Source organism: Amycolatopsis sp. SB7-3 (assembly GCF_041021335.1).
Taxonomy (GTDB): Bacteria; Actinomycetota; Actinomycetes; order Mycobacteriales; family Pseudonocardiaceae; genus Amycolatopsis; species Amycolatopsis japonica.
Genome location: NZ_JBFPJQ010000001.1, coordinates 3,042,157 through 3,097,029, shown reverse-complemented (window position 1 = coordinate 3,097,029; position 54,873 = coordinate 3,042,157). Strand labels below are relative to the sequence as shown.

Annotated in this window: 66 protein-coding genes (2 of these 66 cut by a window edge); 8 read left to right on the top strand and 58 right to left on the bottom strand. The window is 67.7% G+C overall.

Features of this window, described 5'->3' with window-relative positions:
* The 4 genes from AB8M46_RS15330 to AB8M46_RS15315 all read right to left on the bottom strand — a co-directional run.
* Window positions 1-792: the 5' portion of a hypothetical protein gene (locus tag AB8M46_RS15330; protein WP_394360532.1), read on the bottom strand. 1,614 nt of this gene lie to the left of the window's left edge; only the first 792 of its 2,406 coding nucleotides appear in the window; it begins with the start codon at window positions 790-792; its stop codon lies off the left edge, out of view.
* Window positions 792-1,106, bottom strand: a complete 315-nt coding sequence (locus AB8M46_RS15325; RefSeq protein ID WP_005166844.1) for a hypothetical protein — start codon at window positions 1,104-1,106, stop codon at window positions 792-794. The genes AB8M46_RS15330 and AB8M46_RS15325 overlap by 1 nt, the downstream gene beginning before the upstream one ends.
* A gap of 138 nt (window positions 1,107-1,244) precedes the next feature.
* On the bottom strand, window positions 1,245-1,550 hold the full coding sequence (locus AB8M46_RS15320; RefSeq protein WP_037332633.1) for an acyl carrier protein: 306 nt from the start codon (window positions 1,548-1,550) through the stop codon (window positions 1,245-1,247).
* Entirely contained in the window at window positions 1,540-3,267 is a 1,728-nt protein-coding gene (locus AB8M46_RS15315; RefSeq protein ID WP_394360531.1) for a fatty acyl-AMP ligase, read from the bottom strand. The genes AB8M46_RS15320 and AB8M46_RS15315 overlap by 11 nt, the downstream gene beginning before the upstream one ends.
* A gap of 15 nt (window positions 3,268-3,282) precedes the next feature.
* Here AB8M46_RS15315 and AB8M46_RS15310 point away from each other — a divergent pair, with 15 nt between their 5' ends.
* Window positions 3,283-4,215 carry a cytochrome P450 gene (locus AB8M46_RS15310; protein ID WP_394360530.1) on the top strand — a complete coding sequence of 311 codons (933 nt, stop codon included), beginning with the start codon at window positions 3,283-3,285 and terminating at the stop codon, window positions 4,213-4,215.
* A 4-nt stretch (window positions 4,216-4,219) separates the two neighbouring features.
* Here AB8M46_RS15310 and AB8M46_RS15305 read toward each other — a convergent pair whose 3' ends face one another.
* The 6 genes from AB8M46_RS15305 to rplM all read right to left on the bottom strand — a co-directional run bounded on the left by AB8M46_RS15305 (window position 4,220) and on the right by rplM (window position 10,080).
* On the bottom strand, window positions 4,220-4,702 hold the full coding sequence (locus AB8M46_RS15305) for a hypothetical protein (RefSeq protein WP_394360529.1): 483 nt from the start codon (window positions 4,700-4,702) through the stop codon (window positions 4,220-4,222).
* 11 nt (window positions 4,703-4,713) lie between these two features.
* On the bottom strand, window positions 4,714-7,134 hold the full coding sequence (locus AB8M46_RS15300; RefSeq protein WP_394360528.1) for a hypothetical protein: 2,421 nt from the start codon (window positions 7,132-7,134) through the stop codon (window positions 4,714-4,716).
* Window positions 7,134-7,448 carry a type VII secretion target gene (locus AB8M46_RS15295; protein ID WP_394360527.1) on the bottom strand — a complete coding sequence of 105 codons (315 nt, stop codon included), beginning with the start codon at window positions 7,446-7,448 and terminating at the stop codon, window positions 7,134-7,136. The genes AB8M46_RS15300 and AB8M46_RS15295 overlap by 1 nt, the downstream gene beginning before the upstream one ends.
* 78 nt (window positions 7,449-7,526) lie before the next feature.
* Window positions 7,527-8,861: a phosphoglucosamine mutase gene (glmM, locus tag AB8M46_RS15290; RefSeq protein WP_125732179.1), complete on the bottom strand. Its 1,335-nt coding sequence runs from the start codon at window positions 8,859-8,861 to the stop codon at window positions 7,527-7,529.
* A gap of 257 nt (window positions 8,862-9,118) precedes the next feature.
* Window positions 9,119-9,613, bottom strand: a complete 495-nt coding sequence (gene rpsI, locus AB8M46_RS15285; RefSeq protein WP_378420549.1) for a 30S ribosomal protein S9 — start codon at window positions 9,611-9,613, stop codon at window positions 9,119-9,121.
* Window positions 9,614-9,627: 14 nt separating this feature from the next.
* Window positions 9,628-10,080 carry a 50S ribosomal protein L13 gene (rplM, locus tag AB8M46_RS15280; protein WP_016331117.1) on the bottom strand — a complete coding sequence of 151 codons (453 nt, stop codon included), beginning with the start codon at window positions 10,078-10,080 and terminating at the stop codon, window positions 9,628-9,630.
* 276 nt (window positions 10,081-10,356) lie between these two features.
* Here rplM and AB8M46_RS15275 point away from each other — a divergent pair, with 276 nt between their 5' ends.
* Together AB8M46_RS15275 and AB8M46_RS15270 are read left to right on the top strand one after the other, a co-directional pair.
* On the top strand, window positions 10,357-11,247 hold the full coding sequence (locus AB8M46_RS15275; protein WP_037332648.1) for a hypothetical protein: 891 nt from the start codon (window positions 10,357-10,359) through the stop codon (window positions 11,245-11,247).
* A 3-nt stretch (window positions 11,248-11,250) separates the two neighbouring features.
* Window positions 11,251-11,997 carry a DUF4333 domain-containing protein gene (locus AB8M46_RS15270; protein ID WP_037332650.1) on the top strand — a complete coding sequence of 249 codons (747 nt, stop codon included), beginning with the start codon at window positions 11,251-11,253 and terminating at the stop codon, window positions 11,995-11,997.
* Between the two features lie 121 nt (window positions 11,998-12,118).
* On the opposite strand, the gene AB8M46_RS15265 is transcribed toward AB8M46_RS15270, so the two are convergent.
* From AB8M46_RS15265 to AB8M46_RS15245, 5 genes are all read right to left on the bottom strand, one after another.
* Entirely contained in the window at window positions 12,119-12,403 is a 285-nt protein-coding gene (locus AB8M46_RS15265) for a WXG100 family type VII secretion target (protein WP_037332651.1), read from the bottom strand.
* Window positions 12,404-12,455: 52 nt separating this feature from the next.
* Window positions 12,456-12,776, bottom strand: a complete 321-nt coding sequence (locus AB8M46_RS15260; RefSeq protein WP_081975678.1) for a WXG100 family type VII secretion target — start codon at window positions 12,774-12,776, stop codon at window positions 12,456-12,458.
* 232 nt (window positions 12,777-13,008) lie between these two features.
* Window positions 13,009-13,371, bottom strand: coding sequence for a hypothetical protein (locus tag AB8M46_RS15255; RefSeq protein WP_394360526.1), 363 nt, complete (start codon window positions 13,369-13,371; stop codon window positions 13,009-13,011).
* A 12-nt stretch (window positions 13,372-13,383) separates the two neighbouring features.
* Entirely contained in the window at window positions 13,384-15,333 is a 1,950-nt protein-coding gene (locus AB8M46_RS15250) for a type VII secretion-associated protein (RefSeq protein WP_037332655.1), read from the bottom strand.
* A 68-nt stretch (window positions 15,334-15,401) separates the two neighbouring features.
* On the bottom strand, window positions 15,402-19,409 hold the full coding sequence (locus tag AB8M46_RS15245; RefSeq protein WP_037332658.1) for a type VII secretion protein EccC: 4,008 nt from the start codon (window positions 19,407-19,409) through the stop codon (window positions 15,402-15,404).
* A 513-nt stretch (window positions 19,410-19,922) separates the two neighbouring features.
* On the opposite strand from AB8M46_RS15245, the gene eccD reads away from it, so the two are divergent.
* Together eccD and mycP are read left to right on the top strand one after the other, a co-directional pair.
* Entirely contained in the window at window positions 19,923-21,287 is a 1,365-nt protein-coding gene (gene eccD / locus AB8M46_RS15240) for a type VII secretion integral membrane protein EccD (RefSeq protein ID WP_394360895.1), read from the top strand.
* Window positions 21,288-21,310: 23 nt separating this feature from the next.
* Window positions 21,311-22,951 carry a type VII secretion-associated serine protease mycosin gene (gene mycP, locus AB8M46_RS15235; RefSeq protein ID WP_394360525.1) on the top strand — a complete coding sequence of 547 codons (1,641 nt, stop codon included), beginning with the start codon at window positions 21,311-21,313 and terminating at the stop codon, window positions 22,949-22,951.
* A gap of 94 nt (window positions 22,952-23,045) precedes the next feature.
* Here the strand turns inward: mycP and AB8M46_RS15230 are convergent, their stop codons facing one another.
* The 3 genes from AB8M46_RS15230 to eccB form a co-directional block, all read right to left on the bottom strand.
* On the bottom strand, window positions 23,046-24,197 hold the full coding sequence (locus AB8M46_RS15230; protein WP_394360524.1) for a WXG100 family type VII secretion target: 1,152 nt from the start codon (window positions 24,195-24,197) through the stop codon (window positions 23,046-23,048).
* A gap of 5 nt (window positions 24,198-24,202) precedes the next feature.
* On the bottom strand, window positions 24,203-24,517 hold the full coding sequence (locus tag AB8M46_RS15225; RefSeq protein ID WP_037332667.1) for a hypothetical protein: 315 nt from the start codon (window positions 24,515-24,517) through the stop codon (window positions 24,203-24,205).
* Between the two features lie 68 nt (window positions 24,518-24,585).
* Window positions 24,586-26,199 carry a type VII secretion protein EccB gene (eccB, locus tag AB8M46_RS15220; protein ID WP_394360523.1) on the bottom strand — a complete coding sequence of 538 codons (1,614 nt, stop codon included), beginning with the start codon at window positions 26,197-26,199 and terminating at the stop codon, window positions 24,586-24,588.
* Window positions 26,200-26,748: 549 nt separating this feature from the next.
* Here eccB and eccE point away from each other — a divergent pair.
* The 3 genes from eccE (at window position 26,749) to AB8M46_RS15205 (ending at window position 29,851) form a co-directional block, all read left to right on the top strand.
* A complete protein-coding gene (eccE, locus tag AB8M46_RS15215) occupies window positions 26,749-27,930 on the top strand; it encodes a type VII secretion protein EccE (protein ID WP_394360894.1) in 1,182 nt (393 codons plus the stop codon).
* Window positions 27,927-28,649, top strand: coding sequence for a hypothetical protein (locus tag AB8M46_RS15210; RefSeq protein WP_007031058.1), 723 nt, complete (start codon window positions 27,927-27,929; stop codon window positions 28,647-28,649). The genes eccE and AB8M46_RS15210 overlap by 4 nt, the downstream gene beginning before the upstream one ends.
* Window positions 28,650-28,891: 242 nt before the next feature.
* Window positions 28,892-29,851, top strand: coding sequence for an endonuclease domain-containing protein (locus AB8M46_RS15205; RefSeq protein ID WP_378420552.1), 960 nt, complete (start codon window positions 28,892-28,894; stop codon window positions 29,849-29,851).
* On the opposite strand, the gene truA is transcribed toward AB8M46_RS15205, so the two are convergent.
* The 40 genes from truA to AB8M46_RS15005 all read right to left on the bottom strand — a co-directional run.
* The gene (gene truA, locus AB8M46_RS15200) at window positions 29,821-30,654 is read right to left on the bottom strand and encodes a tRNA pseudouridine(38-40) synthase TruA (RefSeq protein ID WP_394360893.1); all 834 of its coding nucleotides are present in this window, start codon (window positions 30,652-30,654) and stop codon (window positions 29,821-29,823) included. The genes AB8M46_RS15205 and truA overlap by 31 nt on opposite strands.
* Window positions 30,655-30,727: 73 nt before the next feature.
* Window positions 30,728-31,291 carry a 50S ribosomal protein L17 gene (gene rplQ / locus AB8M46_RS15195; protein WP_037332675.1) on the bottom strand — a complete coding sequence of 188 codons (564 nt, stop codon included), beginning with the start codon at window positions 31,289-31,291 and terminating at the stop codon, window positions 30,728-30,730.
* A 74-nt stretch (window positions 31,292-31,365) separates the two neighbouring features.
* The gene (locus tag AB8M46_RS15190) at window positions 31,366-32,439 is read right to left on the bottom strand and encodes a DNA-directed RNA polymerase subunit alpha (protein ID WP_005166811.1); all 1,074 of its coding nucleotides are present in this window, start codon (window positions 32,437-32,439) and stop codon (window positions 31,366-31,368) included.
* A gap of 127 nt (window positions 32,440-32,566) precedes the next feature.
* Window positions 32,567-33,172, bottom strand: a complete 606-nt coding sequence (rpsD, locus tag AB8M46_RS15185) for a 30S ribosomal protein S4 (RefSeq protein WP_007031054.1) — start codon at window positions 33,170-33,172, stop codon at window positions 32,567-32,569.
* Between the two features lie 23 nt (window positions 33,173-33,195).
* Window positions 33,196-33,603: a 30S ribosomal protein S11 gene (gene rpsK / locus AB8M46_RS15180; protein WP_004558885.1), complete on the bottom strand. Its 408-nt coding sequence runs from the start codon at window positions 33,601-33,603 to the stop codon at window positions 33,196-33,198.
* 18 nt (window positions 33,604-33,621) lie between these two features.
* The gene (locus AB8M46_RS15175; RefSeq protein ID WP_005166807.1) at window positions 33,622-33,807 is read right to left on the bottom strand and encodes a hypothetical protein; all 186 of its coding nucleotides are present in this window, start codon (window positions 33,805-33,807) and stop codon (window positions 33,622-33,624) included.
* Window positions 33,804-34,184 (bottom strand): 30S ribosomal protein S13, encoded by a 381-nt coding sequence (rpsM, locus tag AB8M46_RS15170; RefSeq protein ID WP_005166805.1) that lies wholly within the window; start codon window positions 34,182-34,184, stop codon window positions 33,804-33,806. The genes AB8M46_RS15175 and rpsM overlap by 4 nt, the downstream gene beginning before the upstream one ends.
* Before the next feature lie 205 nt (window positions 34,185-34,389).
* Complete coding sequence (gene rpmJ / locus AB8M46_RS15165) at window positions 34,390-34,503, bottom strand: 50S ribosomal protein L36 (RefSeq protein WP_004558882.1); 114 nt, start codon at window positions 34,501-34,503, stop codon at window positions 34,390-34,392.
* Between the two features lie 36 nt (window positions 34,504-34,539).
* Complete coding sequence (gene infA / locus AB8M46_RS15160) at window positions 34,540-34,761, bottom strand: translation initiation factor IF-1 (RefSeq protein ID WP_005166804.1); 222 nt, start codon at window positions 34,759-34,761, stop codon at window positions 34,540-34,542.
* 511 nt (window positions 34,762-35,272) lie between these two features.
* A complete protein-coding gene (gene map, locus AB8M46_RS15155) occupies window positions 35,273-36,049 on the bottom strand; it encodes a type I methionyl aminopeptidase (RefSeq protein ID WP_037332676.1) in 777 nt (258 codons plus the stop codon).
* 44 nt (window positions 36,050-36,093) lie between these two features.
* Window positions 36,094-36,648, bottom strand: a complete 555-nt coding sequence (locus tag AB8M46_RS15150; RefSeq protein WP_007031052.1) for an adenylate kinase — start codon at window positions 36,646-36,648, stop codon at window positions 36,094-36,096.
* The gene (gene secY / locus AB8M46_RS15145; protein ID WP_007031051.1) at window positions 36,645-37,952 is read right to left on the bottom strand and encodes a preprotein translocase subunit SecY; all 1,308 of its coding nucleotides are present in this window, start codon (window positions 37,950-37,952) and stop codon (window positions 36,645-36,647) included. Before secY ends, AB8M46_RS15150 begins: the two co-directional genes overlap by 4 nt.
* A gap of 322 nt (window positions 37,953-38,274) precedes the next feature.
* Window positions 38,275-38,907 (bottom strand): LysE family translocator, encoded by a 633-nt coding sequence (locus AB8M46_RS15140; protein ID WP_394360522.1) that lies wholly within the window; start codon window positions 38,905-38,907, stop codon window positions 38,275-38,277.
* 50 nt (window positions 38,908-38,957) lie between these two features.
* Entirely contained in the window at window positions 38,958-39,728 is a 771-nt protein-coding gene (locus tag AB8M46_RS15135) for a hypothetical protein (protein ID WP_394360521.1), read from the bottom strand.
* A gap of 334 nt (window positions 39,729-40,062) precedes the next feature.
* Window positions 40,063-40,509, bottom strand: coding sequence for a 50S ribosomal protein L15 (rplO, locus tag AB8M46_RS15130; RefSeq protein ID WP_034304258.1), 447 nt, complete (start codon window positions 40,507-40,509; stop codon window positions 40,063-40,065).
* Entirely contained in the window at window positions 40,506-40,691 is a 186-nt protein-coding gene (rpmD, locus tag AB8M46_RS15125) for a 50S ribosomal protein L30 (protein WP_007031047.1), read from the bottom strand. Before rpmD ends, rplO begins: the two co-directional genes overlap by 4 nt.
* 2 nt (window positions 40,692-40,693) lie before the next feature.
* Complete coding sequence (gene rpsE, locus AB8M46_RS15120; protein ID WP_007031046.1) at window positions 40,694-41,338, bottom strand: 30S ribosomal protein S5; 645 nt, start codon at window positions 41,336-41,338, stop codon at window positions 40,694-40,696.
* A gap of 31 nt (window positions 41,339-41,369) precedes the next feature.
* Window positions 41,370-41,768 carry a 50S ribosomal protein L18 gene (gene rplR / locus AB8M46_RS15115; RefSeq protein WP_007031045.1) on the bottom strand — a complete coding sequence of 133 codons (399 nt, stop codon included), beginning with the start codon at window positions 41,766-41,768 and terminating at the stop codon, window positions 41,370-41,372.
* 2 nt (window positions 41,769-41,770) lie between these two features.
* On the bottom strand, window positions 41,771-42,310 hold the full coding sequence (rplF, locus tag AB8M46_RS15110) for a 50S ribosomal protein L6 (RefSeq protein WP_037332683.1): 540 nt from the start codon (window positions 42,308-42,310) through the stop codon (window positions 41,771-41,773).
* 16 nt (window positions 42,311-42,326) lie between these two features.
* Complete coding sequence (gene rpsH / locus AB8M46_RS15105) at window positions 42,327-42,725, bottom strand: 30S ribosomal protein S8 (RefSeq protein ID WP_007031043.1); 399 nt, start codon at window positions 42,723-42,725, stop codon at window positions 42,327-42,329.
* Window positions 42,726-42,805: 80 nt separating this feature from the next.
* The gene (locus tag AB8M46_RS15100; RefSeq protein WP_005166789.1) at window positions 42,806-42,991 is read right to left on the bottom strand and encodes a type Z 30S ribosomal protein S14; all 186 of its coding nucleotides are present in this window, start codon (window positions 42,989-42,991) and stop codon (window positions 42,806-42,808) included.
* 4 nt (window positions 42,992-42,995) lie between these two features.
* Window positions 42,996-43,559, bottom strand: coding sequence for a 50S ribosomal protein L5 (gene rplE, locus AB8M46_RS15095; protein WP_016331092.1), 564 nt, complete (start codon window positions 43,557-43,559; stop codon window positions 42,996-42,998).
* 2 nt (window positions 43,560-43,561) lie between these two features.
* A complete protein-coding gene (gene rplX, locus AB8M46_RS15090; protein ID WP_005166786.1) occupies window positions 43,562-43,876 on the bottom strand; it encodes a 50S ribosomal protein L24 in 315 nt (104 codons plus the stop codon).
* Window positions 43,877-43,879: 3 nt separating this feature from the next.
* Window positions 43,880-44,248, bottom strand: a complete 369-nt coding sequence (gene rplN, locus AB8M46_RS15085) for a 50S ribosomal protein L14 (protein WP_005166785.1) — start codon at window positions 44,246-44,248, stop codon at window positions 43,880-43,882.
* A gap of 79 nt (window positions 44,249-44,327) precedes the next feature.
* Window positions 44,328-44,609 carry a 30S ribosomal protein S17 gene (rpsQ, locus tag AB8M46_RS15080; RefSeq protein ID WP_007031041.1) on the bottom strand — a complete coding sequence of 94 codons (282 nt, stop codon included), beginning with the start codon at window positions 44,607-44,609 and terminating at the stop codon, window positions 44,328-44,330.
* Window positions 44,606-44,854, bottom strand: a complete 249-nt coding sequence (gene rpmC, locus AB8M46_RS15075) for a 50S ribosomal protein L29 (RefSeq protein WP_007031040.1) — start codon at window positions 44,852-44,854, stop codon at window positions 44,606-44,608. Before rpmC ends, rpsQ begins: the two co-directional genes overlap by 4 nt.
* Entirely contained in the window at window positions 44,854-45,273 is a 420-nt protein-coding gene (gene rplP, locus AB8M46_RS15070; protein WP_005166782.1) for a 50S ribosomal protein L16, read from the bottom strand. Before rplP ends, rpmC begins: the two co-directional genes overlap by 1 nt.
* 3 nt (window positions 45,274-45,276) lie before the next feature.
* Window positions 45,277-46,134, bottom strand: a complete 858-nt coding sequence (rpsC, locus tag AB8M46_RS15065; RefSeq protein WP_016331091.1) for a 30S ribosomal protein S3 — start codon at window positions 46,132-46,134, stop codon at window positions 45,277-45,279.
* Window positions 46,134-46,550 (bottom strand): 50S ribosomal protein L22, encoded by a 417-nt coding sequence (gene rplV / locus AB8M46_RS15060; RefSeq protein WP_005166780.1) that lies wholly within the window; start codon window positions 46,548-46,550, stop codon window positions 46,134-46,136. The genes rpsC and rplV overlap by 1 nt, the downstream gene beginning before the upstream one ends.
* 29 nt (window positions 46,551-46,579) lie before the next feature.
* Complete coding sequence (gene rpsS, locus AB8M46_RS15055; RefSeq protein ID WP_003102083.1) at window positions 46,580-46,861, bottom strand: 30S ribosomal protein S19; 282 nt, start codon at window positions 46,859-46,861, stop codon at window positions 46,580-46,582.
* Between the two features lie 18 nt (window positions 46,862-46,879).
* A complete protein-coding gene (gene rplB, locus AB8M46_RS15050) occupies window positions 46,880-47,713 on the bottom strand; it encodes a 50S ribosomal protein L2 (RefSeq protein ID WP_005166779.1) in 834 nt (277 codons plus the stop codon).
* 16 nt (window positions 47,714-47,729) lie between these two features.
* Window positions 47,730-48,041 carry a 50S ribosomal protein L23 gene (rplW, locus tag AB8M46_RS15045; RefSeq protein WP_005166778.1) on the bottom strand — a complete coding sequence of 104 codons (312 nt, stop codon included), beginning with the start codon at window positions 48,039-48,041 and terminating at the stop codon, window positions 47,730-47,732.
* The gene (gene rplD / locus AB8M46_RS15040) at window positions 48,038-48,724 is read right to left on the bottom strand and encodes a 50S ribosomal protein L4 (RefSeq protein WP_016331090.1); all 687 of its coding nucleotides are present in this window, start codon (window positions 48,722-48,724) and stop codon (window positions 48,038-48,040) included. The genes rplW and rplD overlap by 4 nt, the downstream gene beginning before the upstream one ends.
* A gap of 2 nt (window positions 48,725-48,726) precedes the next feature.
* Window positions 48,727-49,377: a 50S ribosomal protein L3 gene (gene rplC / locus AB8M46_RS15035; protein WP_007031036.1), complete on the bottom strand. Its 651-nt coding sequence runs from the start codon at window positions 49,375-49,377 to the stop codon at window positions 48,727-48,729.
* Between the two features lie 34 nt (window positions 49,378-49,411).
* Entirely contained in the window at window positions 49,412-49,717 is a 306-nt protein-coding gene (gene rpsJ / locus AB8M46_RS15030; protein WP_003102098.1) for a 30S ribosomal protein S10, read from the bottom strand.
* 410 nt (window positions 49,718-50,127) lie between these two features.
* On the bottom strand, window positions 50,128-51,321 hold the full coding sequence (tuf, locus tag AB8M46_RS15025) for an elongation factor Tu (protein ID WP_016331088.1): 1,194 nt from the start codon (window positions 51,319-51,321) through the stop codon (window positions 50,128-50,130).
* Between the two features lie 124 nt (window positions 51,322-51,445).
* Entirely contained in the window at window positions 51,446-53,545 is a 2,100-nt protein-coding gene (gene fusA / locus AB8M46_RS15020) for an elongation factor G (RefSeq protein WP_394360520.1), read from the bottom strand.
* A gap of 63 nt (window positions 53,546-53,608) precedes the next feature.
* Window positions 53,609-54,079 (bottom strand): 30S ribosomal protein S7, encoded by a 471-nt coding sequence (gene rpsG / locus AB8M46_RS15015; RefSeq protein WP_007031033.1) that lies wholly within the window; start codon window positions 54,077-54,079, stop codon window positions 53,609-53,611.
* Window positions 54,079-54,453: a 30S ribosomal protein S12 gene (gene rpsL, locus AB8M46_RS15010; protein WP_003102113.1), complete on the bottom strand. Its 375-nt coding sequence runs from the start codon at window positions 54,451-54,453 to the stop codon at window positions 54,079-54,081. The genes rpsG and rpsL overlap by 1 nt, the downstream gene beginning before the upstream one ends.
* A 323-nt stretch (window positions 54,454-54,776) precedes the next feature.
* Window positions 54,777-54,873 carry the 3' portion of a hypothetical protein gene (locus AB8M46_RS15005; protein ID WP_016331086.1) on the bottom strand. Its footprint extends 50 nt past the window's final position, so the window shows 97 of its 147 coding nt (coding positions 51-147); its start codon lies off the right edge, out of view; the stop codon is at window positions 54,777-54,779.

Genomic DNA, 54,873 nt, shown 5'->3' with positions numbered 1-54,873 from the left:
GTTGTTGCCCGGACACGCGGAGTCGAGCCAATACGCGACGTCCATGAGCTTTTCTTTGGAATCGACCTTGCCGTTCGCGATGTCGACGACCTGCTTCGCGATGTACAGGGGCGCCGTCGCGACCTTGTCGACCCGGAGCTTCAGCGTTTCGTCGACCTTCAGCTTGAGCGCGCTGTAGATCTTGTCGATGGTCGAAGGCACCAGTTTGATGGCGCCGTCCATCTGCGCGATGAGTTCTTTCGCGTCGGGCTGGATCCGCTGCTCGTACTTGACCTTCGCGGCCGTCGCGCCCTGGCCCTTCCAATCGTGGAAGAGCGTGGTCAGCGCCGAAGACGCGTCCTTCTGGGTCTGCTCGACGATCTTCTTGGCGTCGGCGAGATCCTCGACCTCGTCGAACATCTTCTGGAAATTGATCTCGCGGTTCTCGTGGAACCGGTCCCAGATGTCGGTCTTGTAGCTGATTTCGCCCGACTTCTCCGGCATCTTGTTCCAGACCTGCTCGGCCCAGTCGGAGAAGAAGTCCAGTGCCGGCTTTCCGAGGTCGAGCACCTGGTCGGATTTGGTGGTCGCACCCCCGGCGGCGGGCCGGGACATGGAGTCGAGGTCCTTGTCGGCCTGTTTCGTCTCGGCCGCCTGCTTCTTGTCCCCGGCCGCGTTCGAGTCACGTTCGGCGACGGCCTTCTTGTATGCCGCTTCCCTGTTCCACGGCAGCATCAAGGCGTCTTTGGTCCCCTGGGTGACGTAGGGGTCCTTCAGCATTTCGTCGATCTGCGCCTGCGTCGGTTGACTCATTACTGGGCTCCCGCCTTGTTGGCAGCCGCGGCGTTCGCCTGGTCGGAAGAGGTGTATCGGGTCGACGCGGTGCTGACGCCGCCGGCGAGCTGGGTGAGCTGGCCCGCGTAGCCCTTCATCGCGTCGGAAATGGCGAGAATCCCGGTGGCGTAGCCCTTTTGATAGTCCTTGTGGACCCGGCCGAAGTTCTCGGGCGCGACCTGGGTCGGCCCCACCTTCCCCGCCTCGGACGTCGTTTTCTCAGCCGCGCGCTCCAACGACGTCGACGCCGTGAGCATCGCCTCTGAATCGGCTTTGTAGCCCCCGTCCGGCATGACCGGTGCCCCCTTCGTCCCGCTGTATCCGCCTCGTTGTCCTACCTACGACGCACGCCGACGGCATCAGGTGCCGTCGCATATGCACACAGAATGTACCCACCGGTCATCGAGACCGCAGGGACATTCACACCTTTGCTAACTCAAACGATTTCGGCGCAAGAAGCCTGGTAGACCGCGTTTTCGCGGTTTCGCGCCCGCCTCGACGGCCTCGGCGAGCACGGTCGCCGCGCCCCGGATGTCGACCAGGCGGTCCAGCTCGTCGAGATCGAGGTCGACACCGAACTCCACCTCGACGGTCGCCAGGAGCCGGACGCGGCGCCGGGAGTCGACCCCCATCTCGGCGAAGGGCGTGTTCTCGTCGATGGTCTCCGGGTCGACGTCGAAGGTCTCGCAGACGAGGGCCTTGATCTCGTCGACGTACTCGCTCCCGTCAGCTGCCATGGGTGGATTCTGTCCCATCCGCCGTCCAGTACCGCGTTCTGGCCGCGGAACGCGCGACCTTGCCGCTGGAGGTCCGCGGCAGGCCGCCGGGTTTCACCAGGAAGAAGGCGCGGAGGCGCACGTCGTGCCGCTCGGCGACGGCTCGCGTGGCGGCTCGCTCGATCTCGGATTCGTCGAAGCCGGGGGCCTTCCTGGCGCGTTCGGCGACCACGACGACGCCCTCGCCTTCGTCGCCGTCGACCGAGAACGCGGCGACCCGCTCGGGCCCGAGAAATGGATGTGCGGCGGCGACCGTCTCCTCGATGTCGTGCGGGCTGTGGTTACGGCCGTCGATGATGATCAGGTCCTTGATGCGACCGGTCACCGACAGCCTGCCGTCGCGGATCGTGCCGAGGTCGCCGGTGCGGAGCCAGCCGCCCTCGCCGTCGAGTTCGGCGCCGAACACCTCGGAGGTCAAGTCCGGACGCCGCCAGTACCCGGCCGCCACGTTGGGCCCCTTCACCCAGATCTCGCCCACTTCGCCTTTAGCGGGCAAAACGCGATCCGCGTCGCCTTTAGCGGGCAAAACGCGATCCGGGGTGGGGACGACGCGGACCCGCTGCCCCCTGGGCCAGCCGATCTCGACGACCTCCCGGCCGTCCACTTCGGTCACCACGGGGCCGTCGGAACCGCCGCTGGCGACGTAGACCGTGGCCTCGGCCAGACCGTAGGACGGCCGGAACGCGTCACGCGGGAAGCCGTGGGGTTCGTAAGCGGCGAGGAACTCCCGGACGGTCGCCGCCCGGACCGGTTCACTGCCGCTGAGCGCGATCGACACCGTCGAGAGGTCGTACTCGGCGCGCTTCGCCTCGGGCACGGCCTCGGTCACCAGGTCGTACGCGAAGTTCGGGGCCGCCGTCAGCGTGTTCGGATAGGACGACATCAGCAGCAGCCAGCGCTCCGGCCGCCGGATGAACTCCAGCGGCGCGATGAACACCGTCCGGCCGCCGGAGTGCATCGTCCCCGCGAGCAGTTGCGCCAGCCCCATGTCGTGGAAGAACGGGATCCAGCCGACGCACGTGGTGCGCTCGTCGACGTCGTAGGCGTCGCAGATCTGCCAGCAGGCGGCCGACAACGCCCGATGCGTGACGATCACGCCGGCGGGCGATCGCGTCGTGCCGGAGGTGTACTGCAGGTAGGCGGGGTCTTCGGGGGAAACGGGCGAGGGCAGCGACCGGTCCGCCGGATCCGCCGGCAGGGTGTCGACGGCGATGATCTCGCGGGGCGCCGGAACCGGCTCGGTCCCGGCGAACTCCGTCAGCCGCGCGACCAAGGCTGCCGAGGTGAGCCAGATGTCGGCGTCGCAGTCGTTGAGGACGCCGACCAGCCGCTCGCGGTGAGCGCGGACGTCCGGCGCGGACAGTGGCACCGCGACGGCCCCGGCGTACAGCGCGCCGAAGAACGCGACGACGTAAGAGAGGTCCTGCCGCGCTGTGATCGCGACGCGGTCTCCCGGCTGGATCACCTCACGCAGCTTCGCCGCGACCGCCCGGACGTGGACGAGCAGCTCCGCCCAGGTCAGCGTGTCCTCGACGGGTTCGTGCCGGTTCGAGCAATCGAGGTGCGTGTACGCCGGGCGCTCGACGTCGGCGCGTTCGAGCAGCCGCCGCACGAGCGGGGTCCGCAGAACTTCTTCGGGCACTTCTGAGCGCACTGGCACATCCTCCGGCCGCGGCATGGGCATCATACGAACGTGGACGACTTCTTCGTGCTGGACGATCCGGCGGATCGCGTCAAGGCCCTGCGCGACCGCGAGCTCAGCTCGAACCCGGGCGGCGCCGCGGCCGAGACGCCGAACCTCCTGCTGATGGACGGCGCGGACCACCGGCGGCTGCGCGCGGTCGTCAAGGAGGTCATCGCCCTGGTGGAGCCGCTTCCGGAGACCGTGCTCACCGACCTCCGGAGCGCGATTAGCCCGCTAAAGTCGCTCCGGCGGTTCGATCTGGTGGCCGATTTCGCCAGGCCCGCGGCGGCCAGGGTGACGGAGGCGGTGCTCGGCACGGTCGAGCCGCTCGGCGAGAAGCTGCTGACGAACCTTTCGGAGACCGCCGCGAATCTGGACGTCTGGTTGGGCGGGCCCGCCGGAGCCGACACCGCCGCGCTCAGGGTCGCGATGTTCTTCCTGAAGGCGACGGCCGTCGAAGGCGGCGGGCTGGCACTGCTGCGCGAAGCACACGAAGCGGGCCGGATCACCGAAGACGAACTGATGATCACGCCGGTGATGCTCGCCCACGCGGCGTACGAGAACTCCATGAACTTCCTCGCCCTCGCCGGCCTCGAACTCCTACGCCGCCCTGACGTTCTCGACGACGTACGCGGCCTGATCCACGAAGTCGCCCCGACCCGCTTCGCCGCCCGACGCGTGACCACGCCGTTCTCCTTGGCGGGCAAGGACTTCACGACCGGGGACAAACTGGCCATCCCGCTGGGCCCCGACGCCGAGCTCGCCTTCGGCCTCGGCAGACACACCTGCCCCGGCTCGCGGGTCGCGGTCGCCGAGGGCGAAGCCGCGCTTCGCGCCCTCGCCGAGATCCTGACGCCCGACCACGTCGCCGAAGACGTGCGGTACAAGACGCACGCCGTCTTCCACGGCGTCGAGCGGGCCATCGTCGCGCTGCGAACCTGACCGCTCAGGTCGCCAGCCAATCGGTATTGGCGAAATCGTCGTCGTCACCCCGCGCGGCCGCCGCCCGCCGGTGCCGCCCGGCCGGACGCTCTTCCGGAACGGGAGCCGGAGGCGGCGGAGGTGTCGGCGCCTGCACCGGAGGAGCGGGCGGCCGGTACGCGACCGGCTGCTCCTCGGCCGTCCGATACCCGGCCCGACGCTCGTTCTCGGCCTCGTCTTCCTCGAACCCGAAGTCGCCGTCGTCCTCGACCTTCTCGCTCAACGTCGACTCGGTCGCCCAGCCACCCGCGGCCTCCGCGCGCCGCTTCTGCTCGCTTCGCGCCGCCAAGGCCGCGCTCGTCTCCTGCTTGAGCTGGTCGCCCGCGGTCCGGGTCTCCTCGATCGTCTTGGCCGCGCGGTTGTCGACCAGGTACATCCGGTCGCCGTTCTCGCGCTCCAGCCCGGCCAGCTTGTGCCGGAGCGTGGCGAGATCCTCCTCAGGATTCACTGACCCCTCCCCTAGCGGAAGCCGATGACGCCGTCGTCGTCGAGCGAGCCGCTGATCCGGCTGCCCGTCGTCGTCGCGGTGTCGAAAAGGCCGCCGTCGACCCGGTATCCACTGGACGTGCGCTGCTGATCCTCACCGGACCCTTGTCCGCCTCCGGCCGCGCCGCCGCCCAGCATGCCCATGCCGCCCATCATCCCCGCACTCGCCGCGGCCGGATCCTGGGCGCCCCCTCCCGGGGCGGAGCCGAGCCCGGACGACGTCGTGGGCGAGGCCCCGCCGCCACCGGTCCCGGCCGGATCCGAGGTCTCGCCGAGTCCGTTGTCCCCACCGGCGAACGGGTCGCTCAGCGACTGGGCCGTCGTCGATTCGGGATCGGCTCCGGCCGCCACCGGTTCGGCCTGAGCGGGCGCTCCGCCGCCGGTCCCTCCGGACGTGGCGTCATGCGGACGGATGCCGGGGTCGGCCTGTTGACGCGCCGCCTCTTCGACGGGCTGTGCGGCGGCATGCCTTCCGGCCGCCTGCGGTGTCGAGTCCGGGCTCGCGTGGCGGCCGGCAGCCGGTTCGTCTTCGCCCAGCGTGTACTTCGACGGATGCCCCGAACCGTCGTCGACGGTCACCAACGTCGGCCCGTCGGGACCGCTCGGCCGTTCCGCGGTGATCTTGAGGCCGCCGTCCTCGATGTGGATCTTGCCGTCGGGACCCGGCTGATGGACCTGCCCTGGCGGCACCGCCGGACGCGAGGCCGCCTGCTGGTCCATCCGCTCGGCGGTGTCCCGGTGCACCGGACCGCCCGCCACGTCACCGGTCCCCGCCGTGGCCTTGCCGTCGCCGAAATCGAGGTCGTAGTCCTTGACCTGGCCGGTGCCGTTCTGGACGGAGATGCCCATCTTCCCGTCGGCGCCGGGTTCGGCCATGGAGATCTTGCGGTCACCCTGCTCGACCGTCACCGTCTCGGGCCGGGCGTCTTCCTTGATCGCTTCGCCCGTGCGGGGATCGATCGGGTACGGCTCGCCGGTGGCCGGATCGATGTCGAGCGGCTTGTCCGTGACCGGGTTCTTCTCCTGCCCCGGAACTTCGGGCTTCTCCGGCTCCGGGAGTTCGGTGTTGCTCGGCGTCATGCGCCCGGTACTGCCCCCACCGGACGACGGGCCACCTCCACCACTGGAGGACGGACCGCCACCGCCTTTCTCGACGGGCGGCTTTTCGACCGGCTTCTCGCCACCCGTTTCCGGCGTCTTGCCCAGATCCGCGAACGGATTCTCGACCACTTGGCCCAGCGAGTCGAAGTACGCCTTCCACGCGCCGTTGATCGCGTCACGCGTGTTCTTGCACACCAGCTGGAAGTTCTCGATGTGCTTGCCGAACCAGCCGAGGAAGACGTTCTTCAGCCAGGCCACCGCCTGAGGTTTGAGGACCTCGTCGATGGTGCTCTGGTCGATGTCGCCGGCGTCGTCGTTGAACGCATCCTTGGCTTCGATGCTCAGGAACTTGATGCAGTGAATGATGTCGTTCTGGCTGCACGAACCGTCGGCGATGCGGATGATCCGCTCGATGTCCTGCGCCGTGGCACCGTCGATGTTGTCGGTGTACCACTTCTGCAGCCACTCGACCTTCTCCCGGCAGAATTTGCCCACAGAGGCGTTGGTCCGCAGAAGTCCGTCGCCCGCCGCCTTGAACGCCTCGGCGACCAGACCGGTCTTGTCCGAATAGGCCTTCTGATAGGCGCGCGCCTGCTCGGCCGCTGGGCCTTCCCAGGTGCCGAGCGAGTTCCCCAGCTTCCCGGAGACGTCTTGTGCCGACCCGGCGATGGCCGTGCCGACCGCCGTCAACTCGTCCGCGCTCGCCTTGAACAGGTTGAACGGGATGTTGTCCTGTTCGTGGTAGAGCCGCTGCAGTTCGCCGAGTGAAATCGCCGCCCCACCTCCTGCCAGGGACAGCGCGCGGACGTAAAGCGGGTGGAAGATCTCGTAGACCTTGAACCCCGACAGGCCGGGGACCATGATGTCGTTCGAATTCGCGCAACCCGGATCGGTCTCGGTGGCACGCCCGGCGATCTCCTGGGTCTTCGCCGCGTCCTTGTTGAGCGCGTCGCGATCACCCTGCCGTCCTGCGGCCTGGTTCGCGTCGTACTTCTCGTGCGCGGTCTTGTAGGCCTTTTTGACCTCATCGAGCGAGCCGTCGTTGAAGTTGAGATCGCCCTCGGTGATCCAGTCACCGTTCATCGACTTGATGTAGTCGCGGAAGCCGTTCCGCTCGGCTTCGCTGGCGAAACCGCAGCTTTCCGGCGTCTCGTCCTCGATGTAGTCGATGTAGTTGAGGGCGAGTTCGCGTTTCGTGTCGCGGTCGATGTTCGGGTCGTTGAGGATCTTCTCGACTTCGGCCCGGCTGGGAATGTCGTGGCCGCCACCGCCGCCGACGTCTGCGAGGCCCATCAGTGCTTCCTCATCTCGGCGGCGTTGGAGTCCTCATTGGACTGGTAAAGGTCCTTGGACGCCGCGAGTTTGCGCCCGAACTCGTCCGACGCGGCGAGATAGCTGCGCGCGCATTTCGCCAGGCGCTGGATGCTCGCGGAATAGCCGTTGAAGCAGTCCCCGTGTGCCGGACCGAAGCTCGCCGCGCTCAGGTTGATCTGCTCGACCGCCCCGATCGGCCCTTCGCAGGCCTGTTTGGGCAGGTCCTGCAGGACCTTGGCCGCCTCGTTCAGCTGCGCCGGATCGACTTTGTGCCCTTTACCCGCCACCGTCACCCTCCCCTAGGTATCCGCACACGGAATGTACCGGGCCGGTAACCGCAGCGCAGCGACTTGGGAAGAACGTGAGAGGGCTTACGAGGCGGAGGAGACGACTCCCGCGAGCCGGTCCGCGGCCGCCTGCGCGGTGTCGTGCGCGGGGGCCTCGACCATGACGCGGACCAGCTGCTCGGTGCCCGAGGGGCGCAGCAGGACACGGCCTTCTTCGCCGAGTTCGGCTTCGACGGCGCCCACGGCGTCGCGGACCGCGGCCGAGACGGCGACCGCCGCCTTGTCCGCCACCGGGACGTTCACCAGCACCTGCGGCAGGCGGTTCATGACGGCGGCGAGGTCGGCGAGCGACTTGCCGGTGGACGCCATGCGGCTCATCACCCGCAGCGCGGTGAGGAGGCCGTCGCCGGTGGTCGCGTACGCGGGGAGGACGACGTGGCCCGACTGCTCGCCACCGAGCGCGAACCCGCTCGCGCGGAGCTCTTCGAGGACGTAGCGGTCACCGACGGCGGTGGTGACGAGGTCGATGCCGTGCGCGCGCATCGCCAGGTGCAGGCCGAGGTTGCTCATCACGGTCGCGACCAGGGTGTTCTTGGTCAGCTCGCCGGTCTCGGCGAGGGCGAGCGCGAGGACGGCCATGATCTGGTCGCCGTCGATCAGTTCACCCGCGGCGTCGACCGCGACACAGCGGTCGGCGTCACCGTCGTGCGCGATCCCGAGGTCCGCGCCGTGCTCGACGACGGCCGCGCGCAACGCGTCCGGGTGATTCGACCCACAGTGTTCGTTGATGTTCACGCCGTCCGGGTCCGCGTGGATCGCGATGACCTCGGCGCCGGCCTTGCGATAGACGTCGGGGGCGGCGAAGGAGGACGCGCCGTTGGCGCAGTCGACGACGACGCGCAGGCCTTCGAGCGAGTGCGGCGTGGCCGACAGCAGGTGCTGGACGTAGCGGTCACCCGCGTCGGGGACGTCCTTCACCCGGCCGACGCCGATACCGGTCGGGCGGGTGACGGGGGCGGCGAGACCGGCCTCGATCTCGTCCTCGATCCCGTCGGGAAGTTTGTGGCCGCCCGCCGCGAAGAGCTTGATGCCGTTGTCGGGCATGGGGTTGTGGGAGGCGGAGATCATCACGCCGAGGTCGGCTTCGAGCGCGCCGACGAGATACGCGACGGCGGGCGTCGGGAGGACGCCGAGGCGGAGCACGTCGGCGCCGGCGGAGGTGAGACCCGCCACGACGGCGGCTTCGAGCATCTCGCCGCTGGCGCGCGGGTCACGGCCGACGACCGCGACCGGGCGGTGCGAGCGGTCGTGGGCGGCGAGGACGCGGGCGGCGCTGGCGGCGAGCGAGAGCGCCAGCTCCGGGGTCAGCTCCTCGTTGGCGAGGCCACGTACGCCGTCGGTACCGAATAGACGAGCCATCTGTCGACCTCCTTGAAAAACCACCACGACAACCTAGCCAGTGCCCCTGCCCACCCTGCCGCACCCCCGGTTCGCCTTTAGCGGGCTAAACGCGACGCGCGCGACTTTAGCGGGCTAAACGCGACACGGGTGGGGCACATGTGGCGGGTGTGACAGGTGGGGCTGGGGGCGAGCGGGGAACCGAAGGACCCCGGAAACACGGAAGCGCCCATCCGAAAGACGGATGGGCGCTTCCGCGGGTTGCGCCAGAGGCGCGATCAGCGCTTGCTGTACTGCGGAGCCTTACGGGCCTTCTTGAGGCCGTACTTCTTCCGCTCCGTGGCGCGGGCGTCACGGGTCAGGAAGCCGGCCTTCTTCAGGGCCGGACGGTCGTCGGCGTCGACCTCGACGAGCGCACGGGCGATCGCCAGGCGCAGCGCACCGGCCTGGCCCGAGATCCCGCCACCGTGCAGGTTGGCGAAGATGTCGAACGAGTCGGGCTTGTCGACCGTCACCAGCGGCTCACGGATGAGCTGCTGGTGCACCTTGTTCGGGAAGTACTCTTCGAGCGTGCGGCCGTTGAGCTTGAACTCACCGGTACCGGGAACGACGCGGACCCGGACGACGGCTTCCTTGCGGCGGCCGACGGTCTGGGCGTTGCCACCGGCGGCACGCGACGGGCGCGGGGCGGCGGGGGTTTCGCTGGTCGCGACGGCGTCGCCGACCGCGGAGGTCTCGACAGCCTCGACGGCCTCGGTCTCGGTGCTGGTCACAGACTGTTCCTCACTCACTTCGCGACCTGCGCGATCTTGGTGATCTCGCGCGCCTGCGGCTGCTGCGCGGCGTGCGGGTGCTCGGCGCCGGCGTAGACCTTGAGCTTCTTCGCCTGGGCGCGGCCGAGCTTGTTCTTCGGGAGCATGCCCTTGACGACCTTCTCGAGCAGGTGCTCGGGCTTGGTGTCGAGCAGCTCGCCGAAGGAGCGCTTCCGCAGACCACCGGGGTAACCGCTGTGCCGGTACGCGAACTTCTGCTCGCGCTTGTTACCGGTGAGCGCGACCTTCTCGGCGTTGACGATGATGACGAAGTCACCGGTGTCCACGTGCGGGGCGTAGGTCGGCTTGTGCTTGCCGCGCAGCAGCGTGGCGACCTCGGTCGCGAGCCGGCCGAGCACGACATCCTCGGCGTCGATCACGTGCCAGGCACGAGTGACGTCGCCGGGCTTGGGGCTGTACGTGGGCAAGGGTCTACCTCGTCGTCAACATTGCGTGTGGGTTCTGTGCGGGCCTAGCGCTTACGCGCCGCAGCGCACAACGACTAATGAAGATACCCCCACGCCCGACCCTACTGCGAAGCGGGGGTCGGTCCGGGGTCCCATACTAGGACCGGCGCCCGGCGGGCGCCCCGCAACTGTACCTCGCCGGTGTGGCGGAACCGCCCACGGCATCATCCTTCGCGGGAGAGGATGAGACGATCCGGACGCGCACCGCGCGCGGGGGACTCGATCAGGGGAACGGCGATGAACAAACGTCCAACGACCATCTTGTGCGTGCTGAGCGCCGTGCTGGCGCTGACCACCGCCTGCGGACAGGGGCGCGCGGGCACCGCCGTGCCGAAGGGCGACGACGCGGCGACCTACGTCGGCACGAAGTTCGAAACCGCGATGAACAAGCTGCAGGACACCATCGGCCAGCAGCGCGACGTCACCAGCGAGTCGGGCGCCTACTTCCGGTTCGACGAGAAGTACGTCCGCAGCACGATCTCCTCGGCCCGCACCGGGTCCCCGGAAAGCCGGGTCAGCCGCCAGCGCTCGCAGAAGAACCCGGACGACAGCATCGACTGGTACACCCCGGGCGACGGGACCGTCGAGTACGTGTACCTCGGCCCCGTCTACAAGAGCCTCGCCCCGACGCCGTGGGTTTCGATGCTGAAGTCCGAAGCCGGGCTGGCCATCCCCTGCGCGTGGGTCGGGATCATCCACGCCTGCAAGATGGCCGACGCGATCGCCGTGTCCTACAACGCGGACAAGAAGATCGTGAAGGGCGCCAAGAGCCTTCCGGAGAACCGGATCGAGCTGACCGCCGACGTCCCGTTCGGCAAGTTCATCGAACGCCGGGTGGAGATCCTGCCCACGTCGATCAGCAGCGGGATCACGGACGAGATGAAGAAGGCCCCGGTGCACACCACCGTCTCCCTCAATTCGGACGGGACGCTGAACCAGATCGTGATGGAGGCGAAGATCGAGGGCAACGGGCACAAGATCGAGCTGCGCTACGACTTCCGCTTCACCGGCAAGGCGAGCCCGCAGGATCTGCCGAAGCTGCCGGACGCCTCACAGATCACCGTGCTGCCGGACAAGGCGGCCAAGGACGACTTCAACCGCCGCTTCAACGAGCTGAAAGGCGTCTGAGGCATGACCGAACAGCAGCCGCAACAGCCGCAGCAGTGGTGGCAGCCCCCGGCGAATCCCGGCAATCAGCAGCAGGGCTGGCAACAGGAGGGCCAGGCCACCGGACCGCATGCCGGGCAGTGGCAGCAGAACGACGCGGGCGCCGCGAACACCGGCTCCTACACCGGGCAATGGCAGCAGCAACCCGGCGTCACCGGCTCTTTTTCCGGGCCCTGGCAGCAAAGCGCACCCCCGGCGCAGGGCCCGGGGTGGCAGCAACCGCAGCAACCGCAGCAGCAGCCGATGCCACAGCAGCAGGATTGGCAGGCACAGCAACAAAGTCCGGGTACTCCCCCGCAGGGTCAGTACGGCGGAGGGTTCCAGCCCGCGCAGCAGGCACAGCCGTCTCAGTACGGTGGGCTCGGCGCCTTCGGAGCGGAACCCGCGAAGAAGCCCAAGGCTTCCAAGAAGACCTTGCTGATCGGCGGGATCGCGGCGGCCGTCGTGGTCGCGGGCGGCGTCGGAGCCTGGCTGCTCGGCGCGTTCGCCGGTGACACGCTCGATCAGAAATCGGTCCAGGACGGTGTCGTCCGCGTGCTCAACGAAAACTACGGGGAGCCGGACGTGAAGAACGTGAGCTGCCCTTCCGGCCAGCCGGTGGAGAACGGCGCCACGTTCGACTGCTCGATCGATCTTTCGGGACAGCAGAAGAAAGTCACCGTCCGGGTGCTGAACACCACCCCGGAATTCGAGGTCGGCGCGCCGCACTGACCGGTGCGGACACGGAAAAGCCGCGACGGCGACCGTCGCGGCTTTTCCTTTGACACAAACGAAACGGCGGGCTCGGCATCCGAAGATGCCTGCCCGCCGTTGCTCGTTGGAGCCGGGAGACTCAGAACAGGCCGGTGACGCCCTGCTCCGTGGCCTGGTAGCCGTCGGCCAGCTGCGGCAGCACGCCGGCGACCTGCGCGAGCAGCTGCTTGAGCTCCTCGAACTTGTTGTCCCACTCCTGCTGAGCGGCCATGTACGCGGTCTTCGCGTCACCGTCCCAGGTGTTGACCAGCGGGGCCAGGTCGCTCTTCAGCTGCCCGAAGAGGGACTCCAGCTCGCCACCGGTGGTCTTGCAGTCGTCGGCCGCCGCGTGGATCGTGGCGTAATCGACCTTCAACTCGCCCATGGGTTCCTCCAGTGATTAAGAATGGTCTTGGTTTGTACGGGGTGAAGCAAGATCAGCCGAGGACGCCGAAGCCCTTGTTGACCGAGTTGATGAGTTCCTGCTGCTGCTGCTCGGAAGCGTTGTACTTCGAGCCGGCCTGCTCGAGCAGGTCACCGATGTTCTGGAGGGCCTGGTTGAGCCCACGGCCCGCTTCGTCGAAGCGCTTCATCACGTTGTTGAACGCGATCGAAGCGTCACCGGTCCAGCCCGCGCGGGTGGCCTCGATGTTGTCGCGAAGCTTGCTCAGGTTCTGGTCCATCGAAACGCGGACCTCGGTCACGCGCTTCTCGGACTGAGTGAACTGCTCAACTGTCCCGGTAAATCCGCCAGCCATGGGAGCTACCCCCTTCGTTCGTGGTTATCCGTACTCGGTGAAGTTCGTTTGGTACGGACCTACGACGGAGACACTGCCACGTCTGGTTCCCTCTTGTCGCTCGTTGGTTTCAAGTAGTTGCTTGCGTTAACGCTCCCGGCGGGAACCGCCCGCGGGAATCCGGCCCGCGCCCTGCGATTCACGCGGGAAAAAGGGCTTCCACCACGCGATTTAGCGAATGCACAGCGGTCGGTCAATCGCCGCGGCTCATGATTCGCGACTGCGAAAAGTCCTCGTCGTCGTCACCCACACGTGGCCGTCTGGCCACGGGTTCCGGCCGAAGGGGAACCAAATCCGCCGCCGAGGGCAACGCGGGAACGGGAAGACCGGCGCCCGCGCGGAACCGTTTCGCGGCGTTCCGGACGACGGCGGGGGTCGGCGCGGTCTCCCCGCCCGCGAGCCGTCCCTTGCCGAATTGCTTCGCGAGTTCGGCGTTCTCGCCCCGGCGGCGTTCGTAGCGCGCCTTGGCCGTGCGGGCGACCTGCCGGGCATAGGTGACCGCGTCGCGTCCTGTGCGCGCGAAGTGCTCAGCGGCGGTCTCGGGTTCGGGTGGCATGAGCCTCCCCCTTCAGTTGACGACCACCATCGTTTTGACGACCTGCTCGCAGGCCGCGCTCACCCGTTGTTCGTGCGGTGAGCCGGTGCCGTACTGGCAACCGATGTGGACGCGGATCTTTCCCTGAGCGACGACGTACCAGTCGACGCGGGCACTCGGTTTGCTTTCGCGGTAGTAGATGACGGACTTGCCGGCGTATTCCGCGGCGCCGTTGAAGCCGCTGTACTTGTCCGGCTCCAGCCGTGCCAGGCCGCCGAGTTCGTCGACGAGCTTCTGTCTGTCCGCAGTCGCGTCGTAGTCCATCACGTTCTCTTGGGCGACCACGAGGTCGTCACCGGTGAGGGAGTCGCTCGGATGGATCACCACCTGACGTTTGGCGACGCGGTCGTCGGTCTGCGTCCAGTCCGGCGGCGCGATGAAGCGGTAGTCGTACTGGGCGAGCGTCCGGCCCTCCGGCTCGGCCTCGCCGCTGTTGACCGCGAAGAGGACGCCACCGGCGATCGCCGCCACGACCACCACGGCCGCGGCGATGATCCAAGGCGTCTTCTTGTTCTTCCCGCCGCGCTCGGCGGGCTTGGTCTCACGAGCGGGCTCACCCGGCCGCCACTGCGGCAGGGGCGCCACCCCCTGCTGCCCCATGGGCGGCGATGGCGGCCCCTGCTGCCGCGTCGCGTTTAGCGGGCTAAACGCGCTCTGCGGGGGTGGGCCGGGAGGGAACGGGGGACGCGGGGCATCGGGACGCCGGTCGGCGGGAGCGGGGACAGGCGCGGGGGCACCGCCGACCCGGGACACCGCGGAGCCCGCCAGCGAACCCGTCCGGTCCGGGTCGATCAGCACGGCCCGCAGCGCGCCGCGGGCGACCACGGTCTCCGGCTGGTCCAGCGTGGTGGGGACGACCCCGGTCCGCTCGTGCACCAGCCGGGACACCATCGGGATCCGGCTCGATCCGCCCACGAGGAAGATCGCCGTCAGTTGCTTCGGGCGCAGCCCGGAATCGCCGATCGCGGCCACGGTCAGCTCCACCGCGCGCCCGAGCGGCCCCGCGATGAGCCGCTCGAGGTCCTCCCGGGTCACATGCGCGTCGGCGAACGGCGGCGGCATCGGGACGTCGGTGTACGCGTGCCGCGACAGCGTCTCCTTCGCGCCGCGCACGTCCTGCCGCAGCACGCGGCGCCGTCGCCTGTCCGTGAGTTCACGGCCCTCGACGAGCTTCCGCCATTCCGGCGGATCGACGGACGACACGAGCGAACCCACGTGCTCCAGGAGCGCCTGATCGACGTCCGCTCCCCCGAAGCTCGGATCCCCCCGGGTGGCCAGCACCTGGAACCCGGCGCGTTTAGCGGGCGAACTGCGATCCGCCGGGCTGCCGGGCATGCGCTGCACCACGGAGACGTCGACTGTGCCGCCACCCAGGTCCAGGACCGCCAGAGCGTCTCCCGGGCGGCCGCTGAACTCGACGGTGCGCTCGGAGTTGAGGTCGGCCGGGGCGAACGTCGCGGCGTGATAGACCGCCGCGGCGACCGGCTCCGGCACGAGCGCGACCTGGCGCGCGAGCCCGCCCGCGGCCTGCCGGAGCAGCCGGGTCCGGGTCGCGCCCCAATCCGCGGGATGGGTCAGGACGAGCAGCTCGACCTCGGCGTCGCCGGCGAGCCGCCGCGCCTCGGTCACCGCACGCTTCAGCACGGCGTGGACGACGTCGGTCACGCGGAGGACGTTGTCGCCCAGCAGCAGGTCGCCTTCGTCGATCCGGCGCTTCGGATTCGGCTCGTAGCGCGACGGGTCCACCGCCGCCTGCCGTTCCGCCTCCTGGCCGACGAACAGCGTCCCGTCCGGCGCGGCGTAGACCGCCGACGACATCAAGGGCTGCCCGTCCACCACGACGACCTGCGGCTCGCGGCCGTTGATCGAAGCGACTACGCAGGTGCTCGATGTCCCGAAGTCCACCGCAACCCGCACTGTCACAAGCCACTCCCGCAGATCGTCGTCGTCACCCCACGCCCGGCCCTTCCCTCACCTGGTTCCGCGGGAGGTCAGTCCGGCTGGATCCACGAGACCTGCATGAGCTGCTTGCCGTGCTTCCGGGTGACGAGGTTTCCTCGTCCCGGCGGCATCTGGCTCGGCTTCACGTTGGCGACCAGGTTGCCCTCGTCCCGCGAGCCGTTCATGACCATACCGGGCGCCGCGATCTCCCTGAGCTTGCCGAGGATCGGGTCGAACATCGCCCGGCTCGCGCCACCACTGCGGCGCACGACGACGATGTGCAGACCGACGTCCTTCGCCTGCGCGAGGAACTCGGCGAGCGGCTTCAGCGGGTTGCTCGTCTGCGTGGCGACCAGGTCGTAGTCGTCGACGATGACGAACAGCTCCGGACCGGTCCACCAGGACCGCGTCTTGAGCTGCTCCTGCGTGACGTCCGGGCCGGGGAGGCGCCGGGTCATCGACCCGTGGACGTCCTTGACCATGCTCTCCAGCTGCGCGGCGGACACCGCGTAGCCGAGCAGCTGGTCTCCGCCGATGAAGCCGAGCATCGTGCGCCGGTAGTCGACGAGGATGATGACCGCTTCCTGCGTCGTGTACCGCTCGGTGATACCCCTGGTGATCTGGCGCAGCAGGTTCGTCTTGCCCGACTCGCCGTCCGCGAACGCGTAGAAGTGCGAATCGGCGGCGAAGTCGAGGTAGATCGGCTGGAGGTCTTCCTCGTTGACGCCGATCGGCACCAGCTTCGTGTTGCGCTTGGAGTCGATGGCCAGGACCTCGTCGTAGGTGACCATCTCCGGCAGCAGGCGGACCTGCGGCGCCGGGCGGCCCTTCCACGCGGCCTTGATCTTCGCGACCGCGTCGGCGACACCGGCGGCGACGTCGTCCGGGTTGCTCGATCCGTCGATCCGCGGCAGACCGGTCAGCAGGTGGAGCTTGTCCCTGGTGAGACCGCGGCCGGGGCGGCCTGCCGGGACGTTCACCGCGACCCGGCGGTCGATGTCCGACTCGCTCGGGTCACCGAGACGGAGCTCGAACCTGGTACCGATCATGTCCTTGATCGCCGGGCGGATGTCCGCCCACCGGTTCGCCGCGATGATGACGTGCACGCCGTAGGAAAGACCCTGGGTGGCGAGCTTGGTGATCGAGGTCTCCAGCTCGTCGAAGTCGTCCCGCAGGGCCTTCCAGTTGTCGACGATCAGGAACGCGTCGCCGAAGGCGTCTTCCTCGGGCTTGATCTCGCCCCGCCGCTTGCGGTTGCGGAACTCGTTCATCGAGTCGATGCCCATGGCACCGAACCGGCCTTCCCGCTCGGTGAGCAGGGTGGTCAGCTCGGCCACGATCCGGCGGGCCTTGTCCGGCTCGCGCCGCGCGACCGCGACGCCACCGACGTGGGGCAGGCCCTGGAGACCGGCCAACGTACCGCCACCGAGGTCGAGCGCGTAGAACTGCGCTTCCTCGGGGGTGTGGGTCAGCGCCATCGACATGATCAGCGTCCGGAGCATGGTCGACTTGCCCGACTGCGGACCGCCGACGATCACACCGTGCCCGGCGCCACCGGAGAAGTCGGCCCACAGCAGGTCACGACGCTGCTCGTACGGGCGGTCGACGATGCCCATCGGCACCTGCAGCCGTCCGTTGCCGAAGAACCCGACCGGGGAAAGACCGCGGTCGTCGGTGGGGTTCAGGTTCGGGAGCAGGGTGTCGAGCGAGTTCGGCTCCTTGAGCGGCGGCAGCCAGACCTCGTGCGCGGGCGGGCCCTGGCCGATCAGCCGGGACACGATCACGTCGAGCTCGCTGGGCTCGACGGCCTCCTCCGACTTGGCCTCTTCCACCGGCGCGGCCTCGATCTGCTGCGGCTCCGGTTCCTTCGGCAGTTCGACGAAGTCCGGGACGAACAGCTGCGGGCGCTTGTCCGCGCGGACCACGGTCGCGACCGGGCCTGCGGCCTTGATCCCCGCGGGCCGGTACGGGCCCGAGACGTACGAGGCCTTGAAGCGGACCAGCGTCGAGGTGTCGTACTTGAGGTAACCGCCACCGGGAACGGACGGCAGCTCGAACGCGTCGGGCACGCCGATCGCGGCACGGGATTCCGCAGCGGAGAAGGTCTTCAGACCGATGCGGTAGGAAAGGTGCGAGTCGAGACCGCGCAGCTTGCCCTCTTCGAGTCGCTGCGACGCGAGGAGCATGTGCATCTGCAGCGACCGGCCCAGACGGCCGATGGCGACGAACAGGTCGATGAAGTCCGGCTTCGCGGCCAGAAGTTCGGAGAACTCGTCACAGACGATGAAGAGCGCGGGCAGCGGGTCGAGGTCGGCGCCGTTCTCGCGGGCCTTCTCGTACTCCCAGACGTTCTTGAAGTTACCGCCGTTCTTCAGCGCTTCCTGGCGCCGGTTCATCTCGCCGGCCAGCGCGTCCTTCATGCGGTCGACCAGCGTGACTTCGTCCGCGAGGTTGGTGATGACCGCGGAAACGTGCGGAGCGGCGTCCAGACCGAGGAACGTCGCACCACCCTTGAAGTCGACGAGGACGAAGTTCAGTGTGCTCGACGAATGCGTGGCGAGCATGCCCAGCACCAGGGTGCGGAGGAACTCCGACTTACCGGAACCGGTCGCCCCGATGCACAGGCCGTGCGGGCCCATGCCCTCCATCGCGGCTTCCTTGATGTCCAGCTCGACCGGCTGGCCGTACTCGCCGACTCCGAACGGGACGCGGTAGCGGTCCCGCACCGGGCGCGGCCGCCATGCCTGCTGGACGTCGAAGGTCATCGGGTCGCCGGGGATGCCCAGCAGTTCGAGCAGACCGGGGTTGGACAGCAGCGGCTCTTCCTCGGCGGCGTCCTGCGCGGCGGTGCCGACGCGGTACGGGGCGAGGAGCCGGGCCAGCGCTTCGGCCTCGACCACGCTGAGCGTGTCCGGACGGCCGAACCATTCGACGCCGCCGGCGCTGCGCGCGCCGAGCCGGTCTTCCTCGACGACCAGCCGCAGACCACGACGGGCCGCGAGGTTGCCGATGGAGTCGGAAAGGTCGATCAGGGTGACGCCGACCAGACCCTCTTCGAGGATGATCTGCTCTTCGCGGGTGACCTCGGCGTCGTCGACGATGATGACGATGTGCGGCTGGTCCGGGGCGGGCGTCGCGTTGCGCGAGAACCGCTGGCGGTCACGGAGTTCTTCGTCGAGCCACTGCTCGATCTGCGCGAGGGAGCCCGCCATCATCCGCAGCTGGCCGATACCGTCGGCGAGCGCCGGGTGCTGGGCGTGCGGCAGCCACTTCGCCCACTCCCACTCCTCCTTGGCACGGCCAGCCGTCGCGACCGCGATGAGGACGTCGTCGGGGCTGTGGAAGGTGACCAGCTGGGCCAGCATCGCGCGGGTGAGGCCTCGGGTCAGACCGCGGTCGCCCTGCATGCTGACCGCGGCGAACCCGCGGAGGGTGATCTGCGTCGGCAGATCCGGGACGATCGAGTGCGCGCGGACGAAGCGGCGCAGCGCGAGCGTGGCGATCGGCTCCAGCTCGTCGACCGGGCCGGTCTGCGGCGGCACGAGCCGCGTCGCGAGGCGGTGCGAGCTGCGGCCGACGCGGAGGTGGAGGAAGTCCTGGTCGTTCTGGCGGCGTTCCCACATGCGGCGGCTCGCGGCCAGCGACCACAGGGTCTGCGGGTCGGGGTGGACCCATTCGAGCGCGGCGCGCTGGTCGACCATGGCCTCGCGGGCCCTGTCGCGCATCTGGCCGAGGTAGCGCAGGTAGTCCTTGCGGTCCTCGTCCATCTCGGCCTTTTTGGCGCCGCCACCCTTGCCCGCGCCGCCGGCCATCATGCCGACGGTGCTGAGCACCATCATGCCGCCCATCATCATCATCATGGGATTGCGTCCACCCGTGGTGAACATGAAGACCATCATCCCGAGGGAAGCGACGATCATCACCGCGGGGAGCAGCTTCATGACGATGTTGCCCGGGATGGTGCGGGGCACCTCAGGCGGCGGTTCGAGATGCACCTCGCCGCCCGGCGGCCGCGGCGCCGCCAGGCGCGGTGACTTCTTGAACTGCAGCGTGCTCATCGAAGGACCCCTCTTCAAACTCGACGATGGCGGCCACCGTTGGTGCGCGTACGGGTGCGCGAGACAACCTATCGAACGTGGCCGGTGAAATCCGGACAACGCCGAGAACGGCCCCGACCGGGACCATACGCATTCCGGGAGTGTAGGGCTCCGGCCGCGCCGACGTGCGTTTAGCGGCCTAACTGCGATCCGGCCGCCCACCCGCCCGACGTGCGTTTAGCCCCCTAATCGCGATCCGGCCCGCCCAGCCGCCCCACGTGCGTTTCGCCCCCTAAACGCGATCCGGTGGTCGGGGCTCCCAGGTGCCCAGGGCTCCGGCGCGTGACGTTTAGCCCGCTAAAGTCGACGCGCCGGCAGCCGGGAGCGGGCTTCGGAGGTCGCCTCTCCTACTTTTGCCGGTCTTTTTCCGACAGTCGATGATGTGGGCACCCGGGTTCGGTATAGGTTCCCCCGGGAGCAGACTCTCAGGGCAGGGGGAAGGCAGTGGCAACGGGCACGACGGTATTCAGCAGGGTGACGGTGGTCGCGCCACGCACCCGGATCGACGTGGCTTTGCCGGCTGACGTCGCGGTGGCGGACCTGCTGCCCATGCTGTTGGAGATGGCGAAGGAGGCGACGCCGGACGGCGGCGCCCGCCACGGCGGCTGGGCGCTCGCGAAGCTGGGCGACGCGCCACTCGACCCGAGCCGGACCCTCGCGTCCCTCGGCGTCGTCGACGGCGAACTGCTGCAGCTGCGCAAGCGCAACGAGAACCCCCCGCCCCCGCTCTACGACGACGTCGTCGACGCGATCGCCGAATCCTCCCCGGACAGCTTCCGTCCGTGGACCAAGGAGACGGCGCGCCGCTTCGGGCACGTCGCGGGCGGCCTGGCGCTGTTCTTCGCCGCCCTCGCACTCTTCACCAGCGGCTCGTTCTACGGCGGCAACGCACTCGCCGCCGCGATCGCGGGCGGTGTCGGCGCGATCGCGTGCGTCGCGATCGGTGCGACACTGGCCAAGGCCTACAAGGCCGAGGCGACCGGTGTGCTGATCGCCGCGGCGGGCGGTCTGCCGCTGGCGTTCGTCAGCGGTTTCTACATCGTGCCGGGGCTGTCCCTGTGGGCGAATCTGCTGCTCGCGAGCACTCTCGTGATCATCGTGGCGGCGGTCTGCATCCTCGTCATCGGCCACGGGATCACCACCTTCATCGCGGCCGCGACGACGGCCACGATCTCGGCGCTGACGTTTCTGGCCGCGACGCTCATCGACACCCCGATCGCCGGGATCGCCGCCGGCGCCACCGCGTTCTCGCTGGCCTGCATCTCGATCCTGCCGCGCGCGACGATCAAGCTCGCCGCCCTCCCGACGCCGCACGTTCCCGGCAGCGCCGAAGAGCTCAAGGAAGACTCGGGCTTCCCGGACTACCGCGCCATCGAACGCCGCACCGCGGTCGCCCACGAATACATGACCGGTCTGCTGACCGGTTGCGGCGCGGCCACGGCACTGTTCGCGATCATCGCCTCGACCTCTCCGACGGTCTTCGGCCCGATCCTCGGCGTGGTCGCCACGCTGGTCCTGCTCCTCAGGGCACGGGCGTACGCGAACGGCGCGCAGGCGATCGCCCTGCTGACCACCGGCATGGTGTCCGGCGCGGGCATCCTGCTCGGCTGGATGTGGTCGGCGAGCCCGCTGAACCGCGTTCTGTTCGTGTTCGGCGCGCTGTTGCTGATCGGTGCCGGCGCGCTCGTGGTCGGCGTGATCTTCCCGAACCAGCGCTTCTCGCCGCCGCTGCGGCGGACCGTGGAGATCTTCGAGGCCGTCTTCATCGCGACGGTGCTGCCGCTGGCGCTCGGCGTCATGGATCTCTACACGACGCTGCGCCACCTCAACTTCAAGTGACGACCCGATCGGATGATGCTCTGATGGCCGTAGCGCGGAAGTCCAGGGGGACGCGCGTCCGCCACCTCGGCCTCGCCGGACGTACCGGAACGGTGCTGCTGGCGGCCGGTATCGGTGTTCTCTCGCCGGCGTCGGTGGCTCTTCCCGCGTGGGCGCAGCAAAGCAGCGTCGCGCCGGACGCCGGTGGCTACTACGCGACCCCGCCGCCGGTGAACACGTCCAAGAGGCCGGCCGACACAGGCAAGCCGGACAAGACCTACGAGAAGAAGACCGAGTGCGTCCAGCGCAGCAAACTCGGCGGCGACCAGGTCGACATCAAGAATCGGCCCTGGGGCCAGCAGTACCTGCAGATCGAACGGGTGCACCAGTTGATGCGCGGTGCCGGGAAGTCGTCGGTCGGCGGGGGCATCAAGGTCGCCGTGATCGACACCGGCGTCTCCGCGCACCCGTACTTCGGAGGTCGTGTCGAATCGGGTGGTGACTACGTCGCCACTCCCGGCGGAGGCAAGGCGCCGGGGCTCGAGGACTGTGACGGTCACGGCACTGAGGTGGCGGGGATCATCGCCGCGAATCCGCCCGACGCGAGCATCGGGTTCCGGGGGGTCGCGCCGGATGCCACGATCCTGTCGATCCGGCAGTCCAGCCAGAACTACGAGGAGGCGGAGAAGAAGTCGGAGCCGCCTGCCTCGTCCAACTCAGCTCCGCCTTCATCGTCGAACAATCCGGGTTCGCAGCTTCCACCGTCCTCACAGGGGAACGGCGCCGTCGGCGGAACCGCGCCGGGCCAGGACAAAGGTGGACGACAGCAGGGACAAGGCAAGACCGCGGGCACGCTGACAACGCTCGCACAGGCCGTGGTCCGGGCCGTCGATCAAAAATCCAAAGTCATCAACATGTCGGTCGACAACTGTCGCCCGGCCACCGGAAGCATCACCCCGGGCGAGGTGGAGCTTCAGGCGGCGGTCAACTACGCCGTCGAGCAGGACGTGGTCGTCGTCGCGGCGGCAGGCAACGTCGGCGACAAGTGCCCGCAGAACGATCAGCCGGACCCCAAGTCCCCCAAGACGATCGTCACGCCGCCTTGGTTCGCCGAAGACGTGCTGTCGGTCGCGGCGATCGACGAGACCGGCGGTGTCGCGAATTTCAGTGTCAATGGGCCGTGGGTCAGTGTCGCCGCTCCGGGCACCAAGATCATTTCCTTGGACCCCGCGGAGGGCTCCAGCAGCCTGGCCAACCTGACCATCGAAGGCAACGGGCAGCCCGGTGAGATCCAGGGGACCAGCTTCGCCGCCCCGTACGTCGCAGGTGTGGCCGCACTTGTGCGCCAGAAGTTCCCGGACCTGAATGCCCGCCAAGTGATGACCCGGATCAAGGAGACGGCGCAGCACCCCGCGGCGCCGGGCGGCCGGGACAACTTCGTCGGCTTCGGCGTCATCGACCCGATCGCGGCGCTGACGGCGATCGTGCCGTCGGAGGCGGACAAGGCCAAGCCGGTCCAGCTGCCCGCCAATCTGCCGCCCGCGAACGACCGTGACCCAGCCCCGATGATCGTCGCGCTCGCCGGAACCGGCGGGGGCCTGGTGGCGCTGCTCGTCACCCTGTTCGTGGTGCACTCGGTCCGCCGCAACCGGCCTGCCGCCTCACCAGGCCGCAAAACCCCGTAGCACGTGCGTTTCGCGGGCTAACCGCGATCCGGGCTCGCCTCAGACCGGCCCAGATCGCGGTTAGCCCGCGAAAGTCGCTCTGGCCCTGGGGCTCCTACTTGGCGGGCTTGGGCTTCGGGGCGGGCTTCGGCGGGGTCTCGTCCTCGCCGATCACGGGCGGGACGACCTGACCGGGCTCACCGACCACATCGGACGGTTTCGAAGCGGGCCGCGTCTTGGACTGGTGGGCCGTCTGGCCTCCACCGCCCATGCCGCCCATCCCCATCATGGGCGCCATCCCCATCGGCATCATCGCCGAACCGGCACCGGCCACACCCGATCCCTGCGCCGGCGCGGGCTGAACGGGTGCGACCTCCGGGATCAGCGCCTGCCCTTGCTCGATCAACGGTTCCTGCGATCCGGTCTGCCTGCCTTCGGCCGCGGACGGCGACGTCGACTGCTCATCGGACGCCGCACCGGAATCGGCCTCGACGGAGGCCTTCTCCTGAACCGGCGCACCCGGGGCCTCGGAATCGTCGTGGAGCTTGAATTCGTCCTGCGGGTACCGGTGAGTGATCTCGATACTCCGCGAACTGGCGTCAGGATCGTCGACGCCGTCACAGAACCGCACAAAGCCCTCAAGGACGTTACGAGCGGCCTCGAAGAGCGCCTTGGCCGACTCCTGCGCCTCCTCCAGCTGCGTTCGCGCCCGCCGGACACCGCCGACCGGCAGCATCGCGGTCTCCGAGGTCAGTTCCGCCGTGTCGACGAGGACCTCGACGAGGTCGGTCAGGATGCGCCGGATCGACAGCACCAGTTCGTCGAGCGAACTCGCCAGCGTCGTGAGGGCGTCTTCGACGTCAGAGCCCGCGGCGTGGATGTCCACGATGTACGCGACGAACGCGTCGGCGTCCTTGCCGGACCACCCGGCGTCGAGACGCCCGAGGTCCTCGGAGAGCTCTTTCGAAACGTTGCCCGCGGTCTTCGCCGCCTTTCGCAGGAGGTCCGCCTCGTTCTTCAAGTCCTCCCAGCGCCCCACCAGCGGAGTCAGGTAGGTCTCGACCGGATCGATCAGCCCCAGATGGCCGGACAGCTCCGAAACGAAGGCGAGATGCGGTGCCGCTGCCTCGACCAGCTCCTCCCCACCCGAACCCGTCGCGTTTAGCGGGCTAAACGCGCTCGGGGCCGGCTCGGGGGCAGCCGGGCGTGCGGCGGCCGCCATCGGGTGCGGGATGGAATCCGTCGGGTTCTCCGATTCGGCGATCATGCGGTTCAGAGCTCCACGGCGCGGTTGATCATCTGCGCTGCCTCGTCGTCGTGCCCGGCATGCCGCGCGGTCACGGTGTGCAGGGCCTCGGACGCCGACCTCAACGCGGCCGCGCCCTCCACCAGCTGACGCCGGATGGCCTCGGCCGCACGCCCATAGGACGCGCCGAGGCCCAATTCCTCCCCCAGCGTGCCGTGGGATTCGACGGTGACGCCCTCACCGGTCACCTCCGCAGCCGCCAGGTCGAGCTCTCCGGCGGCCGCGTCCACCCGCTTCGCATAGTCACCGACGACGTTGCCGTCGATCTTCAGGCCGGCCACTGCACCCTCCACTCACCCGATACCGCTCGGGCGTTGAGACGCTCGCGCCGTCCGGCGGGTTCCCGTGATCAGTTACCGGCCGGAGCCTGCTGCGACTGCGTGGCGACCGAACCGGCCCTGTCGTCGATCGGCACCGTGTCGAACGTCCGGAGCACGTCCTGCGTGTTCAGCGAAGCGCCGGTGGGCAGGATCCTGACGATGGACTCAGGGGCCGGAACCCGCTTGTTGAGCCCGATCGAATCCGCGGTCACGGCGTCAGGGACGCCATAACGGATCCCGCGATCGGAGATCAGCTGGATGGGTCCCTTGTCGAAGGTCTCCTTGCCGGTCGCCGACTGGACGACGGCCGCGAAACCGGGCTCCATGTAGAAGCTGTTGATCGGCGCGCCGACCGGACCGGGGGTGCCGATCTTGACGCCGGGCGCGGATCCGTCGGCGTTCCTGCCCTTCGGCAGCTTGTCGTCGACGAACACCGCCGTGTGCCCGTCCCGGCTGCTGCCTTCGCCCGTGATGGACCAGCTCAGGCAGGAGACCCGCGAACCCTGGGTCGCGTCGAGCACCGTCGGCACGGTCTGCGGGTAGGCGTCGAGCTCGACGACCTGGGAGACACGCGTGAGGTTGCGGATCTTGCCCAGCGGCACGGACATGACCGACGTGCTGCCGTCGTTCTTCCCGGTCTGGACGATGTCGGCGACCGCCGGGGAGATGGCCTGGATTCCTTCCTTCGTGATGAGGTAGAAGTCCTTCCGCCCTTCGGCCTGCTCCGTCGAGAAGACGTCGCCGACCCTCATATCGTCGATCTCGTAGTTGGGCCGCTCGCCCTTGCCCGGCACGTCCGGGAGCTTCAGCTCCGGAACCTCGGGGATCGCGTCCAGCAGGCCCTGGGAAATACCGCGCGGCCGATCGGACAGCTTCAGCGCGGACCGGACGGCGTTCGCGTCGGGCTTGATCTCGGCCTTGACGGCGTTCGCGTTCCGGGCGTTGGGGTCCGGCGTCTGCCGGTAGATCAGGTACTCCCGGCCGTTGGCGCCCTTGGCCAGCAACGCCTCGTTCTGGCCGAGTTCACGGTTCCCGAGCTGCTTCACACCCGCGTAGACGGTCGTTTCCGTCTTCGAGAGATCAGGCTGGGGCACCGACTCGTCGTACTTGACCTCGTCGCAGACGCCCCATTCCGGGGTGACGCGCTGCGAGTCCGTCGGCATCAGCTGGGGACCGTTGGGAATACCCATGAGCTGACCGCGGGGAATGTTCTTCAGCTGTTCATCCGAAACGACTGTGGGGTTCTTCACTTCGGACGCCTGCGTGGGCCCGGAAGGCTTGCTCCCCGCCTGCTGCGCCCCTTGTTTCGACTGCGCGATGATCAGCAGCCGCGCGGAGGCGAGGTTGAAGGTCGGAATCAGCTTCTTCGGGTTCCCGGCGACGACGTACACCGTTCCCGACTGTTCGCCGATGACGATGTTGCCCGCGTCCGGCACGGAGGGCTTCGGGTTCAGCAGACCCCAGATGACGAAGACCAGGACGCCCAGCGCGGCCAGCACGACACCCACGATGGTGGCCCGCGTGTGCGTGCGCATCGGGTCGTGGAGCATGACGGCGTCGCGACGGACCAGCGCGGATTGCATCCGTCGCAGAACGAACTGATAAGCCTGAACTTGAGACTTAGTAGTCGGTGTTGATGGCATTCTCGACCTACAGTCCTCCCCGTCGCGGTACGGTTCCGCAGGATAGCCGTACGGGGACCGTCTGGTGTGGGGTTTCTACCAACTCCAGCTAGTGTCAAGTTCCTCGGGACCGGCTTTCCGGGTACGCAGCAAGCACGAGGGGAAGAGAAAGCGCGGATGTCCGTCACCACTCCTCCACGTCCGCCCGGCCCTCCGGGGTCTCAACCTCCTGGTCGTCCGCCGGGGCCGCCGCCAAGGCCCGGCAGACCGGGTGGTCCGGGCGGCCCGGCCGGAGGCCCGGGAGGTCCCGGTGTTCCTCGCGGTCCCGGGGGCCCAGGCGGCCCTGGAGGTCCTGGCGGCCCGCAGGGTCCCGGCGGCCCCGGTGGGCCGGGAGGCCCCAAGGGACCTGGTGGCCCCGGCGGACCTGGCGGTCCGGGAGGCCCCGGTGGGCCAGGCGGTCCTCCGTCCGGCGGCCCCGGCCCGCAGCCCGGTCCCCCTCCTGCTCCGGCGGTGCGGATCGCCGCGCCCGCGCGGCGCCGGACCGGTGGGATCAATCTCGGCCCGCTGCCCGTGGCGAACCTGGTCGTGCTCGAACTCGGGCTCGCGATCGGTCTCGTCCTCCTCGCGATCGACATGAAGCTGAAGTACATCGCGATCGGCGTGCTCGGATTCGCGATCATCGTCGCGTTCCTGCGCTGGGGCGGCCGCTGGTTCACCCAATGGGCTGGACTCACGATGCGGTACATGTTCCGTTCGCACGATCGTGTGGCGAATCCGCTTCCGCCGAGCAGCATCGAATCGCTCGCCGCCGAAGAGGACGCCGTCACCGGCCCCGACGACGCCCGGGTGAACCTGCTTCGCCTCGCCGTTCCCGATCTCGTCGTCGCGCACGGCGTGGACCACGAACGCCAGCAGGTCGGCATCGCGTGGAACGACGGCACGTGGACCGCGGTCCTGCTCGTCGAACCCGCGCCCGCGCTGATCACCCAGGCGGGTGGAGCGCCGAGCCTTCCGCTGTCCGCGCTCGCGCCGTGCCTCGAAGACCGCGGCGTGGTCCTCGACTCGATCCAGATGATCTGGCACTGCTACCCGGGCAGCGCCGCGCTTCCGTCGGACTCGCCCGCCCTCAGCTCCTACATGGAGGTGCTCGGCCCGCTTCCCGCGGCCGCGCGGCGGACGACGTGGGTCGCCATCCGGCTCGACCCGCGCCGGTGCCCGGCCGCCATCCGCGAACGTGGCGGCGGCGTCGTCGGTGCGCACCGCGCGCTGATCGGCGCGCTGTCGCGAGTGCGCAACGCCTTGGAATCGCAGGGCGTGCCGACCCGGCCGCTTGACCCGGACGAGTTGCTACGGTCCAGCATTTCGGCCGCGGAACTGACCGCGGTCGCCGGTTCGCAGGGGAAGGTCGGTCTGCAGGAACGCTGGACCGGCGTCACCGCGGCCGGCATCGGGCACGCGAGCTACGCGATCACCAGCTGGCCGAAGGGCAAGATCAGCGGCAGCCTGAACGCGTTGACCAGTGTCCGCGCGCTGTCGGCGACGGTCGCGATGTCGATCTCGCCGTCCTCGGACGAGGGCAAGATCGGCCTGCGCGGAATCGTTCGCCTGAGTGCGCGCAACCCGCGTGAACTGGACGCGGCCGACCAGCGGCTGCAGGGCATCTCGGACCGGCTGGGTGTGACGCTGACGCCGCTGCGCGGCCTGCAGATCTCCGGGTTCTCCGCGACTTTGCCGATCGGAGGCACGGCATGAGCACCCGCATGCGCGACGCCGGCCAGAGCGCCGGTGTCGCCCCGGAATTCACCGTCGACCCGGCGATGCTCGACGCGATCAGCCCATCCGGTGACCGTGGCGGGATCGTCCTCGGCTCCGGTCTCAAGGGTGAGCCGCTGACGATCTCCGCGCTGCGCTCGACCCCGACCCGGATCGTGCTGGTCGGCGGCCTCTATCTGGCTCGCCAGGTGGCGTTGCGGGCGATGGCGGTCGGGGCGTGGGTCGTCGTGGCGACCGGACGTCCGGCCGCGTGGCAGGTGCTCCCCCAGGCCGCGGGGAACCAGCCCAATGGCAGGCCTTCGCCGCTGGTGCAGATCCGGCGGCTGTCGCCGGTGGATCTCCCGCGTCCGTCCGAGGACGCGCCGCTGCTGGTGGTGACCGACGGCGGTCCGACGCCGCAGGATCTGTTCCCGCCGCGGTCGCCGTGGCAGACGACGGTGTACGTGCTGCCGTACCTGCACCCGCAGGCCGGGGCGACCGCGAACGCGGCCGACCTGGTGCTGATGCAGCGGCTCCCGCCGGGCCAGGCCGAACTGGCGGCCCGCATCTGGCGGCTCCCGCCCCAGATGATGAAGCAGCTCACGACGCTGAAGGACGACCAGGTGGTGGCGCTGGGCCGCAACCTGTGGCGTCCTCTTCGCCTGGTCACCACCGCGAAAGAGCAGCAAATCCTGGGCCCGGTGCGCCGAGGCGACTAACCCCGCCCCGCGTCGACTTTAGCGGGCTAATCGCGCTCCACGGGGGCACTGTCCATTTCGGACGGTGTCCCCTTTGCGTGCCGCCACGTCGCGTTTTGCCCCCTAAACGCGATCCGAGGCGCGGGGTTGGCCAGTCAAGGGGCAATCGCGAAGATTGTGGATAAGCCGGGGGTTGTGGATAAGTCGCCTTGAAATGGCGGTGATGGCGTCGGGTTGTCGGTCTTGTCGGTCACCGTGTCGACATGACCAAACCCTTCGATTCATCCCATCTCCCCGATGTCTTCCGCGGCTCGGAAGCGCGCAAGGCGGGTCTCATCACGGCCAGCCAGTTACGCGGCTCGAGCGTCCGACGGCTGTTTCAGGACGTCTACACGCGCGCCGGCGTCGAGGTCACCCACGAGCTGCGCTGCCGAGGCGCCGCGCTGCTGGCACCTCCGGAAGCAGTCCTGACCGGGCGATCGGCCGCGACCGTTCACGGCGTCGAGCTGGCCAATCCCAACGACCCCGTCGAGATGATCGTGCCGGAGAAGAATCGCTTCGGCCCGATCGTCGGCATCAAAGTTCGGCGGACCGAGGTCAAACCCGAAGAATCGAGACCCTGGAACGGCATTCGCATCGCACGGAAACGTCGAATAGCGCTGGATCTCCTGCTTCGGCTTTCTCCGCGCAAATCCAGCTGGACGCGAAGACTCCGTATCGGCGTCCCGGATCTGGACCAGTTCATGAGGGCGAACAACCTGACCGATCTGCACCTCAACGGCGAGTTCTACGGTCGTCGCAATAGAGGAATTCGCTTGGCCAGGCATGCTTTACGCCTGTCCGACCCTCGCGCGGAATCGCATCCGGAATCGGAGCTCCGCATCGTGCTCGCAGCCGGTGGCATCACGGCGACGCCTCAGGTCGAGGTCAAATCCCGAACCGGTCGTTTCCTCGCTCGTCTCGACCTCGCGGACGAGAAGTTCCGGGTCGCCATCGAGTACGACGGCCGATGGCACAACACCCCGAAGGAACAAGCCTATGACCGCAAACGCCGAAGACGCGTGGAAGCCGAGGGATGGCGATTCGTCATCGCCACCGCGGAGGACCTGGCGAACGACTTCAAAGGCATTGTCGAGGCCGTCTGGCAGGCCCGCCGCGGCGCGTTTAGCCCGCGAAAGGCGCCGTGTCCGGATCAGGAGGGGGTGCGCATGGCGCGCGTTTGATCGGCACGCGCGGCGAGTTCGGCGTCCGGTGGGTAGTCGACGGCCATCAACGTCAGGCCGTGCGCGGGAGCGACGGCGCTGTCGCGCGTCCGGCTCTCCAAGACGTCACCCGGCCAATCGAGCGGACGCCGGCCATCACCGACCAAGAGCAGAGCCCCCACCAGGCTGCGCACCATCGAGTGGCAGAACGCATCGGCGGAGACCTCGACCTCGACCGCGTGCGGCCCGGTCCGCCGCCATACGAGCCGCTGCAGCTCGCGAATGGTCGTCCCGCCTTCACGCTGCTTGCAGAACGCGGCGAAGTCCTGGAGCCCCAAGAGAGCCGCCGACGCCTCATTCATCGCGTCGACGGAAAGCGGCCGTCCCCAAGCCAAAGTGTCGTGCCGCCGCAACGGATCCACGCCCCACGGCGCGTCCGAAACGCGGTACAGATAGTGGCGCCGCACGGCCGAGAACCGCGCGTCGAACCCGGGCGCCGCCACCCGCGCATCCAGCACCCGCACGTCACCCGGCAGGTACCGATTCCAGCGGTGCCGCATCCGCCCCAGGTCAGGGATGCCCTGCTCGTCCAGTTCCAGACGACCGGAGCGCGTTTTGCCCGCTAAAGGCGACGCGTCGACGTGGACCACCTGGCCGGCAGCGTGCACACCGGCATCGGTGCGGCCGGCGACGACGACGGACTTCGGGACCGAGGCCCCTGGGGGCTGCTTCGCGAGCGCCTCTTCGAGGACTCCCTGCACCGTGCGCCGTCCGGGCTGGCGCGCCCAGCCGGAGAAATCGGTGCCGTCGTAAGAGATGTCCAGACGCAGACGAACGAGCCCGCCCTCCGCAGTGGGAGTGGCGGGCTCGTCCGGGGTGTTCGGTGCCGTCAGGACGTCAGTCCTTCTTGCTGTCCGCGTCCGCGGCGGGGGCCTCAGCGGCCTCGTCGGCGGCGGGAGCCTCGGTGGCCTCCGGAGCCTCGGTGGCGGCCGTGTCGGCAGCCTCAGTGGCCTCGGTGGTCTCCTCGGCGGCCGGAGCGGCAGCCTTCGGCTCGTCCTTGGCGAACTTCGTCTTGCGCGCGGCCTCGGCCTCGGCGGTGACGGTCTTCTCGGACACCAGCTCGATGACGGCCATGGGGGCGTTGTCGCCCTTGCGCGCCATCGTCTTGGTGATCCGGGTGTAGCCACCCGGACGCTCCGCGAAGAACGGACCGATCTCGGCGATCAGCTTGTGCACGACATCCTTGTCGCGCACGACGCGCTGGATCTGACGACGGTTGTGCAGGTCGCCCCGCTTCGCCTTCGTGATCAGCTTCTCGGCCAGCGGGCGCACCCGCCGGGCCTTCGCCTCGGTCGTCGTGATCTTGCCGTGCTCGAACAGCTGAGTGGCCAGGTTGGCCAGGATCAGCCGCTCGTGCGCGGGCGACCCGCCGAGACGGGGTCCCTTTGTGGGGGTGGGCATCGGTTCTCCTCGTTCAGCTCACAGCTGAAGGCCGGCGCTCCCCCACCCGACCGGTGAGGGAGCCGTAGCTGGCCTTACAGCTGCTCCGTCTCTGCGTAGTCCTGGCCATCGTCGTGGCCGTTGTCCGAAATTCCGTCCGTGATGCTGTCGACGCCCTCGGACCAGCCTTCACCGTCGTAGCTGGCCGCGGCCGCGGTCGGGTCGAACCCGGGCGGGCTGTCCTTCAGCGCGAGGCCGAGACCGACGAGCTTGAGCTTGACCTCGTCGATCGACTTCGCACCGAAGTTGCGGATGTCCAGCAGGTCGGCCTCGCTGCGCGAGACCAGTTCGCCGACGGTGTGGATGCCCTCGCGCTTGAGGCAGTTGTACGACCGGACGGTGAGGTCCAGGTCCTCGATCGGCATCGCGTAGGCGGCGATGGTGTCCGCCTCCTGCGGCGACGGGCCGATCTCGATGCCTTCGGCGTCGACGTTCAGCTCGCGCGCGAGACCGAACAGCTCCACCAGCGTCTTACCGGCCGACGCGACAGCGTCCCGCGGCGTGATCGACGGCTTCGTCTCCACGTCCAGGATCAGCTTGTCGAAGTCGGTGCGCTGCTCGACACGGGTCGCCTCGACCTTGTAGGTCACCTTCAGCACCGGGGAGTAGATGGAGTCGACCGGGATCCGGCCGATCTCCGCGCCCGCCTGCTTGTTCTGCAGGGCCGGAACGTAACCGCGGCCGCGCTCGACGACGAGCTCGATCTCGAGCTTGCCCTTGCCGTTCAGCGACGCGATGTGCAGATCCGGGTTGTGCACGGTGACACCGGCCGGGGGCACGATGTCGGCGGCGGTGACCTCACCGGGGCCCTGCTTGCGCAGGTACATGGTGACCGGCTCGTCCTCTTCCGAGGAGACCACGAGCTCCTTGAGGTTCAGGATGATGTCGGTGACGTCTTCCTTCACCCCGGGAACGGTGGTGAACTCGTGCAGCACGCCGTCGATGCGGATGCTCGTCACGGCCGCGCCCGGAATGGACGACAGCAGCGTGCGCCGCAGCGAGTTGCCGAGCGTGTAGCCGAAGCCGGGCTCCAGCGGTTCGATGGTGAACCGGGAGCGGGTCTCGTTGACCGTCTCTTCGCCGAGAGCCGGTCGCTGGGAAATCAGCATCTTTCCTAATTCCTTTCCAAACGGCGCCCGCCATATGACACCGAAAGGGATGGCGAAGCGGCGGCGCACTCCGGGCGCCGCCGCCCGTGCCCACATCGGGCCGGGGAAACCCCGGCCCGATGGTGGATCACTTCGAGTAGAGCTCGACGATCAGCTGTTCCTGGACCGGAACATCGATCTGAGCGCGCTCCGGGAGCTGGTGGACCAGCACGCGGAGGTTGGACGGAACGACCTGGAGCCACGCGGGAACGGGACGCTCGCCGAACGACTCCTTGGCCGCGACGAAGGGCAGCATCGCGAACGACTTCGGCCGCACGTCGATGATGTCCCACTTCGTGACCTGGTAGGACGGGACGTTGACCTTGACGCCGTTGACCAGGAAGTGGCCGTGGCTCACCAGCTGACGCGCCTGACGGCGGGTGCGGGCGATGCCGGCGCGGTAGATCACGTTGTCCAGACGGGACTCGAGGATCTGCAGCAGGTTCTCACCGGTCTTACCGGGACGCCGGACGGCTTCCTTGTAGTACCGGACGAACTGACGCTCGAGAACGCCGTAGGTGTAGCGAGCCTTCTGCTTCTCCTGCGACTGCAGGAGGTACTCGGACTCCTTGATGCGCCCGCGGCCGTGCTGGCCCGGCGGGTAGGGGCGACGCTCGAAAGCCTGGTCGCCGCCGATGAGGTCAACCTTGAGGCGACGCGAAATACGCGTCGCGGGGCCGGTGTAACGAGCCATTTCTTCTTACTCCTCCCCGTTCCTCAGACCCGGCGCCGCTTGGGCGGGCGGCAGCCGTTGTGAGGCTGCGGGGTCACGTCCTGGATGGTGCCGACCTCGAGGCCGGCCGCCTGCAGCGAGCGGATCGCCGTCTCGCGGCCCGAACCCGGGCCCTTCACGAAGACGTCGACCTTCTTCATGCCGTGCTCGGCAGCCTTGCGGGCGGCGTTCTCGGCGGCCATCTGCGCGGCGAACGGGGTGGACTTACGCGAGCCCTTGAAGCCCACGTGACCACTCGACGCCCACGCGATCACGGCACCGGTCGGGTCCGTGATCGAGACGATGGTGTTGTTGAAGGTGCTCTTGATGTGCGCGTGACCGTGCGCGACATTCTTCTTTTCCTTACGGCGGACCTTCTTGGCCCCCGCCGCAGTACGAGACTTCGGTGGCATGTTCTGAGGGTTCTCCTGTTAGCGCGCGTTCTCTTGGTGAGCGGCGACCGCTTCGGCCTGTCCGCGCCGGATGATCGAACCGGCGTCGGTGTACAGGTTGCGGAGCGCCATCGGGCGGGCGTAAAGCGCCTTGGGCGAGACACAAGCCGAGCCGCGGCGGTGGACGCCGCCCATACGCACGACCTTCTTGCCCTGGACGCTCACTTCTTGCCAGCCTTCTTCTTGCCGGCGACCGTCTTCTTCGGACCCTTACGGGTGCGGGCGTTCGTCTTGGTGCGCTGACCACGGACGGGAAGTCCGCGACGCCAGCGAAGGCCCTCGTAGCACCCGATCTCGATCTTCCGACGGATGTCGGCGTTCACCTCACGGCGAAGGTCACCCTCGACCTTGAAGTTCTCCTCGATGTAGACCCGCAGCTTGGCGAGGTCGTCATCGCTCAGATCCTTGACGCGAGTGTCCGCGTTGAGCTCGGCAGCCGCGATGAGCTGCTTCGAGCGGGTACGGCCGATGCCGTAGATGTAGGTCAGCGCGATCTCCAACCGCTTTTCGCGGGGGAGGTCTACGCCAGCGAGTCGTGCCATTGGCGTTGATGCTCCTTCATAGAATTCATCTCCAGGTCTGCTCCCCGTCCGGTCCCGGGACCGACTCGCCTGTCGTGCCCTCTGCTTGCGCTTCGGGTGTCCCGGCCCCGGCCTGAAGTCCGGGGGTGAACCGGGCCGTTCGCACGGCCCGGCAGGTGCGGGGAGATTGTGTAGCCGTCAATCCACTCTGTACGAGTGCGAGTGATCAGCCCTGCCGCTGCTTGTGCCGCAGGTTCTCGCAGATCACCATGATCCGGCCGTGACGGCGGATCACCTTGCACTTGTCGCAGATCTTCTTGACGCTCGGCTGGACCTTCACGTCTCCTGCTCTCCTGCTTGTGCTAACTCGTCGTGATCACTTGTAGCGATAGACGATGCGACCACGAGACAAGTCGTAGGGCGAGAGCTCCACGACAACCCTGTCCTCGGGCAGGATGCGGATGTAGTGCTGCCGCATCTTGCCGCTGATGTGTGCAAGGACCTTGTGGCCGTTCTCCAACTCGACGCGGAACATCGCGTTGGGGAGCGGCTCGACTACGCGGCCTTCGACCTCGATGGCCCCGTCTTTCTTGCCCATGTCCTCCGCATTTCCTGTCGCTACGCTGTGTTATCAGTCAGAGCTTGAGTGCTTGGCTGGGTGGTGCATCGGCACACTCCTACCCGGCTCCAATGTCCGTTCGCGAGAATTCACGAGCGCGCAGGATCCGGGCGCGATGAGTACACCGACTTGACAGTGTACGCAACCCGTGTCGTGAGCCCCAAACGGGGGGTGACTGTGTTACGTGACCCCTGAGCCCGCCGGATGCGACCTCTCCATCGTACGCCCGCGCCGACCTGCGTTTCGCGGGCTAATCGCGCTCCGATGGAGGCTGGACCTGGGGCGCTCGGCGGCCGAGGTGCACCCGATGGGGGTAGCTAGCGAGGGCCCCAACGGCGGGCCCGAGCATTGCGCCGTCCAGCGGGGCGACCTGCGTTTCGCGGGCTAATCGCGCTCCCGGACGCCCGTTCGCCTTTAGCGGGCTAAACGCGATCCCGGGGCGCACCTGCGTTTCGCGGGCTAAACGCGCTCCGACGGGCGCGGGGGCAGGTCAGGCGTCTTCGGGGGCGGTCAGCACCCACGGGCCGTCATCGGTGATGGCGACCGTGTGCTCCCAGTGCGAGGCACGCGAGCCGTCCGCGGTCACGACGGTCCACCCGTCTTCGAGCTCGACGGTCTCCCCGCCACCACCCGTCAGCATGGGCTCGATCGCGAGCGCCATACCGGTCTTGAGCCGCGGTCCCTTGCCCGGTTTGCCCAGGTTCGGCAGGAACGGGTCCATGTGCATCTGGCGCCCGATGCCGTGACCGCCGTACTCGACGATCATCCCGTACTCGATGCCGTCTTCCCGGCCGGCCTTCTCCGCGGCGGTCTGCACCGCGTGCGAGATGTCCGTGAGCCTGCCACCGGACGCCACCGCGGCGATCCCGGCCCACATCGCCGCCTCGGTGGCGGCCGAGAGCGCGAGATCCGCCTTCGACACCTCACCGATCGCGAGGGTGACGGCGGAGTCGCCGTGCCAGCCATCGAGGATGGCGCCGCAGTCCACCGAGATGATGTCGCCGTCGTTCAGGACCTGCGTCTTCGACGGGATGCCGTGGACGATCTGCTCGTTCACCGAAGCGCAGATCGACGCCGGGAAGCCGTGGTAACCCTTGAACGAGGGCACCGCGCCGGCGTCGCGGATCGTCTGCTCGGCGAGCTCGTCGAGATCGGCCGTGGTCACCCCCGGCTTGGCGATCTCGCGCACCGCGGTGAGGGTGCGCCAGACCACCAGACCGGCGGCCCGCATCGCCTGGAGCTCGCCAGGGGTCTTGATTTCGATCATGCGCCCACGACGAAGCCGTTGCAGTACACGCAGTCCTCCGAGATTCACGTGCGGTCGCGCAGCGCTTCCAGCACGCGGGCGGAGATCTCGTCGACCGAGCCGACGCCGTCGACCGTGACCAGGATGTCCGCGTAGTACTCGAGCAGCGGAGCCGTCTCGGACACGTAGATCTGCTGGCGGCGACGGATGACCTCTTCGGTGTCGTCCGAGCGGCCGCGGGACAGCAGCCGCTCGACGACGACGTCTTCCGAGACCTGGAGCTGGATGACCGCGTTGAGCTTGGTGTCGACCTCGCCGAGGATCTCGCCGAGGACGTCGGCCTGCTTCGTGTTCCGGGGGAACCCGTCGAGCAGGAAACCGACCTTGGCGTCGGGTTCGGCGAGACGTTCACGCACCATCTCGTTCGTGACCGAGTCCGGCACGAGTTCGCCGGAGTCCAGGTAGCGCTTGGCTTCCTGGCCCAGCGGCGTCTGCTCCCCCACGTGGGCGCGGAACAGGTCGCCGGTCGAGATGTGCGGGATCCGGAGCTTCTCCGACAGTGCTACCGCCTGAGTACCTTTGCCCGCGCCAGGAGGGCCAACGAGAACCAGGCGCGTCACTTCAAGAACCCTTCGTAGTTACGTTGCATCAGCTGGCTTTCGATCTGCTTCACGGTGTCGAGACCGACACCGACCATGATCAGCACAGCCGTGCCACCGAACGGGAAGTTCTGGTTGTTCCCGCTGCCGGTGACGGACAGGAAGAAGTTCGGAAGGATCGCGATGATGCCCAGGTACAGCGAGCCCGGCAGGGTGATGCGGCCGAGGACGTAGCTGAGGTACTCCGCGGTGGGGCGGCCCGGGCGGATACCCGGGATGAAGCCACCGAACTTCTTCATTTCTTCCGCACGCTCGTCCACGTTGAACGTGATCGTGATGTAGAAGTACGTGAAGAAGATGATCAACGCGAAGTACAGCAGGACGTGCGCCCAGCTGGACTGGTTGACGATGTAGTTCTGGATGAAGACCTGCCAGCCCGCGTTGCTGTTGGCGTCGCCGACGAGGCGGCTGATCAGGTCCGGCAGGTAGAGCAGCGACGAGGCGAAGATGACCGGGATGACACCGGCCTGGTTCACCTTGATCGGCAGGTACGTCGAGGTCCCGCCATACATACGGCGGCCGATCATGCGCTTGGCGTACTGCACCGGGATCCGGCGCTGACCCTGCTCGACGAAGATGACGCTCGCGATGATCACCAGGCCGAACACGCAGATCAGGGCGAAGACGACGCCACCCGCGCTGCTGAGGATGTTGCCACCCTCGATCGGGATCCGGGCCGCGATGTTCAGGAAGATGAGGACGGACATGCCGTTGCCGACGCCGCGCTCGGTGATCAGCTCACCCAGCCACATCATGACGGCGGTACCGGCGGTCATCGTGATGACGATGATGGCCAGCGTGTAGACGCTGTTGTCCGGGATGATCGCGGTGTCGCACTGCGGGAAGAGCTGCTTGCGGTCGGCGAGTGCCACCACACCGGTCGCCTGCAGGACCGCGAGGGCGATCGTCAGGTACCGGGTGTACTGGGTCAGCTTGCCCTGGCCGGCCTGGCCTTCCTTCTTCAGTTCCTCGAACCGCGGGATGACCACGGTGAGGAGCTGGACGATGATGCTCGCCGTGATGTACGGCATGATGCCGGTCGAGAACAGCGACAGCTGCAGCAGTGCACCACCACTGAACAGGTTCAGCAGCTGGTAGACGCCCTCCTGCGACCCGGTCTCCGTACATTGCTGCACGGCGGAATACGAGATGCCCGGGGCCGGAATGGTGGCACCGATTCGGTAGACCGCGACGATGGCTAGCGTGAACAGGATCTTCTTACGTAGATCCGGCGTCGCTAGAGCCGAGCGGAAGGCGCTGAGCACGCGGGGAACCTCCTCGGCGTCGTCGGCTGTCTTACCGACGATCGGCTTGGCCGGCCTGGGGCCGGCGGGAACACACAGCTTTCTGGCACAAGCCAGGAACGCTTCGGGGCACACTCGTCCCGAAGCGTGCCGCCGACTCTAACAGCTTCACAGGGCGTGTCCGCAGTGCGTGTGGGTTTTCCGAACGAAGGTTGGTCCGCGAGGTTGATCGACTTGTGCTTCTCGCTCCGGAACCTTGACAGATCGCCTTACCGTTCCTCACTTTCCTGGCGCTGCCGGATCACGATTAGCCCGCTAAACGCACTGTGATCGGGGCGGGCGTTCAGGAGCTCGAAGTCGCCAGGGCTCCTGCCATACCGAGGAGCACGACACCGGTGCCGCGGTCGACGTTGCGGGTCGCCCGGCGAGACAGCCGAAGCGTCTTCACGAGCGCGCCCGCGCCGATGTACGTCGCGCCCGCGACGAACTCGGCGAGCAGGTAGACGGCGCCGAGGATCGCGATCTGGGCGGAAAAGGAGCCGTGAGCAGCGTCGATGAACTGGGGCACGAACGCGGTGAAGATGAGGATCGCCTTTGGGTTCGTGATCGCGACGACGAATTCCTTCCTCGCGATCTTCAGCGCAGGCACGGATTCAGCGCCTCGTGGCGTCTGGATGAGCGTGGTGTGCCCGGCGCGGAACGTCGACCACAGCAGACGCGCGCCGATCCAGGCCAGGTAGGCGACGCCGGCCCATTTGATCACCGTGAGTGCAAGCTCGGACGCCGCGAGGAGCTGGCCGAGGCCAGCGGCGACGGCCGCGATGAGTACCGTGAATGCGGCCAATCGGCCTAACAGGCCGGCGAGCCCTTTCCAGGCCCCCTGCGTCATTCCGTGGTGCAGGCCGAGCAGATTGTTCGCCCCTGGCGTAAAAGCCACGAGCACCGCCGCTCCGAAAAAGACCACCGCCCAAGTCATCGGCCACCTCCTCCCCCACCGTATCGGCGGCCGCGAGCGCGTTTAGCGGGCTAATCGCGCTCTTTCGCGCCGGGATCCGGGGGCGGCGCGAAGGCTGAATAGTCCGGGACCTCCGGCTGCGGCTCCGGCGGGAGCACCGTGATGGAGATGCCGTCCTTCGGTGTGGGCATTTCCGCGAGCGCCGAGTCGCCGCTCATCGGGACCTCGTCGTCCTGGACACGGTGGCTCATGACCGCCGCCCCCGCCGCGGCGACGACCGCGGCGAAGAGCGCCCACATCCCTGCTCCCACCGTCAGCGTCGTCTCGCTGTCTCCATCCACCGGGCGGCCGAACGCCAGCGTGGCCGCGGTGGCGACGACTCCGGCGAGGAACACCGACCCGATGGTGCTGAGCCATCGGTCCAAAACGGCCGGGCGGCGGAGTCCTGCGGCGCGAGCGCAGACGATCGTGGCCGCCAGGAGGATCGCCGCGGCGATCAGGAGCGGGATGCCGAGAGGCGCCGTCGATGTGGTGAAGGGCTGGTCGTTGGGCTGGATGAGCTGCGTGTCCCAAGCCCCCTGGACGACCACGAGGACGACCGAGGCGCTGCGATCGAAGCTGAGGCGATGCTCGATGTTGAAGAACGGGAAGAAACAGCCCAAGAGGGTCAGCACCAGAGCCAGTGCGGCCAATCCCGCCGCGACCAGTCGGCGGGGCTCGAGCCGGCCCGACCGCGCCGGCTCGGCTACGGGATCCATGGGGCCTGAGACCGATACGACCATCGGCGGGGCGTCCGGCTGCTGCTGCACGGGCTGCGGATCCTGCCCTGGAGGTATGGCCACCTCACGATCCTTCCAGCTCAGACACCCCTCCGCCATGCCCGCGGCCGCCGGGGCCGACCTGCGTTTCGCGGGCTAACCGCGATCCGGGCGGCGGGCACCTGCGCGACCGTCGGAGCGCGTTTAGCCCGCGAAACGCAGGTCGGAGGCGGGGATGGCGGTCCGCAGCCCGGATCGCGATTAGGGGGCGAAACGCAGGTCGGCGGGCGCGCCGGGCGAAACGGGCCAGATCGCGGTTAGCCCGCGAAACGCAGGTCGGGGCCGCCGGAGGGAGCGCAAGCGAAAGGCCCGCCTGGCGGAGCCTGGCGGGCCTTTCGGTGAAGCGAGCGAAGAAAGCTCAGAGCGTGGTGGCGGAGCCACCGGCGGCGGAGAGCTTCTCCTTGGCGGAGCCGGAGAAAGCGTCGGCGGTGACGTCCAGCTTGACGCCGTTCACGTCGCCGTTGCCGAGCACCTTCACGAGCTTGCCCTTGCGGACCAGACCGTTCGCGACGAGCTCCTCGGCGCCGACCTTGCCACCCTCCGGGAAGACGCGGGCGATGTCGCCCACGTTCACCGGCTGGTACTCGGTGCGGAACCGGTTCTTGAAGCCGCGCAGCTTCGGCAGCCGCATGTGGATGGGCATCTGCCCACCCTCGAAACCGGCGGGCACGTTCTTCCGGGCCTTGGTGCCCTTGGTACCGCGACCGGCGGTCTTGCCCTTCGAGCCCTCACCACGGCCGACGCGGATCTTGTCGCGCTTCGCGCCCGGAGCCGGACGAAGGTGGTGGATCTTGATGGCAGTCATGCCTTGACCTCCTCGACCTCCACCAGGTGGCGGACGGTGTGGATAAGGCCGCGCACCTCGGGAGTGTCATCACGCACGACGCTCTGGCGGATCTTGCGCAGCCCGAGGGTGCGCAGCGACTCGCGGTGAGCGTGCTTCGTGCCGATCTTGCTCTTGACCTGGGTCACCTTGAGCTGAGTCATGGTCAGACCCCCTGACCCGCGCGCTGGCGCAGCATGCGAGCCGGAGCGACGTCCTCGAGCGGGAGACCGCGGCGGGCCGCGACCTCTTCGGGACGCTGCAGACCCTTCAGGGCCGCCACGGTCGCGTGCACGATGTTGATCGCGTTGTCGGAGCCGAGCGACTTCGACAGCACGTCGTGGACGCCCGCGCACTCCAGCACCGCGCGCACCGGGCCACCGGCGATGACACCGGTACCGGCCGAGGCCGGACGGAGCAGCACGACACCGGCGGCTTCCTCACCCTGGATCGGGTGGGGGATGGTGCCGGCGACGCGGGGAACGCGGAAGAAGTTCTTCTTCGCTTCCTCGACGCCCTTGGCGATGGCCGCGGGAACTTCCTTGGCCTTGCCGTAGCCGACGCCGACCTGACCGTCGCCGTCACCGACGACCACCAGGGCGGTGAAGCTGAAGCGACGACCACCCTTGACGACCTTGGCGACGCGGTTGATCGTCACGACCTTCTCGAGGTGCGGGGTCTTCTCCTGGCCGGCCCCGCCACGGCCGCTGTCGCGCCGGTCCCGGCGGTCGCGACGGTCATTGCGGTCGTTGCCGCCCTGCCCGCCGGGTCCGCCCTGGCCGCCGCCGAATTGCCGTGTACGTCCCGGCATCAGGCTTTCCTTCCATTCACGAGCATCTGCATCAGAACTCCAACCCCGCCTCGCGGGCAGCGTCGGCGAGCGCCGCGATGCGGCCGTGGTAGGCGTTGCCACCACGGTCGAACACCACGGTCGAGACACCGGCGTTCTTGGCGCGGGCGGCGACGAGCTCCCCGACCTTGGCGGCCTTGGCCTTCTTGTCGCCTTCCAGCGCGCGGACGTCCGCCTCGAGGGTGGACGCCGACGCCAGGGTCTTGCCGGCGAGGTCGTCGATCAGCTGCACGGCGATGTGCCGCGACGAACGCTTGACGACCAGGCGCGGACGCTGGTCCGTGCCGTTGATCTTCTTGCGAAGGCGGAAGTGCCGACGGGCCTTCGCGACGCGGCGGCGGGTCGAGATGTCCTTGCCGACCGGCTTGCGCTTCGTAGTCGTGTCGCTCATGATCACTTACCCGTCTTTCCGACCTTGCGGCGGATCTTCTCACCCTCGTAGCGCAGGCCCTTGCCCTTGTACGGGTCCGGGCGGCGCAGCTTGCGGATGACCGCGGCGATCTGGCCGACCTTCTGCTTGTCGATGCCCGAGACCGAGAACCGGGTGGGGGTCTCGACCTTGAAGGTGATGCCTTCCGGAGCCTCGATCTTCACCGGGTGGCTGTAGCCGAGGGCGAACTCGAGGTCCGAGCCCTTGGCCTGCACGCGGTAACCGACACCGTGGATCTCGAGCTTCTTCTCGTAGCCCTCGGTCACACCGACGACGAGGTTGTTGACCAGCGTCCGGGTGAGACCGTGCAGGGCACGGCTGGTGCGCTCCTCGTCGGGCCGCTTGACCTCGAGAGTGCCGTCTTCGGCCTTCTCGACGGTGATCGGCTCGGCGATGGTGTGCTCAAGGGTGCCCTTGGGCCCCTTGACCTTGATCTGCTGACCGTCGATGGTCACCTCGACCCCGGAGGGGACGGCGACCGGCAGCTTTCCAATGCGTGACATGTCTGTGCCCCCTTCCTTACCAGACGTAGGCGAGGACTTCGCCGCCCACGCTGTTGCGCTTGGCCTGACGGTCGGTCTGGAGGCCGGACGACGTCGAGATGATCGCGACGCCGAGGCCACCGAGAACCGACGGCAGTTCGGTCGATTTTGCGTAGACCCGCAGACCGGGCTTGGACACGCGGCGGAGGCCGGCGATGCTGCGCTCACGGTTGGGGCCGTACTTCAGCTCCACGACGAGGTTCTTGTGCTTCTCGCCCGGCTCGTCACGGTAGCCCGAGATGTAACCCTCGCGCTTGAGGATCTCGGCGATGTTCGCCTTGATCTTCGAGTGGGGAAGCACGACCTCGTCGTGGTAAGCCGAGTTCGCGTTACGCAGACGGGTCAAGAAGTCTGCGATGGGGTCGGTCATCGTCATGGTGACCTGTCAACCTTTCTCGCCCTGGTTCCCTGCAATCACTACGGGGCCTGTGGCGAAGTGGGAGTTAAAAAAGACTCTTACCAGCTGGACTTGCGGACGCCGGGCAGCTCGCCCGCGTGTGCCATCTCGCGAAGGCAGATCCGGCAGAGCCCGAACTTGCGGAACACCGAGTGCGGGCGACCGCACCGCTGGCAGCGCGTGTAACCGCGAACCTTGAACTTCGGCGTCTTCGCGGCCTTGTGGACCAGTGCTTTCTTGGCCATCGACTCAGTTCTCCTTGAACGGGAAGCCGAGCTTGCGAAGCAGCGCGCGGCCCTCGTCGTCGGTGTTGGCGGTGGTGACGACAGTGACGTCCATACCGCGCGGGCGGTCGATGGCGTCCGGGTCGATCTCGTGGAACATGGACTGCTCGTTGAGACCGAACGTGTAGTTGCCGTTGCCGTCGAACTGCTTCGGCGAAAGCCCGCGGAAGTCACGGATACGCGGCAGCGCGATGGTCAGCAGCCGGTCGAGGAACTCCCACATGCGGTCGTTGCGCAGCGTGACGCGCGCACCGATCGGCTGGCCCTCACGCAGCTTGAACTGCGCGATGGACTTGCGAGCCTTGCGAACCTCGGGCTTCTGCCCGGTGATCGCGGCCAGGTCGCGGATGGCGCCTTCGATCAGCTTGCTGTCACGGGCGGCGTCACCGACACCCATGTTCACGACGACCTTGACGACGCCCGGGATCTGGTGGACGTTCTCGAAGGAGAACTCCTCCTGGAGCTGTCCCTTGATCTCCTCGCGGTACCGCACCTTGAGGCGCGGGGCGATCTTCTCTGCGGTGGTCATGATCAGATGTCCTTACCGTTCCGGCGCGAGACCCGGACCTTCTTGCCGTCCTCGCCGATGCGGTAGCCCACCCGGGTCGGCTTGCCGTCGGAGTCGACGACCATCACGTTCGAGACGTGGATGGGCGCCTCCTGCGTGACGATGCCGCCGGACTGCGCGCCGCGCTGGGTCTGGGAGATCCGCGTGTGCTTCTTGATCCGGTTGACGCCCTCGACCAGCACGCGCTCGCGCTCGGGGTAGGCCTGGATGACCTTGCCCTTGGCACCCTTGTCCTTGCCGGCGATGACGACGACCGTGTCGCCCTTCTTCACCTTCATGCTCTACAACACCTCCGGCGCGAGCGAAATGATCTTCATGAACTTTCGGTCGCGCAGCTCGCGGCCGACCGGCCCGAAGATGCGGGTGCCGCGGGGCTCATTGTCGTTCTTGATGAGCACAGCAGCGTTCTCGTCGAAGCGGATGTAAGAACCGTCCGGACGACGGCGCTCCTTGCGCGTGCGAACGATGACCGCCTTGACGACGTCACCCTTCTTCACGCCGGCAGCCGGCATGGCGTCCTTCACGGTGGCGACGATGATGTCGCCGATGCCCGCGTAGCGCCGCCCCGAGCCACCGAGAACGCGGATGCAAAGGATCTCCTTCGCGCCCGTGTTGTCGGCAACCCGAAGCCGCGACTCCTGCTGGATCACGTCTACTCCTGTATGTCGCGCTGGTTCTCGCGTTGAACCGCGAGCCTTGCGGAACTAAGGGACTCAAAAAGAGCCCTACTTACTTGGCCTTCTCCACGATCTGCACCAGACGCCAGCGCTTGGTCGCCGACAGCGGGCGGGTCTCCATCAGGGTGACCCGGTCGCCCACGCCCGCCTCGTTGTTCTCGTCGTGCACCTTGACCTTGCTGGTGCTGCGGAGAACCTTGGCGTAACGACGGTGCTTCTTGCGGTCTTCGAGCTCGACCACGATCGTCTTGTTCATCTTGTCCGAGACGACGTAACCCTCACGGACCTTGCGGTCGTTGCGGGGGGCCGCCTCAGCGTTGGGCTGCTCGCTCATGCGGCACCTTCACTCTCGGCGTCAGGGGAAACGGACAGGCCGAGTTCACGCTCGCGCATGACCGTGTAGATCCGCGCGATGTCCGTGCGGACGGTGCGCAGACGGCGGTTGTTGTCGAGCTGTCCGGTCGCCATCTGGAAGCGGAGGTTGAAAAGCTCCTCCTTGTATTCCTTCAGACGCAGAACGAGCTCTTCCGCGGTGAGCTCACGCAGCTCCGATGCCTGGGCGGCACCTGCCTTCGCCATCAGAACTCACCACCTTCACGGGTCACGATGCGGCACTTCATGGGCAGCTTGTGGATCGCGCGACGGAGCGCCTCACGGGCGGTCTCCTCGTTCGGGAACGAGATCTCGAACATCACGCGGCCCGGCTTCACGTTGGCGATCCACCACTCGGGCGAACCCTTACCGGAACCCATGCGGGTTTCCGCCGGCTTCTTGGTCAGCGGGCGGTCCGGGTAGATGGTCGTCCACACCTTGCCGCCACGCTTGATGTGACGCGTCATGGCGATACGAGCGGACTCGATCTGCCGGTTGGTCACGTAGCTGTGCTCAAGCGCCTGGATGCCGTACTCGCCGAAGTTCACCTTCGTACCGCCCTTGGCGGCACCGTGGCGCTTCGGGGAGTGCTGCTTCCGGTGCTTGACCCTGCGCGGGATGAGCACGTGTCAGCCCTCCGTCTTTTCTGCAGTCTCAGCAGCCGGGGCCTCGGTGGCGGTGCCACCCTTGGGGGCGTCGTCGCTCTTCGCGGCGGCGGCCGCCCGGCCGGCTTCGGTCGAGGTCGGCGTCGTGCCCGACGAGCCGGAACGGCGCGGTCGGGACGGGCGGTCACCACGGTCACGGCGCGGGGCGCGCTCGGCGGCCGCGGCGGCGTCACGCGCCTCCTTGGCCTTGAGGCCACCCACGAGCTCGCCCTTGTAGATCCACACCTTCACGCCGATGCGACCGAACGTCGTCTTGGCCTCGAAGAAGCCGTAGTCGATGTCGGCGCGCAGCGTGTGCAGCGGGACGCGGCCATCGCGGTAGTGCTCGGAGCGGGACATCTCGGCACCGCCGAGACGACCGCCGCACTGCACGCGGATGCCCTTGACCTGCGGCGAACGCATGGAGGTCTGGATCGCCTTGCGCATCGCGCGGCGGAACGCCACACGGTTGCTCAGCTGCTCCGCGACACCCTGCGCGACGAGCTGGGCGTCGGCCTCGGGGTTCTTGACCTCGAGGATGTTCAGCTGGACCTGCTTGGCGGTCAGCTTCTCCAGCGCGCCGCGGATGCGGTCGGCCTCCGCGCCGCGGCGGCCGATGACGATGCCCGGCCGGGCGGTGTGGATGTCGACGCGGACCCGGTCACGGGTGCGCTCGATCTCGACCTTGGAGATCCCGGCGCGCTCCATGCCCGTGGACAGCAGCTTCCGGATCTTGACGTCCTCGGCCACGTACTCCGCGTACTGCTTGTCGGCGTACCAACGCGACTTCCAGTCCGTGGTGATACCCAGGCGGAAGCCGTGCGGGTTGATCTTCTGGCCCACTACCGGCCACCTGCCTTCTTCTTGCCCTGTGCCTTCTTGGCCTCGGCCTTGGGACGCGACTCCACCTCGACGGTGATGTGGCTGGTCCGCTTGCGGATCCGGTACGCGCGGCCCTGGGCCCGCGGACGGATGCGCTTGAGGGTCGGGCCCTCGTCGGCGTAGGCGTTCTTGACCCAGAGGGTGTCCGGGTCGAGATCGAGGTTGTTCTCGGCGTTGGCCACGGCGCTGGCGAGCACCTTCGCGACCGGCTCGCTTGCCGCCTGCGGGGCGAACTGGAGCACGGCCAAGGCGTCGGCGGCGCTACGTCCCTTGATCAGCTCGATCACCCGGCGCACCTTGGTAGGCGAGTCCCGGACGAAGCGAGCCCGCGCGTAAGCCGTCGGCAAAGCCTCGGCCACGTCGTTCTGGGCGTTCATCGCTAGCTTCCTTGTTCTCTCGTGCCCGCTCAGCGGCGGCGCGACTTGCGGTCGTCCTTGATGTGGCCCTTGAAGGTCCGAGTCGGCGCGAATTCGCCCAACTTGTGACCCACCATCGCCTCGGTGACGAACACCGGGACGTGCTTGCGGCCGTCGTGCACAGCGATCGTGTGACCCAGGAAATCCGGGATGATCGTGGAGCGACGCGACCACGTCTTGATCACGGTCTTCTTGCCCGACTCGTTGAGAGCGTCCACCTTCTTGAGCAGGTGGTCGTCCACGAAGGGGCCCTTTTTGAGGCTACGTGGCATGTTCTTCTACCTCCCTGCTCAGCGCTTCTTGCCGGTACGCCGGCGGCGGACGATCATGGCGTCGGAAGCCTTGCGGCGGCGGGTGCGGCCTTCGGGCTTGCCGTTCGGGTTCACCGGGTGGCGACCACCGGAGGTCTTACCCTCACCACCACCGTGCGGGTGGTCGACCGGGTTCATGACGACACCACGGACGGTGGGGCGCTTGCCGCGCCAGCGGTTACGGCCCGCCTTGCCCCAGTTGATGTTCGAGTGCTCGGAGTTGCCGACCTCGCCGATGGTGGCGCGGTTGCGCACGTCGACGTTGCGGATCTCGCCCGAGGGGAGACGAAGCTGGGCGTACGGCCCGTCCTTCGCCACCAGCTGCACCTTGGCACCGGCGGACCGCGCCATCTTCGCGCCGCCACCGGGGCGGAGCTCGATCGCGTGGATCACGGTGCCGACCGGGATGTTGCGCAGCGGCAGGTTGTTACCCGGCTTGATGTCGGCACGGGGGCCGTTCTCGACCGTGTCACCCTGCTTGAGCTTCTCCGGGGCGATGATGTAGCGCTTCTCGCCGTCGGCGTAGTGCAGCAGCGCGATCCGAGCGGACCGGTTGGGGTCGTACTCGATGTGCGCGACCTTGGCGGGAACGCCGTCCTTGTCGTTCCGGCGGAAGTCGATCAGCCGGTACGCACGCTTGTGGCCACCACCCTTGTGCCGGGTGGTGATCTTGCCGCTGGAGTTACGGCCGCCGGACTTGCTCAGCGGACGCAGCAGCGACTTCTCCGGGGTGGACCGAGTGATCTCGGCGAAGTCGGAGACGCTGGAACCGCGACGACCCGGGGTCGTCGGCTTGTACTTGCGGATGCCCATGTGTCAGCTCAGTCCTTTACGCGGTGGGTCCGCCGAAGATCTCGATCGGCTTGCTCTCAGCCGAAAGAGTCACGATGGCGCGCTTGGTGTCCTTGCGCTTGCCGAAGCCGGCGCGAGTCCGCTTACGCTTGCCCTGGCGGTTGGCCGTGTTGACGCTGACCACCTTGACGCCGAACACCTTCTCGACCGCGATCTTGATCTGGGTCTTGTTGGCGTCCGGGCGGACGATGAACGTGTACTTGTGGTCCTCGAGCAGCCCGTAGGACTTCTCGGAGATCACCGGCGCGAGCAAGATGTCGCGGGGATCGGGGATGGCGATCGCACTCACTGCTCGTCACTCCCTTCAACCTCGCTCGACCGAGCCGAAGCCTTCGCGCCCTTGCCCCGGACGGGGCCGGCGACGAACACGTCGTAAGCGGCCTTGGTGAACACCACGTCGTCGTTGACCAACACGTCGTAGGTGTTGAGCTGGTCGGGCGTGATGATGTGGACCTCGGCCAGGTTGCGCACGGAGTTCCAGCTCAGCTCGTCGTCGCGGTGCAGGACCACGAGAACGCGCTTGGCCTGGGTCACCGCGGCGATGGCGGCCTTGGCGGACTTGGTGGACGGCTTCTCGCCGGTCACCAGTTCGGTGATGACGTGCAGCTGTCCGGCACGGGCCCGGTCGGAGAGGGCGCCACGCAGAGCGGCGGCCTTCATCTTCTTCGGGGTCCGCTGGGTGTAGTCACGCGGCGTGGGGCCGTGGACGACGCCACCACCGGTGAACTGCGGCGCACGGGTCGAACCCTGGCGGGCGCGGCCGGTGCCCTTCTGGCGGTACGGCTTCTTGCCACCACCGCGGACTTCACCGCGGGTCTTGGTGTCATGCGTGCCCTGGCGCGCGGCGGCCAGCTGGGCCACCACGACCTGGTGCATGAGGGGCACGTTGGCCTGCACGTCGAAGATCTCCGAGGGGAGCTCGACCGTGCCGTCGGCTTTACCGGCCGGGGTCTTCAGCTCGACGCTGGTCATGTTCAGTTACCACCCTTCGCGGCGCTGCGAACGAACAGCAGGCCGCCCTTGGGACCGGGCACGGCGCCCTTGATCAGCAGCAGGCCGTCCTCGGCACGCACCGCGTGCACGGTCAGGTTCTGCGTGGTGACCCGGTCGTTGCCCATCCGGCCCGCCATGCGCAGGCCCTTGAAGACGCGGCCCGGGGTGGCGCAGCCACCGATCGAGCCGGGCTTGCGGTGCACGGCCTGGGCACCGTGGCTCGCGCCCTGGCCCTTGAAGCCGTGACGCTTCATGACACCGGCGTAGCCCTTGCCCTTGCTGGTACCGGTCACGTCGACCTCGATACCGGCCTCGAACACCTCGGCGGTGATCTCCTGGCCGACCTCGTAGGTCTCGGCGTCGGTGGTACGCAGCTCCGCAAGGTAACGGCGCGGGGTCACGCTCGCCTTGTCGAAGTGGCCGGTGCGCGGCTTGTTCACGCGACGCGGGTCGACCGCGCCGAAAGCCAGCTGCACGGCCTTGTAGCCGTCGTTCTCCTGGGTCCGAACCTGGGTGACCACGTTCGGACCGGCCTGGACGACGGTCACCGGGACGACCCGGTTGTTCTCGTCGAAGACCTGGGTCATGCCGAGCTTGGTGCCCAGGATGCCCTTCACTTGCCTGTCAGACATGAGTCTCTTACTCTCCGCCGCTCGCCAGCCGCTGCTACTGGATGTTGACGTCGACGCTCGCCGGCAGGTCGATGCGCATGAGCGCGTCGACCGTCTTCGGCGTCGGGTCGAGGATGTCGATCAGACGCTTGTGCGTGCGCATCTCGAAGTGCTCGCGCGAGTCCTTGTACTTGTGCGGCGAGCGGATGACGCAGTAAACGTTCTTCTCGGTGGGCAGCGGCACCGGCCCGACAACACGGGCGCCGGTACGCGTGACCGTCTCGACGATCTTGCGTGCCGAGGTGTCGATCGCCTCGTGGTCGTAGGCCTTGAGCCGGATGCGGATCTTCTGTCCCGCCATGGTGGCTGCTCGTTCCTTGTCGTCTCGTGCCGCTTTTGTCTTTTCAAACCTCAGCCTGGCTGAGGTTTTCCCAGTTCAACGGCCCTGTCCCCGGTCCACGCGGTCGGGCGTGTCGTGCCCGACGCACAGACGGATCCCGCGGGATCTTCGTCTTGCCTGGTCTTCCTCAACGTGAGGAGGCATCGAGCCGGCGGAAAAGCTTGGATCGCCGTCTCAAACGCCCTTGCCCGCTAGCCTCACCCGAAGGAAGTGCTCCGCGGACCGTGGCCGCTCATACCAGGGCGGCCGGAACCTGTCTTCCGAAGAAGTACGAGTTCGGCCGCCCCAGGACGAGCAACCTGAATAGTGTCGCACACGTGATTTGACGCCCCTAACCCGGGGGTGTATTACCCCCGGGCGGGGCGCCTAAATCACTTGATGATCTTGGTGACCTGGCCGGCGCCGACGGTCCGACCACCCTCGCGGATGGCGAAACGCAGGCCCTCGTCCATGGCGACCGGCTGGATCAGCACGACGCTGATGTCCGTGTTGTCGCCCGGCATGACCATCTCGACACCCTCCTTGAGGGTGACAACGCCGGTCACGTCCGTGGTACGGAAGTAGAACTGCGGGCGGTAGTTGTTGAAGAACGGGGTGTGACGGCCACCCTCGTCCTTCGACAGGATGTAGACCGAGCCCTCGAACTCCGTGTGCGGGGTGGTGGTGCCCGGCTTCACGACGACCTGGCCGCGCTCGACGTCCTCGCGCTTGATACCGCGGACCAGCAGACCGACGTTGTCGCCCGCCTCGCCGGTGTCCAGCAGCTTGCGGAACATCTCGACACCGGTGACGGTGGTCTTGGTCGACTTCTCCTTGATGCCGACGATCTCGACCTCTTCGTTCACGTTGACGCGGCCGCGCTCGATGCGACCGGTCACGACCGTGCCACGGCCGGTGATGGTGAAGACGTCCTCGATCGGCATGAGGAACGGCTTGTCGAGCTCGCGGACCGGGTCCGGCACGTTCTCGTCGACGGCTTCCATCAGCTCGAGAACGCTCTCGCCCCACTTGGCGTCGCCCTCGAGGGCCTTCAGGCCGGAGACCTTGATGACCGGAGCGTCGTCACCCGGGAAGTCCTGGGAGGACAGCAGCTCGCGGACCTCGAGCTCGACGAGCTCCAGGATCTCCTCGTCGTCGACCATGTCGGCCTTGTTCAGCGCGACCACGATGTAGGGCACGCCGACCTGCTTCGCGAGCAGCACGTGCTCACGGGTCTGCGGCATCGGGCCGTCGGTCGCCGCGACCACGAGGATCGCGCCGTCCATCTGCGCCGCACCGGTGATCATGTTCTTGATGTAGTCCGCGTGACCGGGGGCGTCCACGTGGGCGTAGTGACGCTTCTCGGTCTGGTACTCGACGTGCGAGATGTTGATCGTGATACCGCGCTGCTTCTCTTCGGGCGCGTTGTCGATCTGGTCGAACGCCGAAGCGGTGTTCAGCTCGGGGTACTTGTCGTGCAGAACCTTGGTGATCGCCGCGGTCAGAGTGGTCTTACCGTGGTCGACGTGACCGATGGTCCCGATGTTGACGTGCGGCTTGGTCCGCTCGAATTTCGCCTTCGCCACTGGAATGTCCTCCTGGACTGTTTTGCTTACTCACCGGCCAACGTGGCTGTCGGACGGGGATTCGTTTCTTGACGGATGCTGCGGACGTTCAGGAGTGTTCCTTATGCCCGCGAGCGGACGGGAACTACTCCCCCGTCGCCTTCGCGATGATTTCCTTCGCGACGTTCGCGGGAACCTCGGCGTAGGAGTCGAACACCATGGAGTAGTTGGCACGTCCCTGCGTACGCGAACGCAGGTCGCCGACGTAACCGAACATCTCCGACAGCGGGACCAGTGCCTTGACGACACGGGTACCGGCGCGCTCCTCCATGGCCTGGATCTGGCCACGGCGGGAGTTGAGGTCGCCGATCACATCGCCCATGTAGTCCTCGGGCGTGGTGACCTCGACGGCCATCAGCGGCTCGAGGATGACCGGACCGGCCTTCTTCGCGGCTTCCTTCATCGCCATGGAGCCGGCGATCTTGAAGGCCATTTCCGAAGAGTCGACCTCGTGGTACGCGCCGTCCAACAAGGTGAACTTCAACCCGACGAGCGGGTAGCCGGCCAGCACGCCGTACTGCATGGCGTCCTGCGCGCCCGCGTCGACCGACGGGATGTACTCCCGCGGCACGCGGCCACCGGTGACCTTGTTGTCGAACTCGTAGAGGGCACCGTCGGTGGACTCGAGCGGCTCGAGCTTGACGATGACCTTCGCGAACTGACCGGAACCACCGGTCTGCTTCTTGTGCACGTAGTCGAGCTTCTCGACCGTCTTGCGCACCGTCTCGCGGTAGGCGACCTGCGGCTTACCGATGTTCGCCTCGACCTTGTAGTCGGACTTCATGCGGTTGACCAGCACCTCGAGGTGCAGCTCGCCCATACCGGCGATGATCGTCTGGCCGGTGTCCTCGTCCAGGTTGACCTGGAACGTCGGGTCCTCTTCGGCCAGCTTCTGGATCGCCAGGGACAGCTTCTCCTGGTCGGCCTTGGTCTTCGGCTCGATCGCGACGCGGATGACCGGCGCCGGGAACGTCATCGACTCGAGGACGACCGGGTTCTGCGGGTCGGCGAGGGTGTCACCGGTGGTGGTGTCCTTCAGGCCGATGACCGCGTAGATGTGGCCGGCCTGGGCCTCGTCGACCGGGTTCTCCTTGTTGGAGTGCATCTGGAAGAGCTTCCCGATGCGCTCCTTGCGCTCCTTGGTGGCGTTGATCAGCTGCGCGCCGGAGGCGACCTTGCCCGAGTACACCCGGATGTAGGTCAGCTTGCCGAAGAACGGGTGCGCGGCGATCTTGAACGCCAGAGCGGAGAACGGCTCGTCGACGGACGGCTTCCGGGTGACCGGGGTCTCGCCGTCGGACAGCGTGCCCTCGACGGCCGGGACGTCCAGCGGCGACGGAAGGTAGTCGATGACCGCGTCGAGCATGGGCTGGACGCCCTTGTTCTTGAACGCGGAACCGGTGAGCACCGGGTACGCCTCGCGGGCGACGGTGAGCTTCCGGATGCCGGCCTTGATCTCGGCCTCGGTGAGCTCCTCGCCCTCGAGGAACTTCTCCATCAGCGCGTCGTCGGTCTCGGCGACGGTCTCGACGAGCTTCTCGCGGTACTCGGCGGCCTTGTCGGCCAGCTCCGCGGGGATGTCCTCGACCGAGTAGTCCTCGCCCTTCTGGACCTCGCCGCGCCAGGTCAGCGCCTTCATGCGGACCAGGTCGATGACGCCTTCGAACTCGTTCTCGGCGCCGATCGGCAGCTGGATGACCAGCGGGCGGGCGCCGAGGCGCTCCTCGATGGTGCGGACGGTGAAGTAGAAGTCCGCGCCGAGCTTGTCCATCTTGTTGACGAAGCAGATACGAGGAACCTCGTACTTGTCCGCCTGACGCCAGACCTGCTCGGACTGCGGCTCGACACCTTCCTTGCCGTCGAAGACGGCGACGGCACCGTCGAGCACCCGCAGCGAACGCTCCACCTCGACGGTGAAGTCGACGTGACCCGGGGTGTCGATGATGTTGATCTGGTGGTCGGCCCAGAAGGTGGTGGTGGCAGCCGAGGTGATGGTGATACCCCGCTTCTGCTCCTCCTCCATCCAGTCCATCGTCGCGGCGCCGTCGTGCACCTCGCCGATCTTGTAGTTGATCCCGGTGTAGAACAGGATCCGCTCGGTGGTGGTGGTCTTACCGGCGTCGATGTGGGCCATGATGCCGATGTTGCGGACCTTGTTCAGGTCGGTCAGCACTTCACGTGCCACGAGAGTGTTCCCCTGTCTCAAAATTGGGGCCCGGCAAGGCTTTGATCGGCAGCCGGGCGGATATCACCAGCGGTAGTGCGCGAAGGCCTTGTTGGACTCGGCCATCTTGTGGGTGTCCTCACGCCGCTTCACGCTGGCGCCGAGGCCGTTGCTCGCGTCGAGGAGCTCGTTCTGCAGACGCTCGATCATGGTCTTCTCACGGCGAGCCTGCGAGAAGGAGACCAGCCAGCGGAGCGCGAGCGTGGTGGAGCGGCCCGGCTTGACCTCGATCGGCACCTGGTAGGTGGCACCACCGACGCGGCGGCTCTTCACCTCGATGGTGGGCTTCACGTTGTCGAGGGCGCGCTTCAGCGTGACGACCGGGTCGGTGCCGGTCTTCTCGCGAGCGCCTTCGAGGGCGCCGTAGACGATGCGCTCGGCCAGGGACCGCTTGCCGTCCTTCAGCACCTTGTTCACCAGCTGGGTGACCAGCGGGGATGCGTAGACGGGGTCAGAGATCAGCGGCCGCTTCGGGGCCGGACCCTTGCGGGGCATTAGCTCTTCTCCTTCTTCGCGCCGTACCGGCTGCGCGCCTGCTTACGGTTCTTGACACCCTGGGTGTCGAGCGAACCGCGGATGATCTTGTAGCGGACACCCGGCAGGTCCTTCACACGACCACCGCGCACGAGCACCATCGAGTGCTCCTGCAGGTTGTGGCCTTCACCGGGAATGTAGGCGGTGACCTCGATGCCGCTGGTCAGCTTCACACGAGCGACCTTGCGAAGCGCCGAGTTCGGCTTCTTGGGGGTTGTGGTGTACACGCGAGTGCACACGCCACGCCGCTGCGGGCTCCCCTTGAGGGCCGCGGTCTTCTGCTTGGCAGCCTTGTCCTGGCGGCCCTTACGGACCAGCTGCTGGATCGTGGGCAATGGACCAGCTTTCTGTTCGCGATCTTGCTACTACGTGTTGTCTCCGGCCCCCGCGGTCGGGCGTGTCGACCCGCGTCACGGTCTTGCGACCGGTAACTTCCCGTAGGGATTTTCCGTCGGATCCCGCGTGGGCGAAGCCTTCGGACCGGATGCCTGAGCATCCCGTCCGTGCCGCACGGCACACGGGACGGCCCGACGCCTGCCGGGCACGGTCTCCAAAGATACCCGGCCACTTCCGGACCGGCCAAATCGGGGGGTCGATAACTATATCGTGCCGGGCGCGAGGCCGCGGCCACCCTGATGGAACGGCGTTTCGGCCGCTTTCATTCCTCTTCGGGCTTGGCGTGATCCGCCCGGCCCGGATGCGGGTCACGGGAAAGATCGATCAACGGATGCACGGGAGCCCCCTCCGGCGCCGCG

Coding starts and splice junctions, on each gene's coding strand:
- AB8M46_RS15325 (WP_005166844.1), bottom strand. CDS start 1,106: ATGCCGGACGGGGGCTACAAAGCCGATTCAGAGGCGATGCTCACGGCG.
- AB8M46_RS15320 (WP_037332633.1), bottom strand. CDS start 1,550: ATGGCAGCTGACGGGAGCGAGTACGTCGACGAGATCAAGGCCCTCGTC.
- AB8M46_RS15315 (WP_394360531.1), bottom strand. CDS start 3,267: ATGCCGCGGCCGGAGGATGTGCCAGTGCGCTCAGAAGTGCCCGAAGAA.
- AB8M46_RS15300 (WP_394360528.1), bottom strand. CDS start 7,134: ATGGGCCTCGCAGACGTCGGCGGCGGTGGCGGCCACGACATTCCCAGC.
- glmM (WP_125732179.1), bottom strand. CDS start 8,861: ATGGCTCGTCTATTCGGTACCGACGGCGTACGTGGCCTCGCCAACGAG.
- AB8M46_RS15275 (WP_037332648.1), top strand. CDS start 10,357: ATGAACAAACGTCCAACGACCATCTTGTGCGTGCTGAGCGCCGTGCTG.
- AB8M46_RS15270 (WP_037332650.1), top strand. CDS start 11,251: ATGACCGAACAGCAGCCGCAACAGCCGCAGCAGTGGTGGCAGCCCCCG.
- AB8M46_RS15265 (WP_037332651.1), bottom strand. CDS start 12,403: ATGGGCGAGTTGAAGGTCGATTACGCCACGATCCACGCGGCGGCCGAC.
- AB8M46_RS15260 (WP_081975678.1), bottom strand. CDS start 12,776: ATGGCTGGCGGATTTACCGGGACAGTTGAGCAGTTCACTCAGTCCGAG.
- AB8M46_RS15255 (WP_394360526.1), bottom strand. CDS start 13,371: ATGCCACCCGAACCCGAGACCGCCGCTGAGCACTTCGCGCGCACAGGA.
- AB8M46_RS15245 (WP_037332658.1), bottom strand. CDS start 19,409: ATGAGCACGCTGCAGTTCAAGAAGTCACCGCGCCTGGCGGCGCCGCGG.
- mycP (WP_394360525.1), top strand. CDS start 21,311: ATGGCCGTAGCGCGGAAGTCCAGGGGGACGCGCGTCCGCCACCTCGGC.
- AB8M46_RS15230 (WP_394360524.1), bottom strand. CDS start 24,197: ATGATCGCCGAATCGGAGAACCCGACGGATTCCATCCCGCACCCGATG.
- eccB (WP_394360523.1), bottom strand. CDS start 26,199: ATGCCATCAACACCGACTACTAAGTCTCAAGTTCAGGCTTATCAGTTC.
- AB8M46_RS15210 (WP_007031058.1), top strand. CDS start 27,927: ATGAGCACCCGCATGCGCGACGCCGGCCAGAGCGCCGGTGTCGCCCCG.
- AB8M46_RS15205 (WP_378420552.1), top strand. CDS start 28,892: ATGACCAAACCCTTCGATTCATCCCATCTCCCCGATGTCTTCCGCGGC.
- rplQ (WP_037332675.1), bottom strand. CDS start 31,291: ATGCCCACCCCCACAAAGGGACCCCGTCTCGGCGGGTCGCCCGCGCAC.
- AB8M46_RS15190 (WP_005166811.1), bottom strand. CDS start 32,439: ATGCTGATTTCCCAGCGACCGGCTCTCGGCGAAGAGACGGTCAACGAG.
- rpsD (WP_007031054.1), bottom strand. CDS start 33,172: ATGGCTCGTTACACCGGCCCCGCGACGCGTATTTCGCGTCGCCTCAAG.
- rpsK (WP_004558885.1), bottom strand. CDS start 33,603: ATGCCACCGAAGTCTCGTACTGCGGCGGGGGCCAAGAAGGTCCGCCGT.
- rpsM (WP_005166805.1), bottom strand. CDS start 34,184: ATGGCACGACTCGCTGGCGTAGACCTCCCCCGCGAAAAGCGGTTGGAG.
- infA (WP_005166804.1), bottom strand. CDS start 34,761: ATGGGCAAGAAAGACGGGGCCATCGAGGTCGAAGGCCGCGTAGTCGAG.
- map (WP_037332676.1), bottom strand. CDS start 36,049: ATGATCGAAATCAAGACCCCTGGCGAGCTCCAGGCGATGCGGGCCGCC.
- AB8M46_RS15140 (WP_394360522.1), bottom strand. CDS start 38,907: ATGACTTGGGCGGTGGTCTTTTTCGGAGCGGCGGTGCTCGTGGCTTTT.
- rplO (WP_034304258.1), bottom strand. CDS start 40,509: ATGACTGCCATCAAGATCCACCACCTTCGTCCGGCTCCGGGCGCGAAG.
- rpmD (WP_007031047.1), bottom strand. CDS start 40,691: ATGACTCAGCTCAAGGTGACCCAGGTCAAGAGCAAGATCGGCACGAAG.
- rpsE (WP_007031046.1), bottom strand. CDS start 41,338: ATGCCGGGACGTACACGGCAATTCGGCGGCGGCCAGGGCGGACCCGGC.
- rplR (WP_007031045.1), bottom strand. CDS start 41,768: ATGAGCGACACGACTACGAAGCGCAAGCCGGTCGGCAAGGACATCTCG.
- rplF (WP_037332683.1), bottom strand. CDS start 42,310: ATGTCACGCATTGGAAAGCTGCCGGTCGCCGTCCCCTCCGGGGTCGAG.
- rpsH (WP_007031043.1), bottom strand. CDS start 42,725: ATGACGATGACCGACCCCATCGCAGACTTCTTGACCCGTCTGCGTAAC.
- AB8M46_RS15100 (WP_005166789.1), bottom strand. CDS start 42,991: ATGGCCAAGAAAGCACTGGTCCACAAGGCCGCGAAGACGCCGAAGTTC.
- rplE (WP_016331092.1), bottom strand. CDS start 43,559: ATGACCACCGCAGAGAAGATCGCCCCGCGCCTCAAGGTGCGGTACCGC.
- rplX (WP_005166786.1), bottom strand. CDS start 43,876: ATGAAGGTGAAGAAGGGCGACACGGTCGTCGTCATCGCCGGCAAGGAC.
- rpsQ (WP_007031041.1), bottom strand. CDS start 44,609: ATGAGCGAGCAGCCCAACGCTGAGGCGGCCCCCCGCAACGACCGCAAG.
- rpmC (WP_007031040.1), bottom strand. CDS start 44,854: ATGGCGAAGGCAGGTGCCGCCCAGGCATCGGAGCTGCGTGAGCTCACC.
- rplV (WP_005166780.1), bottom strand. CDS start 46,550: ATGAACGCCCAGAACGACGTGGCCGAGGCTTTGCCGACGGCTTACGCG.
- rpsS (WP_003102083.1), bottom strand. CDS start 46,861: ATGCCACGTAGCCTCAAAAAGGGCCCCTTCGTGGACGACCACCTGCTC.
- rplB (WP_005166779.1), bottom strand. CDS start 47,713: ATGGGCATCCGCAAGTACAAGCCGACGACCCCGGGTCGTCGCGGTTCC.
- rplD (WP_016331090.1), bottom strand. CDS start 48,724: ATGACCAGCGTCGAGCTGAAGACCCCGGCCGGTAAAGCCGACGGCACG.
- rplC (WP_007031036.1), bottom strand. CDS start 49,377: ATGTCTGACAGGCAAGTGAAGGGCATCCTGGGCACCAAGCTCGGCATG.
- rpsJ (WP_003102098.1), bottom strand. CDS start 49,717: ATGGCGGGACAGAAGATCCGCATCCGGCTCAAGGCCTACGACCACGAG.
- rpsG (WP_007031033.1), bottom strand. CDS start 54,079: ATGCCCCGCAAGGGTCCGGCCCCGAAGCGGCCGCTGATCTCTGACCCC.